Source organism: Porphyromonas gingivicanis JCM 15907 (assembly GCF_000614585.1).
Classification (GTDB): domain Bacteria; phylum Bacteroidota; class Bacteroidia; order Bacteroidales; family Porphyromonadaceae; genus Porphyromonas; species Porphyromonas gingivicanis.
Genome location: NZ_BAKX01000006.1, coordinates 57,672 through 115,342 on the forward strand (window position 1 = coordinate 57,672; position 57,671 = coordinate 115,342).

The window sequence follows — 57,671 nt, forward strand, 5'->3', positions numbered from 1 at the left end:
TCTGGAACCCCAAAAAAACTCCAGATTGGTGGGGGCATAGAGAGCAACATGAGTCAAATATATTTCCCTATTGGCTCTTTTTTCAATACCACCTCTATACCATCTTCTACAAATAGGGGTGTAGGTTTTTCTGTTTGCGCCATAGCCATAAAGGAAGTAGTTAGCCCTATGATTATAAGAGCCCATATTATTGTTTTACTCTTCATACATATATATAAGTGTTCTCTCATTCATCTTGGCAATGCGTTGTATAGCGATAAGAGATTGACAAAAGAGGGGGTCGCTTTCGCTTTACACTGTGCTTTTCCTTTGAAGTTCTTTTAGCATTTGACAACTAGCTCACGAAATATCAAGAGTGTAGCCCCGACGAAATTAGCTTTTTATCGGGGCTTTTGCAACGGACACTCTTCTATTATTTTATTATTGGTCAGGGGGCAACTGACAACCACAACTTAGAAACTATACTTGGCTTTCATCCACACTCCCGTATTCCCTTTGTATTGACTGAACAAACCCTCCTTGCCGCCCAACCAATCAAATCCCATAGAGAGTCGTATCTGGTCATTAAGAGCATAATCAGCCGTAAAGCGACTGAACCATCCCTTATAATGGAAGTCATAGTAGGTAAAGTTGGAGAGCTGTAAACTCTGCTCAAAAAGTTTCTTAGAGATGTAGAGTGTGGCAAGAGCTGTATGTCGGGGTTGAGCTATTTGAGGCTGATAATTAAAAATAGTCTCGCTGGAAAACTGTGCCATCACGAGCCAATCTTTCGGAGCATACCAATCTACTCCCAACAACCAATTTATCGTATTAAATCCTCTCTGCTCAAGAAGATAGTGCTCAGGGGCATAGCTAAAATACTTATCCAGATTAAGAGCTACCTCCCCCCTCAGTACGAAAGCGCCAATGGGTTTAGAAACATCGCCCCCGACAAAACCCATACGATAGTAGTGCGGGGTTATTACCAACCCTTTGGGCGAGGGGATATAGTGTAGTGTGGGCATCTTATTCCAAGTATATAGCCTGATAGGGAAAAATCGACCCCCGGTAATGTAAAGCTAAGTCGCCCGCCATACTCCATGTTCTTCAGTTGAAATTTGGGCATACTTCGGCTATCGCTCCAAATAAGAGAGTACTTAGACTCCTTGGGCAAGATAGACCACGGATTATTGGCATCGGTAGGCAATACATACCCTTGGAACGTGGGGACGAGGAGCAACTCAAGTTTCATCTTATCGTTGAAAGCAAAAAAGCGAAGAGCATCGACCGACATACGGATATCATCGTAATCTTGTGCCAAAAACTCGGTCATATCCATCGGAGAAACTAAATCCGTGATGCGCAACCCATCTGCCATACCCCAAATAACCAGTTGTCGCCCTAAACGAAAGCCCCAATGGTCTGCCCTGTGGTCTAAGTAAGCTTCGCGCAATTCAACCCCCGAACGCTCTTTTAAGAGGGCATTGTGAGTAGCATTAAAAGAGGCGAAAAGGGTCGAAGCGCCAAACATTTTCTCCACCTCTGCCCGTACTCGTGTGCGAGAAGTGAGCAACTGATGAGGGCTTTGCACCTGCACCGCATGATAGGTATCTACAAAGCCTTTTACCTGCCAAGAGGAGTTCACCTCCTCTTGACTGTAAAGGTTTTGCGTCCATACGGCAAGGAAAAGCAAAAAGCCCCCTCTACCTATTAAGCTGAATATCCTTTTCATCAAAGCCGTCCCTTCTCTAATGTAGTTACATTAAACTTAGACTCTTCCAGCGGAAGGTTGTACTTCGGATTCTTTATCTCCAAAATAGTCTGATGCCCCGACTGTACATTCTTCATGTGTAGCTTCTGCGCCACCCAGTAACCCTCTACGTTGGAGATGAGAGAGAGTTCAAGCAAGCGATGTAGCTTACCCATCTTATCGTAATATTCGACCTTTACGGGTATCAAACAGTCTTTGCGTATCCAAGCTATTTTCTTTGAGTAAATCGACCGTTTATCCACTGGTATCGACTCCAGTTTCCAGCATCTATGCCCTTGATACTCTTCCTCTCCTAAGAGGGTATGCACATCTTCATCCACATTACGCTGCCCCATATCGTCGTACGTAAAGTCGCTCCCCATGAAATACTCCGTTTTGGCAGAGCTTCCACTAATACGCCTTGTCTTCTTCATAGCGGGGAGATAGAGCCATTTATCATCATCCTTCTTCGGGTCTTCATAGTCCCAAGTGAGAAAACCTGTACCCTTTACGTCGCTGGGGAATTGGAAAAACATGATGCTCTTTCGATCCTTTTTATCCTTTCCCGTGTCGATGGAGTACGAAGTGAGTTTGCGCTCTCGCACGCTACCACGCTTGTTGATAAGTTGCATAACCAACTCCGACTGTCGGGTATCTCCGTCGGGACGATCTTTTACCTTCTGGGCTATCTCTCTACCTGTCTGTGCCCAACCCGTTATAGCAACGAGCGATGCTATCAAAATGATTTCAACTATCTTTTTCATTGTATAATCTCCTTTCCTATTTATTGTACTTGACTCTCTATCATTTTCACATAAGTGGGCGATTGCTGCATTAGCTCCTCATCGGTGCCCATTGCTTTTATTTTACCTTCTTCTAAGAGTACTATTTGGTCGGCACTTCTAATGGTTCTCATTCTATGGGCTATTACAATGACCGTTTTCTCTTTGAGAAGTTCCGAAAGAGCATCCTGTATGAGGCTCTCATTCTCTACATCGAGAGAGGCAGTAGCTTCATCTAACAAGATGATAGGAGCATCTTTAAGAATGGCTCTTGCTATCGAAAGTCGCTGACGCTCGCCTCCAGAGAGTCGCTCTCCATTCTCTCCAATCATAGTTTCTATACCCTCTGGCATCCTATCAATAAACTCATCACATCGAGCAATTCGAGCGGCTCGAAGTATCTCTTCATCGGTCGCCCCCTTTTTCCCTATGCGTATATTATCCTTGATACTTGCGTTAAAGAGTACTACATCTTGAAAAACTATCGAATAGTATTGCAGAAGCGCTTCGGGATCTACTTGGGCAATATCTTGCCCTCCCAATAGAATTTGACCCATTTGAATATCCCAAAAACGGGCAGCAAGTTTGGCAAGCGTCGTTTTTCCACTACCCGAAGGGCCGATAAGAGCTGTTACAGCACCCTGACGAGCCGTGAAACTAACTCCTTTGATTACCGAATACTCTTCGTAGCCAAACTCTACGTCCTTGAACTCTATGTTATAATTATCAACCCGCATTTCCTTTTTACCCGTTTGAATGGGCATCGTCTTTATCTCCTTAATGCGAGCCACAACTCCATCGAGCATCACAATCATCGTCATAAAAGAGATAAGTCCCTCAATAGGAAGATAGATACTCATCGTAAGCATTAAGTAAGCTATATAAACCAAAACATCTATCTCACCCGCCATAAGCATATAAGCCCCCAAAATAGCAACGGTAACGATGCCCAACTTCATCAGTATAGCCGAAAAAGAAAGAGTAACGCTCGAAACAAACTCAGCTTTTACCTTGACACGAGTGCAAGCGTCCAGCTTCTCGTAAAAACCGTCCAATGCTTTTTCTTCTAAGTTGTAGGATTTTATCTCTTGTATTTGATCTATTTTCTCCTGTAAATCTTTGACAACCTCTCGGTTGCTTTGCACCCAATGATTAACCTCTTTGCGCTCTCTCTTCTTGGCAAGGAAAGCTATGAGTAAAGCTATGGGGATTACCCATAGAGCTGCAAGCCCCAGTTTCCAGTTATAAGAGAGTATCATCACGGAGATAAGCGTAGTAGATATAATAGTAGCGTAGAGATGAGGTACAGCATGTGAGAATATCTGCTCATATAGAGAGAGGTCTCCCATCATAGTAGTGGCGAGGTCTGCTATATCTCTTTTTCCAAAGTAAGAGAGAGGGAGGCTCTTTAAGCGATTGGCTATATCTATTCTGAGATTGGCACTTTCGTTGTACACATTGTCGTAAAGGCGGATATAATCCCATCTTGCCACTATAAACATTACAAGAAACATGACCAGAATAACAACTATATAGTCCACAAGGCTAAGGTGTGCCAAGCGACTCTCCTCTCCAAATCCTCCCAGATATTGGAAGAGAAAGGTAAAACCAATAATCGGAGGGAACAATTTGGTCAAGTTGACAACCGTATGTGAGAGAATAGACTTTTGTAAATTTCTGACCCCTCTTTCCGACATAGCGTACTTCTTTTTCAAATACTTATTCATGTTTATCTCCTCCTATCTTCCAATTAGCAGCTCTTTGATATTCATCCCACAGTTTTTTATAAAGCCCATTCTGAGCTAAGAGTTCTTGGTGTGTGCCACTTTCGGCTATCTGTCCTCTTTCGACAACAATTATCTTGTCGGCATTCACCACAGTAGAAAGCCTATGAGCAATCATTAAAGTGGTTTTATTCTTAGCAAGTTCCTTAAAAGAGGCTTGGATAATATGTTCGTTTTCTGGATCAGCAAAGGCGGTAGCTTCATCGAGTATAACCAGCTCTGCATCTTTAAGCAAGGCTCTCGCAATGGAAAATCTCTGCGCTTCCCCTCCTGAAAAATAAGTGCCTTTACTGCCATAAAATGTGTCAAGCCCCTGTTCAAGATTGTCCACAATTTCTTTTGCCCCAGACTGCACCAATACTCTCTGAATATCCTCATCGGAAGCATCTGGTTTTCCCAACAGTAGGTTGTCGCGCAGAGTCATATTAAAAAGTTTCGAGTTTTGGAATACAAAGGCTACTTTCCTCATTAGGGCATCTTTCTCATACGCCTTAATATTAACCCCTCCTACGAGTACCTCACCTTCATCGGCATCGTAAAAACGGGAAGCAAGACGGGCAATAGTTGTCTTTCCCCCTCCAGAGGAACCAACTAATGCTACTGTTTCTCCCCTATTTATGGTAAAAGAAACATTGTCTACTACACGCTCCTCTGCATAGGAAAAAGAGACATTGCGAAACTCCAATCCTCCTTTGACTGTTGTTTTCACCCCGTATGATAGTTCTTCTCCCCGAAGAGCATCCTCTATTTTATTCAAAGCCAACTCTGCGAAATAAGTAAAATTTTGAAGGGCGGCACTACGCATCACAAAGACTCCAAACAAAGGTCCTATCAAAAGATAGATAACACTATTGCCTATAACTTCTCGCACATCTCCCCCTTTCATTATAAGGAGAATACCAAGGGGTACTAAGAAAAAAGCCGTAGAGCTTACCACAGCTTCGTAGAGCGACATTTTGTTCCTAAAACTCATACTCCACTTCACGACCAAATTCTTCATGTCAATAATGAGGGCGTATAGGTGTTCAAAACTTTCAACACTTTGAGCAAAAGTTTTAACTACGGGTATTCCTCTCACATATTCTACTGTTTGGGCAGATAGATGAGCCAAGCCTTCGTAGTATTCGTCACGTACTTTCTTGTTTTGTTTCGTAGTCATAAATCCCATAAGTACCATGCCAATGAAAAAAGGGATTATACTTATTAAACCGAGTTTCCAATCAAAAAGAAAGAGAAAAGAGAGCAATACGAACGGAGTAATTATAGTCATCGCCAAGTCAGGCAGTTGATGTGCCAACATAGTATGTGTTTCGGCAGCCCCATCTATAATCGTTTTCCGAAGATATCCACTATCACGATTAAGGAAAAAGCCCAGAGGCTTTCGCATCATCTCTTTGACGCTTATTTTGACAATGTTTTGCTCTACCTCGAAAGCAAAAATATGGGATACGATAAGAGCTAAGAAGTATAGTAACAGACCTGCTACAGCAAAAAGAACAGCAGCAATAACATTCTGACGGATATGATCTACACCCCAGCTACCAATCAGGATAATCGGGCTTATAATCTTATGAATATAAACCATAGGCATAAGGAGCATAATACCCGATGATGCAGAAAAGAGCATCGCTAAATACAGCAAATAGCTCTTCTTTCCTGCATAAGGAAGTAGGCGTCTTAGAACAGATTTTTTCTTTTCTGACATACGATTTTCTCAATTATGAAATAGATACTATAAAGTTGATCAAGCTATGTACATATAGATAGCATCAAACGAAGTTATTCCTTACGAAGTTCTTCTTTTCCAAAGATTTGAAACTTTCGGAAGAGAAGTGGTGTAATGGTCAAGTCTGCCAACAGTGCAGATAACATAGCTGCTACGGACAAAATCCCCATATGAATGAAAGAGACCGAGGCTGATATCGTGTAAGCAGCAAAATTGGAAGAGATGATAATACTTGTAAGTACAATAGGAGTACCTACAATACGGAAAGTACGCAAGATAGCCCCCTTATAGTTACGCTGTCTATCAAACTCTAAATGCCCATGGTTGATAAAGTGTATCGTATCGTCTACAGCCAATCCCAGTGCCATGGGCATAATAGTTGCCGTCATCATATCCAGCGGATAATTCATCCACCCCATAAGCCCACCCACTACAATGGCAGGCATAATATTGGGAATAAGCCCTACAAGCCCAATCTTTACACTTCCAAAAACAAGCATCATAAGTATCCCTATCACAAATAGAGCTATAAAGAATGAAGCTATCTGACCTCTAACTAAATATTGCATCATCGTTGTAAACTGGGGCAAAGATCCTACAGGAGAGATTTTTGCCTTGGGAAATAGTTGATGTGCCAGTGTACTGACGTCTTGCATTTCCTTTTCCGCTTCGCCCGAGTTATAGCCACTTAAATCGACTTTCAATCGTAGGCGACGGTAATCATAATCTATCCAATACTCAGATTCGCTACCTCCAGCTCCCTCATAGAGTAGCATCTGTTGTGCCACTTCTTCGGCACTCTCAGGGACTTTGTAATATGCCTCATCGTCCGAATGCAGGGTGCGATTTAAATCTTTAAGCGTATTCAATATGCTCGTAGTACGCTTGGTTAGTGGGTAAGCCTCTACTGCTCGAGTCAATGAGTCGAGTGCCCTCAAGTTGTGGGGATACTTGGCAGCCCCTTCTTCCTGCAAATCTATCAAGACATCGTACGAATACATAGACCCCAATTCACTCTCTGCGACCTTGAGAATGTCATCTACATACGGTACTGCCCGTCCCATAGTACGCTCCACATCGAAGGCCGTTTCAATCTTTGTAAACTGAAAAAGAAGAAAGGCAGTTATAGTCAAAAAAACTATCCATACAATCCGCCTCCATTTAAGGACCGATGTACCCCAGCGTTCCAACACACGATCCATCCAAAGACCTTCTTTAGCTTTGCTCTCGGGGTGAGGCTCTTTGTCTTTACCGAAGCTCAACATAATAGGCATCACTGTGATGGCAATTAAGAATGTAAGCATCACACTCGTCGAAGTGGTTACCCCTACGAAATGCATCGGTACCATAGGTATGGCTAAAAAGGAAAGCAATGCGGCAAAAGTGGTCAAAGCACTAAAAAGGACTGGCCAACCCATCTCTCCAATAGCCTCTATTGCAGCCTGCTTTCGATTACCATGGATGAGCATCTGCCGTTTGAAATAAGAGTGTATATGTATATTGTAAGCCACCGCTATGGCAAAGGCGAGCAACATAGGAATAAGCATCATAGCACTGTCAATAGTCATACCTAAGTAGCCTACACAGCCGTAAGCCATGACAATAGAACTTGCCGCAGTAATCAAAGGCACAATGACTCCTCGGAAAGTCTGCGTAGCAAAGGCCAGCACTAATATTGCCAGCAGCATAGCAATACCCATCACGCGAGGCATTTCTTTGTTTACAAACTCCATTTTTCGGTCTGTAAGATAAGGCATACCCGAACCCTTAGGATGAAGAGTAGCGTACTCTGGTTTGGTAATGATACGTTCTAACTCTGCTCCTGTACTCATAGCAGGCGAAATGCTTCCCTGAGCTTTCCAAATAGAATCTTCGGGAAAGGGTCTAAGTTTCAATAAGATCCATGTTTGTCTACTATCTTTTGAGACCAAACGATTGGCTATGTAGGGCTTCGTGAAAGCCTTCCGCTTAATCTCCTCTAAAGCCTCTCTTTCATCGGGTATATCTTCAGGTACAATTTGCTCTATAACAATGCCCTCTTCATTACCAACCATAAACTCAATATCGGTAAGCGATGTGATTTTTTCTGCATACGCCATGCTGTCAAGCATTTCATTAGAGAGCCTACGAAGTAGTTCCAAATTGGGCTGAGTAAATATGTTATCGCAAGTTGTGAGCACTGCAGCATAGTTATCATTCCCAAAAATCTCTTTGAACTGTTCTGTCTGCAACAACATGGGGTCATCCTCAAGGAAGTAATCATTCCATGAAGTACTGATGTTCATGCGCTTGAGTCCAGCCAAACCTACGGCTAAAACAAGTATAAAGGCAAGCAAAACCCACCATCGGTGGCGAATAATAGAGGTTCCACAACGGAGGAACCATTGGTTAATTCGTTCTATTTTCATCTTATATTTACACTTAAGTTTTTATTCTAATCTATACACCGCGATAAGAGCTTCGAGGCAAAAGAGAACAAAATGCAGTTTTGTTCTTAAAAAGAAGCGAGCCACCCTATTCGGATGGCCCGCTCTGTCTACTAACTGTACTGGCTTACGAAGCTATATCTTGTACTAAACCTCATTTTATCAATCTCTTTTCAAAAGAAGCGTTTTTGAGAAAGGGGTCGAAACTTTATCTCGTCGCATCAATTTCTCCCATCCTCCTGTACTAAAACGTATATACTCGCCTACAAAACACTCCATCTCTTGCATCGAAAGCTCCTCATATTGTATGATTTCCTTTACCATATTGACCCAAATAGACGAAGCAAAATGGATAAAGAAAGGGGAGATATTAATGTTAAGTTCAGGATAATGCTCCTTCATCTGCTTCATATACTCTATGCCTGTAGCTGTGCCTTTGTCGATCCATTCATCCATAAATCCCGAAAATTTAGGACTTTGCGAGGCAGATAGTAGTAGCTTTAGTTCCTGCCGGTAAAAAGCAACAATCTCTAAACTATCTTTCAACCATTTCCCATAAATCTCCTCCGAGGTAAAAACATCCATCGTTAGGTACTCAGAGTCAATATGTCTGTACAGCATTCTATCCATTGCCTCAAGAAGGGGAGAAAGCACCTCTGCGAGTAAGCTATCTTTATTGTCGTAATAGTTATATATATTACTCAATCCGACACCCGATATTTGGGAGATTTCACGCATAGAAACAGCCTTATAACCTTTTTTGAAAAAGGCTCCACGAGCGGTTTCTAACAATAGCTGACGTGTATAATCCTTTACTGCCTGCATTAGATTGGGAAAAGGTTACTTCCTTTGGGATGCAAAGTTCGTTACATTCACAAATTGAAACAATACCTTAAAATAGTGATTTTTCAATAACACTTATCAGAAGCTATCTCACGAGAAAGAAAAAGTTCTCTGTGATAAACATCTTGCAAGACTTTATAGAAAACTAAAAATGTAAGATGCTAATAATAAAGGAGAAGAGTATACTCTCATATATGTAACAGAGTCTGAACATCGACAATAATAGGATGAATACGGTAGTGAACAAGGGTCTCCAATCAGATACCTGTAACACTACCCTAATAGTGTTATTACAGTGGAACTTGAAAAGGGTTAAAGGTTTCTCTCAAAAGGTTCGTAGGTTTCGGCAGTTTACACAGATACTTTTCTGTGTAACCATTATCCCTTTCAATCATACACATAGTAGTAACCTAAAGAGAGTGTGAAAAGCTTCTCTTGCCAACGCCTCTATCGCCCGCAATATCCTTTATGTATATTAACCTATTCTCATTATCTTTGTCGTGGAGTGCAGTGTACTTTTATGATAAAGCTACAAGGATGTACTTGCACGGCCTCATGGGTCTCGGCTTTTTTACAATGCACTCCCAAACTAAAAGTCTTCTAAATAAAGATGAGAAATTTAGTATCCATCAGTCAGTGTACTCCTGAGGATATACTCCGTATCCTTGACAGAGCCACTTTTTTCGAACGCAATCCCAACCGAAATTTCTTAGAAAAAAATGTAATTGCAACGCTCTTTTTTGAGCCTTCGACCCGTACTCGCCTCAGCTTTGAGACTGCTGTATGTCGTCTTGGGGGCAAGGTTATCGGTTTTTCCGATGCTGCCACTTCCAGCTCCACTAAAGGAGAGACGCTCAAAGATACCATACGCATCGTATCGAACTATGCAGATGCTATCGTGATGCGCCATTTCTTGGAAGGAGCAGCCCAATATGCTACCGAAGTTACCGACAAGCCTATTATCAATGCAGGCGATGGCTCCAATCAGCACCCTACACAAACCCTTTTAGACCTCTACTCTATACGACAAACGCAAGGCAGTCTTGAGAAAAAGACCATCGTAATGGTAGGCGACCTAAAGTATGGGCGCACCATTCACTCTCTTATAGAGGGCATGAGTCCCTTCTCGCCCCATTTCATTTTTGTTGCCCCTCCCGAACTCGCCTTACCCGAAGAGTATCGTTCCTACTGCACACACCACAACATACCTTTCGAAGAGGTTACAGAGTTTACTCCCGAAGTAGTTGCCCAAGCAGACATACTCTATATGACACGAGTACAGAGGGAGCGTTTCTCCGACATCGAAGAGTACGAAAGAGTAAAAAATATCTATATACTTGACAATCCGATGCTTCGCAAGGCTAAAGATAACCTGCGCATACTACACCCACTACCTCGAGTGCACGAAATAGCCCAAGAGGTAGACCATCACCCCTCAGCTTACTACTTCCAGCAGGCATTAAATGGGCTCTTCGTGCGCCAATCTATCTTGTGCGAGGTATTAAACATAGATGTAACAGCCTAAAACGCTTACCCCTATGAAAGAAAACCCTACAAAGCAAAACTTCGAACTATGCCCGTGGCAACGATATGCAACGGCACTGTTATCGACCATATCCCCTCGTCCAAGCTATTCAAAGTAGCCTCTCTTCTGCACTTAGAAGAGGCTTCTCAACCCATTACAATTGGGAACAACTTTCATAGCAAATTGCTCGGGCGCAAAGGGATTATCAAAATTTCAGACCAGTTTGTTTCTGATGACATCCTCAACCGAATAGCTTTGGTAGCCCCCAATGTACACCTTAATATTATACGCAACTACAAAGTAGTAGAAAAGAGGTGTGTGCAGCTACCAGAAGAAATTGTGGGGATAGTGCGCTGCACCAACCCCAAGTGTATTACTAACCATGAGCCTATGGCGACAAGGTTTAGGAGCTCAAGTCATAACGAGGAGAGTACCATAGTATGCTCCTACTGTGGGCGAAAGATTAAAAGCGAACAGATAGAATTACTATGAAACAGCACTGGAAACCAGGTACTATGATTAGCCCGCTACCTGCACTTATCGTAACTTGTGCAGATGGCAAGGGGCATAGCAATCTCTTCACCGCATCATGGACAGGCATCGTATGTAGTGAACCTGCTATGTGTTACGTAAGCATTCGCCCAGAGCGACACTCGCATGGTATCATAAAAGAGAGTATGGAGTTTGCTCTTAACTTAACCACCATAGATATGGCCAAAGCAACAGATTGGGTGGGAGTGGTAAGTGGTAAGAGAGAGGATAAGTGGAAAGGGTCTGGACTAACCCCTATACCAGCCAAAATAATTCAAGCTCCTCTCATAGCAGAGAGCCCCATCAGTTTAGAGTGCCGAGTACGCTCTATACAATCTTTGGGAAGTCATGATATGTTTTTGGCAGAGATTGTCAATGTAGTGGTCGAAGATAGTTACCTCAATCCCGAAACGGGGAAGCTCGATTTGTCCCGTGCTGGTCTACTCTCCTACGCCCATGGGGAGTACTTTGGTTTAGGAGAGTTTATAGGATATTTCGGCTGGTCTGTGAAAAAGGGAGACAAACCCATCCAACAACGTAAATAAAGGTTACTGAAGAGAGATGAAAAAGAAACGTAGCAACTACTACACACCTCAGTGGAACTTCTCGAACAAGAAGAGAAAAAAGAAGAAGCAAAAAGGCTCTTTGAAAAGATTCTTGCTACTCTTGTTACTTTTACTACTATGTGGTGCAGGCAGTGCCCTTTACCTGTTGCTCCGTCCTGCAGGAATTGCCTCAAAAGATGCCTATATCTACATTACAGATACGACCTCTTTAGAACGTATTTTTGAGCAGGTAGAAAAGGGGGTAGTCATTAGAAATCCTCGCATATTTAGACACGTTGCTCGACTTTCTCACATAGAAGAGGGTATCAGACCTGGGAAGTATAAGCTCTCTCCATCACAGAATATGCTCCAAATCATCAGTGAGATAAAGTATGGAGAGCAAACACCTGTGCGTGTACAACTCAAGAATGCTCGCACACAACAAGAACTTATCTTAGCTCTCACCGAAAACCTTCAGATAACCCCCACCGAACTTTCCGAACGACTCGAGGATCCTACTTTCTGTGCCACTATGGGGTTTGACACAATAACTATACGTGCGATCTTCACTCCCAGTATCTCCTCCTCTACAATAGATAAAGAGAGGGCTCTCTACTGGAATACCTCTGCCGACTCTCTTATTGCCTATTTCAAGAAAAGATACGATGCTTTTTGGACACCCGAACGTAAGAAGAAAGCCCAACAAGAGGGATTCACTCCTGTTGAAATTATTACCATAGCCTCTATTGTACAAGAAGAGTCGAACAAAGAAGAGGAGCACCCCATCATTGCAGGACTTTATATTAACCGTTTGCGCAAGGGCATAAAGTTACAAGCTGACCCTACAGCACGTTATGCCGTGGGAAACTTCACTGTAAAACGTATTGGAAAAACGCACATCCGCTTCGATTCTCCCTACAATACATACAGAGTAGAGGGACTTCCTCCCGGCCCCATCTGTTATCCACGTGAGAGTACCATAGAGAGTGTACTCAACTATACCAAGCATAACTATATATTTATGTGTGCTAAGGCTGATTTCTCAGGATTTCATGCCTTTGCCTCTACCTTCGAAGAGCACTTAAAGAATGCTCGCCTCTACCAAAAAGAACTTGATAGAAAGAATATCCGATGACCTCAAAAGTCCCTACTCCCTCCTATCCTTTCGAGGAGATGCAGAGCCGTACACGTCTACTGGTAGGCGATAGGGGTATAGAGCATTTCCAACAGGCACACATACTTTTAGTGGGTGCAGGCGGAGTAGGAGGAGCCGTAGCACATATGTTAGTGCGAGCAGGTATCGGAGCGCTGACCATAGTAGACGGAGACAAAGTTGCTACAAGTAATCTGAACCGGCAGATGGTCTCCTATCAGGACACTGTGGGGATGTACAAGACTGAGGCCTTAGGACAAGAACTTCTCCGAATCAATCCCGAACTCAACTTGACGCTACGCACTACCTATTTAGAGGTGCAAGATATTGCTCCACTCTTTAGCACAACAACTTATTCTTTCGTGGCAGACGCTATTGACACCTTAGCACCCAAGACGGAGCTAATAGCCTACTGCTATGAACATGGTATCCCTCTGATTTCGTCCATGGGAGCAGGGGCAAAAATAGACCCAACAGCCCTACGAATTGCCGATATCGGTCAGACGCATACTTGCTCTTTAGCCAAGGCTGTACGCAAAAATCTCCGTGCAAGAGGTATTAGGAAAGGTATTCCCGTAGTCTTTTCGTCCGAGATTGCTTTAGAAGAGGCTATAATAGGCTCTTCGACAGACAAAGGGAAACGCTCCACCGTAGGCACGATTTCCTATCTCCCCAATCTATTTGGAGGTTTTATGGCAGGCTATATACTCAGAAGTTTATCGGGTTTATAAAGATGATGACAGTAAACACCCCCTCGATTGCTTCCACGGAAGCCTTTATCCTAATAAAAGAACTTCATAAAAGGTTCGACACTTTAGAAGTACTCAAAGGTATCAATCTCTCTATTCGTAAGGGGGAGATTGTTTCCATCGTGGGACCCAGTGGAGCGGGAAAAACAACCCTCTTACAGATAGTAGGTACACTTGACACTCCTACCTCTGGCGAGGTTTGGATAAATGGTATCAATCCGCATACTTTGTCCGAGAAGAAACAGGCTCTTTTCCGTAATCAAAAGATTGGTTTCGTCTTTCAGTTTCACGAACTCCTCCCAGAGTTTTCCGCACAAGAAAATATCGCCATTCCCGCGATGATGGCAGGAGTGAGACAGAAAGAGGCTATGAAACAAGCAGAAGAGATGCTGGTACGATTAGGTTTAAAAGAACGACTAAAGCACAAACCACGAGAGCTATCGGGCGGAGAGAAGCAACGTGTAGCCGTGGCCCGTTCACTCATCAATCGCCCTGATGTACTCCTTGCCGATGAACCTTCGGGGAGTTTGGATAGTAACAATAAAGAGGAGTTGCACCAACTCTTCTTCGAACTGCGCGAAGAGTTCCAGCAGACTATTATCATCGTTACCCACGATGAGCATCTCTCTCACTTGACAGATAGACGGATAGAATTAGTAGACGGAACTATTGTCTCGATAACTTCGCCTCGACATGAATAATCAGTTTTTTCACTTCAATAGAGGAGATCGGATGGTACTTTTGCTACTCCTTTTACTTTTGACCAGTGGAATTTTCCTTTTTCTTTTCTCTCCACAGAGCAAAGCGGATAGACTTCCCTCCTCTCTCGCCTTGGCAAAGGGAGATACACTAACTATACAAAAAGACCTACCCAGCACAGAAAGAGAGCAGCCCAAGACACAAAATAGAGATACACTCGAAACAAATGACCACTATGTGGGTCCCCCTCAAACTCTTTCCTACACTCCGAAGAAACGTATCCCCAAAGGAATCGTACTCGACTTGAATAGAGTGGACTCGGCAACCCTTACGCAAGTTCCCAGCATAGGACCTACCTTTGCTCGTCGTATAATCAACTATCGCCAGCGTTTGGGAGGCTACTATACAGTGCTACAGCTACAAGAAGTATATGGTATGACTCAAGAGAGATATGAAGAGATAAAGCCCTATTTCTCCATAGCATCGTTACCGAAACCCATACTATGGGACACTGTATCGTACAATGCTATACCTCGTCATCCATACCTCAACTATCTGCAACGCTCTGCCTTGGAACGTATCCTTTATAGGGAGGGGCGCATCGAAAGTTGGCAACAGCTTCGAAACCTATCGGAGTTTACCTTAGAAGACAGTATCCGACTTAGTCATTATTTCTCTTTCTAACCCCTTTTACCCAGAAGCTATGCTCACAAAAATTTATACTGACAATCCGAACTGGAATACAATCGACCAAGTCGTAGCCCAACTATTAGAGGGGCATATCATTATATATCCTACGGGCTTGGGTTATGCCTATGGATGCTCCGCTCTCAAACAGAGGGCTATCGAAAAAGTATGCACTCTAAAAGGGGTGGACTGGCGTAAGCACCGCTTAGCTGTAATGTGTCCTTCAATAAACTCTATATCGGAGTATGCCAAAGTGGACAATCATTCTTTCCAATACATCAAAGCTAACGAGAAAGAACCTATAACCTACATCCTGCCAGCCAAAACGGAACTTCCTAAAATGCTACAAAACAATCACGAAATAGGGATACGCCTCTCGCTACATCCTATAACTACGTTGCTTTTGGAGACCTTAGGTTCTCCTCTTTTGACAGCATCGTTACCGATACGTCACGAAGAGCCAGAATACCTTACCGACCCTGAGTTAATTGATGAATGCTATGGTAAAGAGGTCTACACTATTATAGATGGAGGCGTTACATCAGGAGGTTATACCTCTATTATACGCCTCTCCCATGGAGAGGAAGAGGTGGTTCGAGAAGGTCAAAAAGGGTTTTCAATTCTTTTATAACAATCAAACAAACGGATGAAACAAACCTCCACCTACATTGCCTATCTACTTCTCTCCGCATTGCTCATAGGAGTTATTGTCGGATGTGCTAAGCAAGCTCTCCCGAGGGGGGACCTTACGACATGATTCCTCCGAAACTTATCCGAAGTATTCCCTCCAATGAGGCTATTAACATAGTCTCCAAAAAGATAAAACTACGCTTCAATGAGAATGTCAAAGTAGAGAAACAAAACGAAAAGGTCTTCTTCTCTCCTCCACAACAGACTCCTCCGCGCATTTTACATGGTACGGGCAAAACAATAACTATAATCTACGAAGATGATCTCAAACCCAATACGACCTATACCATCAACTTTACAGACGCTATTGTAGACCTCAACGAAGGCAACCCTTTAGAGGGTTTCGTCTTTGCCTTCTCTACGGGTTCTTCTATAGATACTTTACAGATACGAGGGAAAGTAATTGATGCCCAAAGTTTGGCACCTGTACCCGACATTTTGGTAGGAGTACATCATGATGGAAGCGATACTCTTTTCCAGAAACGTCCGCTACTTCGTGTAGCTCAGACCGACAACGAAGGCTCTTTTGTCATAAGCCATCTCGCCCCCGGAGCGTACCGACTTTTTGCACTAAACGACTTAGACCACTCCTTTAGTTACAGTCAACGAAGTGAAGGATTTGCTATCTCCGAGCAACTGGTTACAGCCGCACCTCCTCTGCACAAGCCCGAAGCTCCGCAAGAGTTGGACAAAGAGATAGAAAAAGTATCTACAGATACTCTTTCCCAGCAAGGAGTAGATACACTGACTGCAGGAGTACCCGCCATTAGTTCCATTGATTCGACAAAAATAGAGGGAGATTCTGTTTCCGTAGAGTTCCAAGATAGAGAATCTAACCTACTACTTTATTCGGTAGACCTCCCCAAGAAACAATTCTTGCAAAAGAGCAGTCGCCCCGATTCTCTGCGCCTTGTTTTCACATTCAATACACCCATAGAGGAATTACCTCAAGTCTCTTTACTCCACCCCGATATTGAACAAAAGCAATTATCACTACTACAACTCAATACCGAGCGAAAGGAAATAACCTATTGGTTAGGCGACCCCTCTGTCTACCAGCGAGACACATTAGAAGTACAAATAAACTATGCAGCCACCGATTCCTTGGAACAAGTTTATACGCAAATAGATACTCTCTCGCTCGCACATCGCAAAAAAGAGAGGCGCAGTAGACCATCGCTAAAAAAGTCTAAAGCCTCCGCCTCAACTCCTACCGGGGATTCCATACGCCTTGACAGTACGAAAACATCACTACGGTTAGTGAGTGTGGAGCAGAAGAAGTTGGAACGCTGGTATAAGGGTTCGACACAAGATACTGTACAAATCTTCATCACCGAGCCCATAGCCCAAGTAGATAGCACTAAAGTACATCTATATTCGGTAAAAGATAGTATAGAAACGCCCGAACCCTTTACCTTGGGAAGCGTTCCCTACGATCCTTGTGCTTTGCACCTACTTACCAATTATCAATATGGGACGAATTATAAATTGGTAGTAGACTCTACAGCTATTCAAAGCATATATGGTGCTATGAGTCGCAAGGGAGAAATTCTTTTCTCAGTGGAGAGTGAAGAGAAGTTCGGAGCTTTGCAATTCACTTTCCCCGAATTACCTCAGGGCGGAGATCTCTACATTGATTTACTGAACGAAAAGAACGAAATACTAATTACCTTTCCTCTCAAAGATAGTACTCTATATATCAACAATCTACCCCCTGCGAACTATTTCGCACGTATGTGGGTAGACCTGAACAACAATGCCCTTTGGGATCCTGCCTCCTATCCGAGCCGAAAAGCAGAACCTGTCTATTTCTATCCCCAAGCGCTATCTGTACAGGCTAAGTTTACCTCTGAGGAGACTTGGCTATTCAACAAACTCCCACTTCAAAAGCAACGCCCATCGGGCTTGCAAAGCCCCTTCAAAGAGAGTAAGAGTAGCCAACAAGGAGGGAGTAAAAAGAATCTGAACGAAGAATACATTCAACGCATGCGAGAGCGATATGGAGATAAATGGAATCCCTCCAATAGAGATCGCAAGATATTAGGTCTACCCTCCGAGCCGAGGAAAAAGCACAACGAGAGGCAGAGAAGAAAGAGCACAAGAAAGGAGAACCATCTAAAGAGGAGAAACCGACAGAATCCAAGAAATAGTCATTAGAGCTATTAGTCTCTACACATAGGTATCTTTCTCTACAAAATTCTCTACAACAAACGCATAATGTGATAATGAACGACAAGCTCTATTCAGAAAGCTTCGCCGACCGCTAAACATTCTGTTGGCTTTAGTCGCCCTTATTGTAGCCACGGTGCCGATATTACTCTCCCAAAAGCTACATAAAAGGCTGGTTGCTGAAGAGCGTGCCAAGATGGAGCTCTGGGCTTCCTCGACAGAGGCCTTAGCAAGCAATGAAGCCGACGCTTCGCTCAATGTATTACTCTCTATTATCCGTTCCAACAAAACGATACCCGTTATCCTCTGTAACAAGGCGGATTCTATCATTTCTTACAACAACATAGAACTTAAACAGGGAGTAGATACTCTCCAAAAGCTGTCGCACACACTAACGAACTTCAAGAAACGTTACCCTCCTATCGTTATCGACTTGGGCGAACAAGGGCGACAATACCTCTACTACTCCGATAGCTCTACGCTCCAAGAGCTCTTTATCTTCCCTTCCATTCAGATATTCATTTTCATCTTCTTTGTACTCATCCTCATTATTGCTTGGTATCTGGCACAAAAAAATGCTCAAAATAAACTTTGGATAGGTCTATCGAAAGAGACGGCACACCAATTGGGTACCCCCATCTCCTCACTAATGGCATGGACAGAATTGCTCCAAGGAGAACTCCAAGATGTAACTCCCATAGATGAGATGAACAAAGATATAGAGCGACTGCAAACCATAGCACATCGCTTCCAAAAGATTGGTTCTGCCCCACAATACGAAGAGCGTAATATAACCCACGATATAACCCAAATAGTCCAATATATGGAACAACGCATCAGCAAGGGGGTAACTATCTTTTTAGATGTACCGAAGAAAGATGTTATTCGCATCAAGCTAATCCCTTCTTTGTGGAGCTGGGTTATCGAAAATCTCATCAAAAATGCAGTCGATGCTATGAAGGGAAAGGGCGAGATAACTATTACTTTAGAGCAAAAGGGCAAGTATGCCCTAATAGATATAACAGATACAGGAAAAGGAATCCCTCCCAGAGATCGGCGCAAAGTATTTCACCCCGGATTTACTACTAAGAAGCATGGTTGGGGATTGGGGCTGTCGCTGGCTCGCCGTATCGTAGAGGTTTACCACCATGGTAGGATAACTATACTCCGAAGCGAAGTGGGTATTGGTACTACTTTCCGTATAAAACTTCCCTTAGATGGAGAAAAAAGTGTCTCTCTCTGGCATTACAAGCGCAATTAACTCTCTACTCTTTCCTAAGGGAGACCCTATTTCCCTCTTTCATACTCCCTCTCTATACTTTTCCGTACCCCTATTCTGAAAACCATTCTGAAAAGCACTATCATCGCTATTCAAAAGATACTTACAGACCTTCCAGTGTATTGACTAAAAAATTGGAGAGGTCTTAAAAAAGAATTCCTTCTGCTCCATTTCGGAAACAGAAGGAAACTCTTCCACTTTATCAGTAAATAGTATGAAAATGATGCTTATTCATCAAGCCCCATAAGGACTTCTACAATTTAGGCTTCAGAGGGTTGAAAGAGTGCATCAAACTCGTCCATAGAAACCTCTTTTTCTTCGAGTGTAACCTTATCAAATAAATTGTCTGCCAATAGACGGATAAGAGCATTCAATTCAATTTCAGCACGCACATTACCCTCTTCTAACTGGCGTTTAGCAATATCGTCAATAAGATTCTCGGGAAGACCTCCGTAACCAAAGCTCGCCATACGGGCTGCTACAGTACGACGCATCTCTGCAAGTACATCTTCTTCTGTAAGCTGTACCCCTTCTTGCTCTGCCAAAGAACGGATACCTGTAGTAAGTACTACATAGTCTACAATAGCCTTGTAGCTCTCTTCGGTAACCTCTTCTTCTTTATTGTTTTTCTGTACCTCTGCAACGAAAGGACGGAAGGTTTCATCATCAATAATGGGTTGTCCCATCTTCTCCTTGATAAACTCTACAAGAGCATTGACAAAGAGGTTACGAGAGGCTTTATCCAACTCTTCTGCACGCATCTTAGCCAGCTCTTCACGATACGCTTTTTCGTCCTTAACGTTGGTATCTTCTCCAAAAACCTTCTTATAAAGCTCTTCGCCTAATTCAGCAGGTACAAAGTGATTGATAGTAGTAACCTCGAAATTAAAATCTCCCTTATGTGCCTCAGCCTCTTCTTTAGAAAGTTTCAACATACTAGCAAGGAGAGCAATCTCTTCACCATCGGCCTTGAAAGGATTGAAGCGAATTACTTGATTGATATTCGCATCGGCAAACTTAGCCTTCTCTTCTTCTGAAGCAAAAGTAGAGGGGAGCAACAAAACTTCCTCTACACGAAGCCCACCCTCAAGAGGAGTACCATCTTCGGCAAGCTCTACGAGCAAACCACGCATAGAGTCCTCGGCAGTAGCCTTCTCAGTTTGCTCCATTTTTCCATAGCGACGACGCATTTCTTCGTCTACCTTATCAAGCAGGGCATCGTCCATTTTCACTCTATGGAAGGGAAGTTTTACCGATTTATCAATGGTTATATTTACGTCGGGAGCCAATGCTACGCGGAAAGTGTACGAGAAGTTGTCGTTCTTCTCCACATCCTGATCATGGGGCATCATTACAGGGTTACCAATGTAAGAGACCTTATTCTCCTGAAGTGTTTTGATGAGCGAGTCGCCAACAAGTTTGTTAAGCTCCTCTGCCTTCACAGAAGCACCATATTTCTGTGCAATGAGTGCCGCAGGTACCATACCTTTACGGAAACCAGGCATATTGATTTCTTTGCGCAGTTTACGCAAGCTCTTCTCTACCGAAGCAGCATAATCTTCCTTTTCAAGAGAAATCGTAATAACTCCTCTGCGGGGTTCTTCTGTTACAAACGTACTATTCATCTTTTATCTCTATTGTAAAATCTTTTTATCCTATGTAATTCACAAATGTACAAGGCACAAAGGTAGCACAAATCCGCTTGGTGTACAAATCGAATATCCAAAGGTTAGAAGCATATATATTCCTAACGCAGAGAGATAAGTAAGAGAGAGTGAGAGTAGAAGTTAAGACAGAAAGTAGAGGAACTCTGCACCTCGCTTTTTGGGAAGGCTTCTCTCGACCCAAATGGTCTCTTAAAAGTATTCTATAATTGCTTACAAACATCCATCTCTTTAGGGTTAATCCTAATGCCACAAACCTTCTGTGCAAACTGCCGTAACTATAACCCTTTTAGCTCAAAGGATTATAGGTTACAAAGCTATCGTTATCTAAGGAGCATATATGCCCTTTGTGTAGGAAAATAAGAAGTAGTAAGAAGCAATCTTATCAAAGGAGAAGGGAGAAAAAATAAAGTAGAGTATTCCTAAGGAAAAGTCTTTTTCTTCCTTCTTGGCGAAACAAATAGTTGTTACAATATGAAATAGAAGAAGAAAGACCTTCCGAGGAGGGTTCTTAACGTTTGCACGGGAAGAGAGTAGGTAAGGGGATAGAAAAAGCGTATCTTTGCCTTGTAGATAAATCAATAAATGAATAAGCTATGAAACGTTTAGTATTGTTACGCCACGGAGAAAGTGTGTGGAATAAAGAGAATAGGTTTACCGGATGGACCGATGTAGATCTTTCAGAAAAGGGAGTAGAAGAGGCACATAAAGCTGGCAAGTTGCTCCGCTCTGAAGGATTTCGTTTTGCTAAGGCTTATACTTCCTACCTCAAAAGAGCCGTAAAAACGCTCAATGTGGTACTTGACGAAATGGATTTAGACTGGATACCCGTAGAGAAATCGTGGAAACTTAACGAAAAACACTACGGAGAGCTTCAAGGGTTAAATAAATCAGAAATGGCGGAAAAATATGGAGACGAGCAGGTACATATCTGGCGTCGTAGCTATGATGTACCCCCTCATGCAATGGAAAAGGAAGATGCCCGCTCTCCTTTCTCAGATCCCCGATATGCAGGTGTACCAGCAGAGTGTTTGCCCCTTACAGAAGCCCTTAAAGACACCGTTGAGCGTATCCGCCCCTACTGGGAAGAAGTAATCCGCCCCGATGTGCAAAAACAGGGAGAAATCATCATCGCAGCCCATGGCAATAGTTTACGTGGCATTATCAAAATCCTAAAAAACATCTCGGACGAAGACATTCCAGCTCTAAACCTTCCAACAGCTGTACCCTATCTTTTTGAATTTGATGACAATATGAATTTGGTAGCAGACCGCTTCCTCGGAGACCCCGATGAGATACGTGCGTTGCAAGAGGCTGTAGCTAACCAAGGCAAAAAGAAATAAAATCAACAGAAAATGCTATACGATGTAATTATTGTAGGCGGTGGTCCTGGAGGGTACACCGCTGCTGAGCGTGCCGCTCGTCATGGTCTTACAACTCTTTTGGTAGAGAAGAGAGCCTTAGGAGGAGTATGCCTCAATGAGGGGTGTATCCCGACAAAAACCTTGCTTTACTCTTCTAAAACGTGGAGCAGTGTGCAGACAGCTGGTAAATATGGTATCGAAGCCGAGGCTAAGCAGTTCTTAATGGACAAAGTAAGCGCGCGTAAAGGCAAAGTTGTACGCAAGTTAGTGGCTGGAATTAAGGCTAAGATGACCGCAGCAGGAGTAACTGTTGTAACAGAAGAAGCTGTGGTACAACCCAAATCGGCAGAAGGGTATCCCGTCCAAGTAGGCGAAGAAACCTACATAGCAAAGAACCTTATTCTTGCTACTGGTAGCGAAACTGCCATTCCTCCCATTCCCGGTTTGGACTCTATCGAGTACTGGACAAGCCGAGAGGCGTTGGAAAGCAAAGAGCTACCCCAATCTATCGCCATCATTGGTGGTGGAGTAATCGGTATGGAGTTTGCCGCTTTCTTTGCCAAAGTAGGCGTAGAAGTACACGTTATCGAGATGCTTCCCGAGATTTTGGGTGGTATGGATAGCGAGATGGGGGCTTTACTTCGTGATGAGTACTCCAAATTGGGCGTTAAATTCTACTTGGAACACAAAGTAACAGCTATATCTCCCGAGGGCATTACCGTAGAGTTCGAGGGCAATAGTAGTTGCATTGCCACCGAAAAAGTGCTTTTAAGCGTAGGTAGGCGTCCCGTAATAACAGGCACAGAGGCTTTGGGTCTCGAAATGGCAGGCAGAGGCATCAAAGTAGATGCACAGATGCGTACCTCACAGCCCAACGTATATGCTATCGGCGACATTACAGGCTTCTCCCTGTTGGCACATACCGCTGTTCGAGAAGGAGAGGTAGCCGTAGATACCATTTTGGGCAAGCAAGTGGCAATGAGCTACAAAGCTATCCCGGGCATCATCTATACCCACCCCGAAGTGGCTGGAGTAGGGAAAACCGAAGATCAACTACGCAACGAAGGTATCTCTTACCATAAGCATCAATTACCTATGGCTTTTGCAGGTAGATTTGTGGCAGAAAATGAGATGGCAAATGGACTTTGCAAGATATTGCTCGATGACAATGGGTATATTTTGGGAGCTCACATCATCGGAAACCCTGCCAGCGAATTGATTGTTACCGTTGCCGTAGCTATAGAACATGGTATCAAGGCGCACGATTTAGCAGCTGTGGTATTCCCTCACCCCACCGTAGGGGAAATCATCAAAGAGGTTATCGAATCACCAGAAGTAAAATAAGTCCGAACCATTGGTCGTGAGCTTTCAAAAAGAGGGCTGTGGCAAAACTAAATTTGCCGCAGCCCTCTCTTTTCTCTTTAGGATTTTACTTACTTCTTAAACACTTTCACGCCATCTACGATGTAGACTCCAGAAGGCAGTTGCTCAAACGGGATATTGAGTTTAATCCCAAGTAGGTTGTATATGCCACGATAAGCAGGCTCTTCCAGGCTAATGCGTTCAATAGCGTCTGGTTTGCTGGGCTTTATGACAATCTTATTGGTAATGATATTGCCAGATGCATCACATACGGCATACTTACTTTCGTTAAATACCGCCCCTGCTGGTTCGGTGATTTCACAGCCCTCGAGCGTGAGTGATACCAAATCACAGATGGAACCCTTCGTACCTTCTGCGGTTACAGTTGCATTTTTGATGGTAAGATGCTCCTCGCTATCTCCTGCTATACCATATGCACCTTGGGCTTCTACACGACAGCCATCAATAGTAAGAGGAGCTTTAAGCAGGTAAATTGCACAAGACTTGACTGATGCCACGGAAAGCGTTCCTCCGCCTGTAATAGTTGTATTTTCATGAGTGAGAATAGAAGCAGAAGGGGACGAGAGACTGCATGTTCCTTTGACTACAATGGTAAGATTTTCTACTCTTGATTCGATGCATGTTCTTTCTATCTCAATCGTTGCATCTTCCAAGGTGAGGGTGTTACTACTCGGGTCGTACTTGACCGTTCCGCTAACGCCATCAATAACGGAGAGGTCGTCGCAATTGTCCGACGTTACTCCAACCCCTGCTATCTCGAGATTGTATTTAACTGTGGGCTTTATGACAATCTTATTGGTAATGATATTGCCAGATGCATCACATACGGCATGCTTACTTTCGTTAAATACCGCCCCTGCTGGTTCGGTGATTTCACAGCCCACGAGTGTAAGAGATGCCAAGTTGATGATTGAACCCTCCGTACCTTCTGCGGTTACAGTTGCATTTTTAATAACGAGTTTAGCGTTGCTCGACTCATTGAATCCCGAGATGCCACTCTCACCTTTAGCATCTACACGGCAACGATCAATGATAAGAGTGGCACCTTGATCCAAGTTAATACGGCCCTCTTTCGATTCAAGATAAAGCTCTCCATCTCCCGAAATAGTTGTATTCACCCAAATATTAAGCGGAGACCAAGTGGTGGACGATAGTTTACATGTTCCTTTGACTACAATTGTAAGAGCTACAACTCCCTTTCTTGCGAAAATGCAGTTTTTATCATCTCCTACATCAATTGTTGCATTATCAAGGGTGAGAATCTTACTACTGGGGTCATACTTTACTGTTCCACTAACACCCTCAATGACGGAAAGGTCGTTGCAATTGTTCGACGTTACTCCAACCCCTGCTATATCGAGGTCGTATTTAACTGTGGGCTTTATGACAATCTTATTGGTAATATTGCCAGATGCATCACATACGGCATGCTTACTTTCGTTAAATGTCGCCCCTGCTGGTTCGGTGATTCCACAGCCCTCGAGCCTGAGTGATACCAAATAACAGATGGCACCCACCGTACCTTCTGCAGTTACGAATGCGTTTTTAATAACGAGTTTAGCATCGCTCGACTGATAGAATCCCGAGATGCCAATCGCACCTTTAGCATATATACTGCACCCATCAATGGTAAGAGTGGCACCTTGATCCAAGTTAATCGAACAGCTCTCGTTCGATTCAAGATAAAGCTCTCCATCTCCCGAAATAGTTGTATTCCCCCAAATATTAAGCGAAGACCAAGTGGTGGAAGCGAGTCTACATGTTCCTTTGACTACAATTGTAAGAGCTATAGCTCCCTTTCCTGCGAAAATGCAGTTTTTATCATCTCCTACATCAATTGTTGCATTATCAAGGGTAAGCGTATTACTACTCGGGTCGTACTTAACTGTTCCACTAACACCCTCAATGACGGAAAGGTCGTTGCAATTGTTCGACGTTACTCTAACCCCTGCTATCTCGAGGTCGTATTTAACTGTGGGCTTTATGACAATCTTATTGGTAATATTGCCAGATGCATCACATACGGCATGCTTACTTTTGTTAAATGTCGCCCCTGCTGGTTCGGTGATTCCACAGCCCTCGAGCCTGAGTGATACCAAATAACAGATGGCACCCACCGTACCTTCTGCGGTTACAGTTGCATTTTTAATAACGAGTTTAGCATCGCTCGACTGATAGAATCCCGAGATGCCACTCGCACCTTTAGCATATATACTGCACCCATCAATGGTAAGAGTGGCACCTTTATCCAAGTTAATCGAACGGCTCTGATTCGATTTAAGATAAAGCTCTCCATCTCCCGAAATAGTTGTATTCCCCCAAATATTAAGCGAAGACCAAGTGGTGGAAGCGAGTCTACATGTTCCTTTGACTACAATTGTAAGAGGTGCACTTTCCTTTTCTGCGAAAATGCAGTTTTTATCATCTCCTACATCAATTGTTGCATTATCAAGGGTAAGCGTATTACTGCTGGGGTCGTACTTAACTGTTCCACTGACACCATCTATCGCAGAGAGGTCGTTGCAATTGTTCGACGTTACTTTAACCCCTGCTATCTCGAGGTCGTATTTGGTCTGCGCTTTTGCCATGAAAGGCATTGCAAACATTACAATGAACAGCGTAGCTATCGCCACGGACATGTTCCTTAGTGAAAGATTTTTCATTTTATTGATTTGTTTCATTATTGTTTGTTATTAAAACCAGATTACCAGAAAATAAAGAACACAAGAGAGACTTTCTTTTGCAAATTTACATAGCTTTCAGTTAAATAGCAAAGTTTTGCTTTTTTAGAGTAGGTATTTTCTCGTAATAAGAGCAACGCCCATCAAGAAAAGTGTTACCTTCGCGGACAAGAAGAAAAAATAGCATTAAAATATCATCGATATGGTAGCCGTATTATTTCCTTTTGTATTAGTAATGTTTGCAGTATTTACTCGGAACAATGCTCTATCGATGCTCTATTTTTGTCCTAACAAGAAGAGGATATCTCAGAGAATACTCTATTATCTTCTAAGCTGAGAGGCTTTTCGAGCGTAGCTCTCTCGTAAACCGTAGAAACCTCACTGTATGATAGGAAACAGTGAGGTTTTTATGTATGTAAAAGTTGATTTTTAGGAGGGTTTAGTCATAATTCCGTATATACAGAAATATTTTTGCGTATATACGGATATTTTATTGCGTATATACGGATATTTTATTGCGTATATACGGAGTTATTTCTACGTATATACAAAGATTTTTCTACGTATATAAAATCATTTCTTTGCCTATATAGAAAAATTTCATGCTGTATATAGAAAAAAATCTGCGCTGTATATAGAGCAATCTCTATACTTATGTGCAGAAAAATCGTCCAATTTATAGAACAATTTGATAAAAGATTGTTACTTTCAAATGCTGTTATCTGGAAATTGATAAATAAATCCGTAAGCGCTATCGCATAGGGTAGCAAGGTTCAGGAGAAATAAAAAATACTGCGGCAAAATTCGATTTTGCCACAGCATCCTTTCCTATGTATTTCTAAACTATGTTTCTTAGAGTCCTCCTACTCAGTTCGGCAATAGAGATTTTCAAACCCGATTTTGAGGCGTAGGAGGTGTTATCTCCCCTCTTAACGCCAAGAGCTACTATGCATCACGAGCAGAGGCGTGCCAGCATGGAAGAGCATACGACGTGCCATACCGGGGTTAAAGAAGCGAGCAAAAAGGTTACGACGATAAGTGTTCACCACCACCAAACCAATCTTCTTTTCAGTAATAAAGGTGTTTAGAGCTTCAGAGAAATCTCCTTCATCGAGTTTAGAGAACTCAATCTTACTATTAGGATAGTGTACCCTATGATACTCGGTCATAGCTCTAAGCTCCAAGTCGCTCCACTCTTTGGCAGAACGAGAGATGTTGAAAAGGCGGTAGTTCGGAGTATTAGGCTCCATCAAATGCATCATACGATCGAACAAAACGAAATCTCGTTGATCAAAACTGGTAGCAACACCTACATTTTCAATCTTAGCGAGATCGGTAACTTGTGTCTCTTCTGGTACAATGAAAACAGGCACCTTAGCTCTATCAATAACTTCTGCAGCAACAGAACCTATCAAATCATCGTTGCGACGAGACTTCCCTCTCGTACCCATAACGATAGCCATTGGAGGAGCCTGACGAGCAATGGCAAGGATAATATCTTCTGCCACACCACCACGCACCATAGATTGGAAAGTAACTTTGGGTAACTCCCCTTTTTCGATATGTTCTTGAATCTCTTTTTCCAACTGTTCCATCTTTTTAATAGCATGTTCCAGTTCTCTATGCGTATTGAGCTCGGCTTTAGAAGGCACAGCTTGCACTTCTCCAAAAAACATAAGCGGAGAGGTAACTATCTGATTATAGCAGGCATGTAGCAAGATTACTTCCAAATTGCGACGAGCAGCAAAATGAAAAGCAACAGCTACTACGTTGGGGGTAAAATCACTAAAATCTACGGGGACCAACACATAAGGCACAGCACCAAGAGGCTTACCCTCTACATAGTTGTCCAATGTATTGAGTTCTTCCTTCACTTCGTGCGATGCCAATTACTATCTTCTATCAGCCCGAGTGCTTTAGGTAAATCGCTCTCTTTGATACGCACACGCACCCCTGCCGAAACAACGGGTAAAAGCTGGTTCACATTCTGAAGAAAAACCTCGATACCCTCAGTTTCAAGCATTGTTTTCAGTATCTGGCTTTCTCAAAAGTATGAATAGCCAACGTTACTAATTTCTCTTCTTGGTTAGGTGAGGAGTTATTGAATCCCTCTTGTGAATCTTTTTTCATAGCTAACGTCTCCTTTAGATTTTGTTGTTTATATTCAAATCCTTTCGCTTGAGGAAAGGGAAAGAGGTAGCGAATGAACTCCTTGGAGTAAACTCCTTCAATCAAATGGAGTATCGTTCGGAAGAGAAGCATCTCATACTTTTTAGTACAAGAGATTATTTGTAAAAAAGAGTTTCACAAACCCTCTATTAATTTTAGGGAGCGGTGAAACTCTTTTATTTATTTGCCTTGGAGCAAAAAAGAAGAAGTCTGTTTACTCGTTTTCTTGCTTCTTTTCACAGCCTTCTATCTCCGCAATGATTTCCAACGCTCTATCCAATATAGTTGTATCATCAATTTCTACGATGCCCCCGTCTGGACCAGGCTCTATATGGATACCAGCACTACGACCATCTTCGTAGTTGTCTCCACCGAAATAGTTCCGTACGGTTTCTACTCTGAGCCCCAATTCTTCTGCGATACGCTGTGTAGCTCCATCGGGAAGCCTATCCTTAATGCTTCTAAGTTCGTTAAATGTGATTGTCTTAGCCATATTCCAATCTTTGTTGTTTATAGGGTTTGTAATTATAGATTTCTTGTTCGTGCCTCTAAATTAGTCCAAATATCTGTATTTTCCAAACAATCAGACTTAAAAAAAATATTCTTTCAACACTGTTTTTCAACGTACATTAACAAGGAAGAAATATCTCCCCAACAATCACTTCCATTTAATATAAGCAACTAATTTCTGTGAGAAGAGCAGCGCCTCTTTCCTTATTCTACCTAATAGACACTGCTCTTTTGCAGACTTTCTACATGCTTTTTCGAAACGACCCGACAATAGCAATGCCTAAAAGCGACTTCCTACCAGTAACTTTCTATCCTCCAAGAAACAAGTTTTGAGCTTAAGAGGGGAAATAATTACCTTTGTTTCATATACAAAAGGACTAATGTTAAAACTATTTCGTCTATGAATATTATTTACTCGTTACGTTCACAAATTCGCATCACGCTACTAATCTTTCTTTTAGTTCTAACACCCCTTACAGCATCGGCACAGTATGAGGGGGGGATAGAGGTAGAGGGTATTCCTCTACAAGGAGAGGAAATGGAGCTCTATACCTCTGATTATACAATGCCGATCACTACCGACACAGATAGTATACGCCATAACCAGCCAACAGAGATAGAAGAGGGAGTAGATGTCATATTGGAACGTTTGCGCAATAGAAATCAACCACTATCCCATACCACAGCCTATACATCATGGCTTCCCGTTTGGCTTACTATGCCTCTCTCTACCTACATGGCAGATATTACTCACATAGAAAAGCCTCTTTTTTCTGTTCCTAACATTACTCTTCAAAGCAACCCTTCAAAACAGCAAAAAATCCTTTTTGAAGAAATTATTGAGGGCAACAAGATGGAGTTACAGGCACTTCGATGGCTACAAAACCAAAGACCAGAGTTAATTCAAGAAACAGAGAGCGACCTTTTGGCTCATAAGATAGAACACGTTGTGATAGCTCCCAGCGAAGCACAAATCACTCTGTCCGAACCTCCAAAGCCTACTGTACAAGACCCTCTTAGAGGTATCAAAAAAATCTTATTGCCTCGCCAATACTGGTCTTTCGGATGGAACAGTGTACTACAATTCTCTCAAGCCTATATATCGCCCAACTGGCACAAAGGTGGGAATAGCAACTTTAACCTATACAATCGTCAGCTATTCAAAGCAGATTACAAAAAAGAACAACTCTCTTGGAACAATGAACTTGAGTGGCGATTGAGCGTTTTTACAAGCCCTGCCGATACAGTTTCTCGCTATCGTGTAGCCGATGATCTTCTCCGTCTACGCTCCAATATAGGATGGGAGTCTCCTCTTAAAAACTTCTTCTACACACTTGATGCGGAGGTACGTACCAATTTTTCAAAATGAGAGAAGAAAATAAAACCAAGATTCTGTCTGACCTTTTTTCTCCCGTAATTACCACAGTGGGAGGGGGGATAAAGTATGTATACGAACACAAATCGTCCACCTACTATGGTCGCAAAGTGCGCTTAGAAGTAAACTTCGCCCCAATAGCCTACGACTTGCGATGGACATTAAATGGAAATATGGATTTGACTCGTCATGGATTTAAGAAAGGCGAACGTATCTATAGTGCCGTAGGATCTATGTTCCGCGCCAATTTGGACTTCGATATAACTCAGTCTTTTGCATGGCGTTCGCGTCTGTACTACAATACGAGCTACAAGCGCATCGAAACAGAATGGGAAAATACTTTCATATTTGCACTTTCGAAGTATTTCTCTACACGTCTCAACGTACACCTTCGCTTCGACGATGCTGTACCCAAAACACTTGAAAATCCCTACCGAATACAGATCAATCAACTATTCAGTTTCGGTATAGAAATGAATATTTAGACCTTTTGTAACACGAGGTTTCTTGCTGTGTACGAACAGTAAAAAGCCCCTCTCCTTACGAAAGTGGCTATACACACAGTGAGGTCTCACAAAAAGGCTTTTTGTTGCCTTTTTGTGAGACCTCATAACAAAATTTTAATGAGTAGGGATAAACACCTTAACAGGCTTTGCTCCTGTAACAACTACAAATAACAATCCCGAAGGTAGGTTGGGAAGTTCGCACTTGCCATTCACCAGTTGTCTCTCAACAACACGCTCTCCAAAAGAGTTAAATACTAAAACCTCTCCTTTCTCTCTCTGAGGGTGAACTATTGTTACATCATGTCCTTTTTGAGAAAGTTCCAACTCTATATTTTGATGGGTTCCTATTGTTTCAACTGCATTTATCTCTTTATTGTCGTACAAAAAGTCTACATACATATACAGCGTAGATTGAAAAGCCAAATAACCTACCGTGGCAAGAGTTTGAGTAGGAGTATGGTACATCTCCCACATATTACTCCCTACATTAATGCCTCTATCCTCGAAGCCCTGCTCTTTAAGCCACTTCCAGACAGCACTGACTTTTGGTACTTTTAGGCGTTCCCAAGAAGAGGCAATAAGTGTTTTGCGATAAAGTTGGTTTCTGGAGTTGAAGGTTAGAAGAGTCACGGGAAAATCCATATTCTGATTGAGAAAAGCCTCTATCCCGACACGATACTCTTCAGAAACATTGGGGTGCATATCCCAATAAGTTGAGGTAAATAGTTTTGAGCCTTTTTCTGTGAGAAGCGGAGTAATCAATTCACGAGAACTTCCCCAAGGCAAATCTATTGGGGGCATCACGAGAGGTACCTCCTGCTTCACTTCAACGGTAAAGGTAGCTTTCCCAATCGGAGCAGTCAAATCCGCCTGATCATTAGTGCCTGGCACTGCCTTATACGCGGTCATTGTCAACTGAGCTGTTCCAACAGATTTAGCAACAAAAGTATTTCCATTGGCTTTTACTATACTCGCATTATCGCTCTCGTAACGAATTACGTAACGCTTCTTTCCTGACACGTGATCCACCATTTTGCTACTGTACTCCTTAATAGGCATACGGTATAGAGAGCCTACAGGAATCACACAATGCTCCACCAAGGGAATAATGCGCTCTGTATTTTGCTCTTGAGCCATGGCAATACAAGAGAGATAAGAGACGAACAATGCCATCATCAAAGTTTTAAGAACATGTTTTTTCATAGTTTTCGAGATATTATAATTGGGGAACTATTATCTTTTGTGCAATACACTCTCCTCTACTACTAATAGCTCTCACCACATAGCAAGCTCCTTCTGTGAGAGTATCTGGATTGCAGACAGAACCATCCAAAGCATATACAGCAACGATACGAACTCCATCGGGAGATATCAGTTTACCTTTCTCTACCGTAAAGAAAGTATCTGTAACTTCAACCGAACCAATAGAAGAAGGTTTCCAAGAACCATCTCCAAAAGGCAAAGGAAAACCATCGTTCTTACCTTCAAAAATTTGCCATGGATAGAAGTCTCTTCCTAAATTAAGCCCCTTCAAAAGAGGCTCACCTTTCATCTCTTCCGTAGTCAAAGGCTCGCCAAGTGGATTTTCAGAAGGAGAATAGAGATCACTACTATAATAGCAATGCTCCAACTTGAAAACTTGCGAAGCTTCCACAGCTCCTATAGTAATGGGATAAACCTTTTCTGCTCCCTCTACAATACCTGCATTGTAACAATAGGTTACTGTAACTGCCGAGCGAATGCCAGGATATAATAGCCCAACTATCCCACATACGACAGCCTCATCACTTGATATTTTTCCTGTATTAGCACAGTCCTGAATAGTTAATGGGGCATCTTCTACATATCCAACAATACCAGAAACTTGCCCTCTTTTTGCATAAACAGACCCCATATTAACGCACTTAGAAATAGTTGTTCCTTGTGCTGCATTTACGGCAAGTATCCCTCCTGCTCCTATTGAGGCGACAACATCAATTGAGGCAGAAGTTGTACAATTCTCTATTGTAGAGGGAGCCTCAAAAGCACCACAAGCAATTCCTCCAGCATAGGGTTGCTTAGTAGCAGTTACGACAACACTTTTCTCCACATGACAATCCGAAATATGTGAACCCATAATAGCCGCAGCGATACCAGCTACAACAGCATCGGCTTGGATATTACTATCCGACAAAGTAAGATGTTCAATGCGTGCCTCTTTTAATATTCCAAACAAAGCAACCCCTATGTAGTTCTTTCCGCTAAAGTTAAGGGTCAACTTACTAATCTTATGCCCTCCACCATCATAATAACCACTAAAAACACGTTGGTCTGTTCCTTGAATTCCAAAGTTCGTTCCGATAGGTACAAGATTTTTGTAATCCGACATATCAATATCGGCTGTTTGTTTGAAATACTTTCCAGCAAAACTATTCCTATCTTGATCTACTGCAGTAGACAACTCCCAGAGATGTTCAGGAAGACTCATTAAGTAAGGAGACTCTTTACTACCATCTCCTCCGCCAAAAACATAAACTCCTTGTTGGCGTATAGCTGTAACACTAAGCAATAATTCAGCAGAAAGTTGACCAGAGACAACTAACAAAGAGGATTGGAGTCTACCCAAGGAAGAGGGAGTACAAGTTATTTCCAACTCTAAAGTTCCAGAAGCCTCTTGAGGAGTAAAAGTGTTTGGCATTACAGAAAAAGTCTCTTTTCCAGCTTCCGCAATGCTAATGGTAATAGGTTGATTCAAAAGATTCTTGTAGGCAAGCTCAACTTTCATTGTTTTACTTGCTCCCTTGTAAATTTCTCCAAAGGGTAGTTCCGAGTCACTGAAACTCAACATCGGCTGTTCAGGTTCTTCTGCTTCACAATCCGTAATAACGAGATTATCTATATTGAATGCCGAAGAAAAACTTTTTCCTGTCTTTAAGTCAAAAGAAGAATAGTCTGCACGAATAATCCGTATAAGCCCCTCTTCGACATTAACACGTCTGGACAATTTAGCAACCTCCATTGTTGGAGTAAAAGAGTTTCCTACAGGACTCCAGGTAGCACCCCCATCTTTCGACACTTCCAAGACCCAAGCAATCTGAGATTTCTCATGAGCTTTATAAGCACGATAATCAAAAGATACAGTACCAATCCCTCCTGGTTTATTCTCTTTCAATTGTAAATAGGGGTACTCTTTCATAGAAGCCTTCTCCCCATAGATACGTGCCGAGCCTTTACCATCTACATAATCATTAGCATCTCCATTGCATCGTAGCGAATAGCTCACCCATTTTAAGTTGTTGAGAGTCAGCTCCAACCTCTTATGTCGGTCGCCGATAGCCTTCTTAGCATCCTCAAAATCATAGCTCCAATTCTGGTTCTCCTGAGCACACAATTGCAACGAACAGAAAAGAAGCAAGCACACAAATAAAAATAAACTAGTAACTTTTTTCATTTCCATTGAAAATCTTTTAAGAGATAGTAATAAGAGGTTCTATAAATCACTTTATACCATACTTCGCTTTCAGAACCTCGTTAGACCAGCGTTAGTACAGCTCTACAAAGGCTCAAAATTAAAACAACTTCTCGAATTATAAAAGTATTTTACACACAATACGACAAAATAAATAAAAAACCATGCACAACAAGGCAACAACTCTCTTTATATTTTTATATATCACAGTATGACAATACTCTTCCACTACGGAGTTTTATTTATTTTCCTTTTACGCTTGTCTATTTGTGGTTTTATAACTAAATTGCGCATCGTTTTGAGAGAACAAGGAATAATATTACGCCTCGCTATCAAAGCAATATGTTAAACACTTAATAAATCCTTTCGTTATGAGACAATACAAAACAGAGGAGATCAGGAATATCTCGTTACTGGGAAGTTCTGGAGCTGGGAAAACCACTCTCGCCGAGTCTATGCTTTTCGAGAGTGGGCTTATAAAACGACGCGGAGATATTGCTTCCGCCAACACCGTGTGTGATTATTTTCCGGTAGAGAAAGAGTATGGATATACTGTGTTTTCTACCGTTTTTAGTGTAGAGTGGGCAGATCGCAAATTAAACTTCATAGATTGCCCTGGAAGTGATGACTTTACAGGTGCTGCCGTAGCAGCTCTACACGTTACCGACTGCTGTCTTATGGTAGTAAATGCTCAATATGGCGTAGAGGTAGGGCTTATCAATCAGTTCAGACATATTGAACGCATGAAGAAGCCTGCCCTCTTCATCATCAATCAATTGGATCATGAAAAAGCGGACTTCCATGCCTCCATAGCACAACTTAAAGAGCGATATGGTAGCAAGGTGGTCGTAACACAATATCCCGTAGCTTGCGGAGCGGGCTTTAACCAAGTGGTAGATTTACTTCGCATGAAAATGTACGAGTGGGGACCCGAGGGAGGGAAACCTCAAGTACTGGAAATACCAGCCTCTGAAACAGCTACAGCCGAAGAAATGCGCCAACAACTCATCGAATCTGCTGCTGAGCATGAGGAAACATTGATGGACCGCTTCTTCGAAAAAGGATCTCTATCTGAAGAGGAAATCATCGAAGGAATGCGCAAGGGCATTGTCCTAGGCGATATGTATCCCGTATTTTGTGTATCTGCCGCCAAAGATATGTGCGTACGTCGTACCATGGAATTCTTAGGAGATGTGGCTCCGCGAGTAAGTGAAGTGCCCTACCCTATTACAGACAATGCTGAAGAAGTTACTCCAGAAGCTAAAGGACCATTAAGTTTACACTTCTTCAAAACAACCATAGAACCCCATATTGGAGAAGTTTCCTACTTCAAAGTAATGTCGGGTACAGCACGTGAGGGGATGGACGTTGTCAATGCTAACCGTGGCTCTAAAGAGCGTTTAGGTCAGTTATTTATGGTAGCTGGTCAAACCCGTACCAAAGTAGATGCTTTAGAAGCAGGAGACATTGGAGCAACCGTAAAATTAAAAGATGTACGTAGAGGCAATGCTCTCAATGAGAAGGATTGCACTTGGACCTATCCAGAGATTGATTTCCCCGAACCCAAATATATAAGAGCCATTAAGCCAGCAAACACTGCCGATGCTGAAAAGATGGTCGAAGCACTCCATCGCATGAGCGAAGAAGACCCTACTTGGGTAGTAGAGCAAAGCAAGGAGCTACGACAAACATTAGTCAAGGGACAAGGAGAGTTCCACCTACGCACTCTCAAATGGCGTTTGGAACACAATGACAAAATCAATATCGAATTTACAGAGCCTCGTATCCCTTATAGAGAAACTATCACCAAAGCTGCAAGAGCCGATTATCGTCACAAAAAGCAATCGGGTGGTGCTGGACAGTTTGGAGAGGTACACCTCATCATCCAACCCTACGTAGAAGGAGAACCCATACCAGAATCCTACAAATTTGGAGGACAAGAGTTCAAAATTACGGTTCGAGACAAGCAGGAAATCCCTCTCGAATGGGGCGGCAAATTACTCTACATCAACAGCATTGTAGGGGGTGCTATTGATGCTCGCTTTATGCCTGCTATTTTGAAAGGAATTATGGCACGTATGGAGCAAGGACCTCTAACGGGTTCTTACGCTCGAGACGTCTGCGTTATTGTCTACGATGGCAAGATGCACCCTGTAGACAGTAATGAAATATCTTTCATGCTGGCTGGGCGTAATGCTTTCAGCACTGCCTTCAAAGAAGCCGCTCCGAAGATTTTAGAGCCAGTGTACGATGTAGAAGTAGCTGTTCCTGCGGATTATATCGGCGATGTTATGAGCGATTTGCAAGGTAGAAGAGGGGTTATCATGGGGATGAATAGCAAGAAAGGATACGAGCAACTTCTTGCCAAAGTACCATTGAAAGAGCTGATGAGCTACTCTACGGTACTAAGTTCTATTACTGGAGGTAGAGCCTCTTTCTCTATGCGTTTCTCCTCATACGAATTAGTTCCTATGGAAGTACAAGAAAAGCTTCTTAAAGCCTACTCTGAGCAAGAAGAAGCTGATGAATAACTCTCTTTGAATTGACTTTGACCCTATTAATAAGGAAGCACCCTCTTCGACTATTCGAGGAGGGTGTTTTTCGCAAATAGCTATAACGTTCATCTCCTCCATCCAAACACTCCGGGCATTTTTAATTCACCCTTTGGAAAGTATGTACAAAAAAAAGTACATCTCTCAAATCTTTCATTTAGCAACAAGCTCGAAGAGATTATACTCTACCTTTCAACCCTTTATACCTTTTCAAAGAAAGGTATAAGGGTTAGGAGCATTTACAAAGACCCTTTCTTTTGTTTACACAGAGGGTTAAGCAAAGACAGCCTCCTCTTTTCAAAGACTATTAAATACTATCCAGAATACCATAATTGTAATAACTGGAGATCAGTTTGCTTCATACACAGGAAGAATAGCCCTATTAGAAAGATTTGAGTTTGGAGAAGGAAGGAGAAAAGCTACACAACATAAATTAAACCTCAACAATAGTATAGTGAACACGGTAATATGAAACAGTTTTGTTAATCTCTCCTCAAAAATCAGATTTATATTAAACATTCTTGTCTTCTTTAGTTCATCTCTCTGTTGCATAGGGCTATTCCAGTTAGAACTAATTATTGTCAGTAAAAGATGTTATTAGCATTCGATAAACTACAACAGGATAAGAAATAAACAGAAGCGACAGATAGAAGGAAAGCGTGTTTCCATGTAATAATTGTAAAAAAGGTCTTTTTTCCCCGTTCTCATACATCTATAATAGTAGAAATAGCTTATCTTCGTGAACTGTATCCCTCTCTATGTCCTATTAAATCAAAAAGAGGTCACAAAAAAACAAACGAAACGACTTAAACATTTAGACTTGCATGAAAGAAAAGAACCCAACGCCCACGACAGTACATTTGGACGTAGAGGAAGATTTGCTCTTCGCAGATCATCCTATGGCTCATACCGATCATATAATGCGAGCCATCCAAGGCAAGCCCGTCTTGATACACTTATCCAAGGGACAAGAGCGAAAGATTGCTACAGAAGATTGCTATGCATTTCTTATACCGATTGAGGGAGAAATACTTTTAGAAGAACCTCCTTATGAAGAGCATGCTCCCTCTAAGCAAGAGATTTTTCTTCTGAATTATTACACAGAAATGACTGTAAAACCCGTGGATGAAGAAGTTCGCTTTCTTCTTATCACATTCCACCCCAGCATCCAACTGTGTGTAGGCATCTGTCCGAAAATTAAAGGCAGTTGCTCCTCAGGGAAAAAAGAAGATAATGAGAGCGCTCTACCGATGCGTTCAGAGATAAAACGTCTATCCATCAAACCAGCTGTACGTAGTTGGACGGAGTTAGTAGCCTACTACTTAATAGAAGGGCACTCCGGTCTACCCATATATGAATACAAACTCCGAGAATTATTTCACATCTTCCGTCGCTTCTACAACAATGAAGATTTGAGTGCATTCCTCGCTTCATTTCACTGCAAGCATCATGGTTTCAGAGCTTTTGTATATAATCACCATTTAGAATGTAGAAATGTAGAAGAATTGGCGGCCCTTTTAGAGATGTCTCTCTCTTCTTTCAAACGCGCTTTTAAGGCAGAATTCAACTGTGCTCCTCTTCAATGGATGCACAAACAAAAAGCTGCCTACATTTATCGAGATCTCCGAGAGCAACGCCATTCATTGAGCGAACTAGCAATAAAATACCATTTTTCATCGGTAAGCTATCTATGCGCCTTCTGCAAAAAAATGCTTAACGCAACCCCTATGCAAATTAGCCACCAAACAGAAAAAGAAACGGAGGAATAAAAAAAACAAAGAATACTTGCCAACTTTTTCACGAAGATTATTAACTATCTATCAAACAGTTAAATGAAGGAGTCTACTTTTCGAAGCAACATTTTATCGGAGAAGACTTGCAGGTTTCAAAAAAAGTAGTACCTTTGCATCGCTTTCGAAAAGAAAGTGCTTCTTCAAACAAACCCCTTAGAGGAGGGATTTGGGAGTGCTTCAAGAGAGCTTATATTGGTGCGGTAGTTCAGTTGGTTAGAATACCTGCCTGTCACGCAGGGGGTCGCGGGTTCGAGTCCCGTCCGCACCGCTCTTCTAAAATTAAATTGAGAGAGCATATAACAGGACAAAGCAGAGGCTCTGTCCTTTCTTATATCATAGAGAAAGAAGGAAATCGACAGTAGTCATTCTCTATAAAGAAAATGACACAAAAGCCCAAGTGGCGGAATTGGTAGACGCGCTCGTTTCAGGTGCGAGTGTTTAACAACGTGCAGGTTCGATTCCTGTCTTGGGTACTTTAGATAAACTTAGTACTAAGTGATATACACACAGATATTATTTGCGCGAGTGGTGGAATTGGTAGACACGCTACTTTGAGGGGGTAGTGCCGGTATAGGTGTATGAGTTCAAATCTCATCTCGCGTACATACATAACTTCGTTTTGTTCTACTCAGTCTATTGCAGGGCTGAGTTTTTTATTTTAGTGGATAGACCTCTTTTTTTTAACACAATCCTCATACTTCCAACAAGACTTCGCAAAAGGGCTAACTCGCCTTTTTCCGATACCCTATTATAGTTAGAGAGAGCTTTTCTATTGGAGCATAGCAGTTTTTTATTATCTTAGTGGTCAGTTTAGGAAAGCTTTAGCTTTAATCATAAAATTCCTATACATATACAGAACATTAAGACCAAGCGAAACAAAACGCAGAAACTATAATTATGAACCCAATAAATGCAACAATAACCGCTGTAGGAGCTTATTTGCCTGAAGACAAGCTAACCAACTCAGATTTAGAAAAGATTGTAGAGACCTCCGACGAGTGGATTATGACTCGTGTTGGTATCAAAGAGCGTCGCATCCTCAAAGATCATAGCTTAGGGGCATCCTATTTAGCTATACAAGCGGTAAAAGGTATGTTTGAGCGGTATAACATAGACCCCCTAACTGTAGAAGCTGTTATACTTGCCACTAATACGGCAGACTATCACTTCCCCTCTACTTCCTCTATCGTTGCATTTGAAACGGGTTGTAGCAACGCTTTTACGTTCGACATAAATTCTGCTTGTCCCAGTTGGCTCTACGCCTTAGAAACTGCTTCTAACTACATTCGCTCTGGTCGTTACAAGAAAATTGTAGTGGTAGCCACGGAAAAGATGTCTGCTGCGATTGACTATACAGACCGACAGACTTGTGTACTCTTCGGGGACGGTTCTGGTTGTGCTTTGGTCGAAGCCACAGAAGAACCTTATGGAGTTATGGATGCCCTCTTCCGCACAGATGGAGTGGGTAGAGAGCACCTCATTATGAAGTCTGGAGGTTCCGCAAGCCCAGCATCACAAGAGACAGTTGAACGTAGGGAACACTTTGTTTATCAAGAGGGAACTCACGTTTTCAAATACGCCGTAACAGGCATGGCAGAAGCTTGTCGTACAGTAATGAAGCGCAATAACTTGGCACAAGAAGACATTACATGGGTAGTACCCCATCAAGCTAATTTACGCATTATTGATATGGTAGGCCGTACTCTAAAAGTGCCTCAAGAAAAGGTAATGATAAACATAGAGAAGTATGGGAATACAAGTTCTGCCACTATCCCCATTTGCCTGTGGGAGTGGGAGAAAAAGCTCCGAAAAGGAGACAACTTAATCCTTACCTCTTTTGGAGCTGGATATACGTGGGGAGCCGTATACCTAAAATGGGGCTATGATCCAAAATAAGATGTAGACGGACAACGAATGATCGAAGAAAAAGATACTGAACAACAAACCGACCGTCCTTATCGCTCTGGTTTTGTAAATATTGTAGGAAATCCCAACGTGGGTAAGTCAACACTCCTCAACTACTTAGTTGGGGAGCGACTTTCTATTATAACCTCTAAGGCACAAACAACACGCCACCGTATCTTGGGCATCGTTAACACTCCCGACTTACAAATTGTCTACTCAGACACCCCTGGAGTACTAAAACCTGGATATAAGCTACAAGAACGGATGCGAGCTTTCTCGGAGCAAGCCCTCACAGATGCAGATATTCTTATCTATGTTACAGATACTGTGGAACAGGCAACCAAAAACAGCGACTTTCTCTCCGCAGTAGCACAAATGGAGTGCCCCGTTTTGGTAGTTATCAACAAAATAGACTTAACCGACCAGAAGCGTTTAGAAGAATTGGTGGCAACTTGGCACGAACTTCTTCCCAAGGCAGAAATAATCCCCATATCAGCGACCAATCGTTTCAACTTAGCCCCTCTCAAACGTCGTATAGAGGAGTTACTACCCGTCTCTCCTCCCTATTTTGAAAAAGATGCCTTAACAGACAGACCTGCTCGTTTTTTTGTCTCGGAAATTATCCGTGAAAAAATTTTGCTCTACTACACCAAAGAGGTGCCCTATGCCGTAGAAGTAGTGGTAGAGGAATTTCGCGAAGAGCGCAACAAAATAGATATTCGGGCCATCATTTTAGTAGAGCGTGAAAGTCAAAAAGGTATCATCATCGGACACAAGGGTATTGCCATCAAGAATTTAGGTATAGCTGCTCGACGTCCGCTAGAACAATTTTTCCGCAAACATATACGATTAGACCTAATCGTTCGTGTAGAAAAAGATTGGCGACACAATGAAAAAGATTTATCCAACTTTGGATATTCTTTGGACTAATACCTATACTCACTGAATAACAACCTACCCTCCATTGAGGGGTAAATATCTTTTTGGATATTGGATATATAAAAAGAGTGGAGCATTCCCTCTCTAAGAACAAATTGGATTAGAGACTAAAAACATATATGAGCAGTTTAGTAGCCATAGTGGGGCGTCCTAATGTAGGAAAGAGCACTCTATTTAATCGTCTTATTGGTAGCAGACAAGCCATCGTTACGGAAATAGCTGGCACAACGCGAGACCGTCAGTACGGCCATACAAGTTGGACTGGAAGAGACTTTTCTATTGTAGATACAGGCGGATGGGTCTCTGGCAGTGACGACATTTTCGAAGCCGAAATAAACAAACAAGTAGAGATAGCTATTGAAGAGGCGAATGTAATCCTCTTCGTGGTCGATGTTATGAATGGCATGGTGGATCTGGATAGAGAAGTAGCCGACCTACTTCGACGCTCCAAGAAGCCCATCTTACTTGTAGCCAACAAGGCCGATACTTTTGAAATCGGCTATCAGGCAGCCGAATTTTACGCCCTCGGATTGGGCGACCCTTACAGCATATCGGCAATAAACGGCTCTGGAACGGGCGATTTATTAGATGCTATTGTCAACGCTCTCCCTCCAGAAAGCTCTGCAATCGAGTTGAAAGAACTCCCACGACTTGCCATCATTGGCCGACCTAATGCAGGAAAATCATCACTCATCAATGCTTTCATTGGAGAAGAGCGTAACATTGTTACCAACCAAGCGGGTACAACACGTGACTCCATATACACAGAGTATAACAAATTCGGACTTAACTTTTACCTTGTGGACACAGCTGGTATTCGCAAAAAAGGCAAAGTACAAGAAGATTTGGAGTACTATTCGGTAATTCGTTCCATTCGGGCTATCGAAAATAGTGATGTTTGTATTGCGCTCATCGATGCTACTCGAGGCATTGAGAGTCAAGATGTGAACATCCTTTCTCTGGTGATGCGCAACAGCAAAGGACTCGTTGTATGTGTCAATAAATGGGACCTCGTTGAAGAGAAAAGCAATCAAGCTATACGTGTTTTTGAAGAGGCTATTCGTGCTCGCTTGGCACCCTTTTCGGACTTTCCCATCCTTTTCATCAGTGCTCTCACCAAGCAACGTATTTTCAAAGTATTAGAGACTGCCAATGCTGTCTATGAGCGTCGCTCTAAAAGAATTCCCACCCATCAACTCAACGAGGTACTTCTTCCTATCATCGAGCTACTCCTCCTCCCTCTTGGAAAGGGAAATACATCAAGATTAAATATGTAGCCCAGTTGCCTACGGCGGTACCTTCGTTTGCTTTTTATGCCAATCTGCCTCAATGGGTCAAGGAACCTTATAAACGCTTCTTAGAGAATAAAATTCGGGAAAACTGGGACTTCTCGGGCATTCCTATCAATATCTTTATCCGAGAAAAATAATATTTGTAATGAACGCTTTACGGGGCGTTCATTCTCTTTTGTATCGCATTACAATGTCTACACCTTGTTGCTTTATAATCTGCAGGGGGTAGGGGGCTTCGCTTCGGTAGAGAACTACCCAAACAGTTCTCTCTTATTTTGGGCAAACCTCTTATTATGTATACTTTAGAGCGCATTGCCCCTTTCGCCTCACAGATCATTTTAGCACTCCCAAACGACTATTTCGATTACTGGAAAAAACTCTGTGAGCAATACCATTTTACGCTTCCTCACGAAGTAGTTGCTGGAGGAACTACTCGTTTCGAATCCGTGTACAATGCACTACAAAGAGTGCCTCACGAGGGACTCGTTGCCGTACACGATGCAGTGCGTCCTTTGATAGCAAAGCATACCCTTACCGCCCTTATAGAGACAGCCGAGAAAACAGGAGCGGCCTTACCCTATACTAACATGGTAGATTCGGTACGAAAACTCTACTCAAAAGGGTCTCAAGCTGTAGATCGCTCCACATTGGTACAAGTACAAACTCCTCAAATATTTCAAGCCTCCCTTCTCATTAAGGCTTACCAATCCGTTATTGGAACTAATTTTACGGACGATGCCTCTGTGTATGAAGCTCATTTCCATCATGCGCCTACTCTGGTAAAAGGCAATGTTGAGAATATCAAAATAACACGTCCATTGGATGCTTTATGGATGGAGATGCTTCTAACAAAAAGCAACTAAAGCTACTCCCTATCAATAAAGAGATGAACTATGGCTTCTGAGTATTTCGACACTCCTCTTCTCTACTTACCAGGCATTGGAGAAAAGAAGGCTCAACTCCTCTACTCAGAGCTTTCTCTGCATTCGTATGAAGATCTTCTATATTACTTTCCCTACCGATACATCGACCGTACTCGAATCTACACCATCGGAGAGTTGCGAGACGACTTGCCTGAAATACAGATTCGAGGTACACTAAAGCACTATGTACGAGAGGGAGTAGGACGCAAAGCTCGCCTAAAAGCCTATCTGACAGATGCCACAGGCACAGTCGAATTAGTTTGGTTTCGTAACACTCAATACTTTATCAATCACTATCCCGAAGAGAGAGAATACATCGTCTTTGGCAAATTCAAACGTTACGGACAGAGCTATACGGTAGCTCATCCAGAGGTTACACCCATCGAACAGGCTCACACTGTTACGGGAGGCTAATGCCCGTGTATCACACCTCTGAAAAGATGAAAAAAGCCTACCTCGACTCAGACAATATTCGCTCTGCCTTGGCACGTATTTGTAGCGTGGCACATCTCTATATAGAGGAAACACTCTTACCGCTCATTGTCAAGCATTATTCCCTTATGCCTCTACCACAAGCCTTGGTAGAAATTCATTTCCCAAAAAACACCTATTCTCTGACTAAAGCTCGAGAGCGACTCAAGTTTGACGAACTTTTCTATCTACAGCTCTCTTTACAACTCACCAAGAGCGAACGCAAAGCTCGCTTCAAGGGCTATGAATTCAGTTCGGTAGGCACCCTCTTCAAACAACTATACGATGCCTTACCTTACGAACTAACAGAAGCGCAAAAAAGAGTACTACGAGAGATTCGAAAAGATACTCGTTCGGGGTTACAAATGAGTCGATTGGTACAGGGAGACGTAGGTTGCGGAAAAACTTTAGTAGCCCTCTTTGCCATGATATTGGCAGTAGACAACGGACTACAAGCCTGTATGATGGCACCCACAGAGATATTGGCACGCCAACACTTTGAATCGCTACAAACCCTTGTAGCCCCTCTGAGAGTGTCAATAGCCGTACTAACGGGTAGCTCCACTCGTGCCGAACGACAACAAATTCTATCTGACTTAAAATCGGGAGAGCTATCACTACTCATTGGCACTCATGCACTCATCGAAGAGGGAGTGGTCTTTGCCCACTTGGGACTTGCTGTTATTGATGAACAACATCGCTTCGGAGTGATGCAACGCGCTCGGTTATGGGAGAAAAGCCCTTTGCTTCTTCCACACATTCTTATTATGAGTGCAACACCTATCCCTCGCACATTGGCAATGACTCTGTATGGTGATTTAGATGTCTCTATCATCGATGAACTTCCCCCTGGGCGTAAACCTATCAAAACTTTCCATTGCTACGATGATGAAGCTCATCGAGTACACCATTTCTTGCGAGAGCATATCCAATCGGGACAACAAGTCTATGTCGTCTATCCCATGATTGAAGGAACAGAAGAGTCGGACTACAAAAACTTAGAAACAGGTTACAACCAATTTGCCGAATTGTATGGTTACCACAATGTAACGTGGGTGCACGGTAAACTTAAACCACAAGAAAAGCAGGAGCGTATGGAGGAATTTGTCTCGGGCAGGGTGCCTATACTCCTCTCCACTACAGTGATTGAGGTGGGAGTCAATGTGCCCAATGCCACACTAATGATTATTGAAAACTCTGACCGCTTCGGTTTGGCGCAACTACACCAGCTGCGAGGGCGTGTGGGACGTGGAGGGCAACAAAGCTACTGCATTTTAATGAGCAAGAGGAAAATATCTTTCCCTGCCCAGCAGCGTATTGGCGTTATGTGTGCTACGAATGATGGATTCAAAATAGCCGAAGAAGATATGCGTCTAAGAGGAGCGGGAGACATTGAAGGTACTAGACAAAGTGGAGACTTCCCAGGGCTAAAAATAGCAGAACCCACACGCGATATAGTTTTGCTCCAAGCAGTTATCGAAACTGTTGCCAATCTTCTCAACAAAGACCCTCTTTTAGAGTTAGAAGAGCATCAACTATTCCTCCGTCAATTAGAAAAGCTCTACCCCAAAGACCAACAATGGGGGAAGATAGGCTAAGGGTATGTCCTCTATGTATAATACATTTTTCCCTCCTCTATCCTTACGTACTGCCATAATCATTACCTTTGCGGATATGAAAAGAAGCAATCTTACTGTAACCCTTTTGGTTACCTTTTTTTTATCTCTATATACAACTGCAACAGTCGTTGCACAATCTGAAAATCGTGAGCAACGTGATCGCAAAGAGTACTATGATGCCCTGCAAGTAACGGGTACTATACTCTCTGGTGTACAACGCTACTTTGTAGACACCATAGCACTCCCCAAAGTACATGCCTTAGGTATGAATGCAATGCTCCAACGCTTAGACCCTTATACCGAATATATGTCTCCCGAAGAGGCAAAAACTTTTCGAGAAGCAACCTCAGGGAGCTATGCAGGCATCGGAGCTATCATAAATCAACGTCCCGACAGTGTAGTTGTCATCAACGAACCTATGCAAGGTCAACCTGCGGATAAGGCAGGCTTAAAGACGGGAGACCGTATCTTAGAAATAGACGGAAAAGACTTTCGCAAATCAACCTCTTCCGAAGTAAGCAAGGCACTACGAGGAGAAGATGGTACCACGATAACCGTAAAAGTACTCCGCCGAGGAGAAAAAACAGCTCGCTCGTTTACTTTCGAACGCAAAAAAATATCGATGAATTCGGTTGCTTTCTCGGATTTTGTGCAAGAGGGTATGGGATATATTGCACTTTCTTCCTTCACACAAGATTCGGGAAAAGACGTTCGCGAAGCTATCGAAAAGCTAAAAAGTCAAGCTCCACTAAAGAGCTTAATTCTTGACCTACGCAGTAATGGAGGAGGAGTACTCCAGAGTGCGGTAGAGATATTGGGCTTTTTCTTACCTAAGGGTTCTAAAGTACTGGAGGTGAAAGGACGTAATGTAACAACCAACGCCTCATACGCAACAACAGAATCTCCCATCGTAGACAACATTCCTTTGGTCGTTATGATTAATGACGAATCTGCCTCGGCTTCCGAAATAGTGGCAGGAGCATTGCAAGACCATGACAAAGCAGTTATTGTGGGCGAAAAAAGCTTCGGAAAAGGGTTGGTACAATCGACTCTGGTAACCCCAGGTAATGGACTATTAAAACTCACTACAGCTCATTACTACATACCCAGTGGACGCTCTATCCAAAAGATTAACTATGATCACTTGGGAAGTACCGAACGTATCAAAACGGACTCTCTCGGAGTACCTTTCCAAACACTGGGAGGTCGTAAAGTATATGCTTCGGGAGGCATTACCCCCGATGTGGACCTCTCGGCAGATACTTTAGCGGGGGTAGTTACTTTCTTTGCCATAGATACTCTTGTAGCAGATTATGTTACCGACTACGTACGTACCCACCCTCAAATAGCCCCTGCCGAGCAATTCCGCCTCTCTGATACCGAGTATGAAGATTTTATCCGCCATTTGGAGCAGAACAAATTCTCTTACAAAACGGGAAGCACCTTTTATTTGGATAAGATGGAAGACCTTATGCGCCGTGAGCAACTCTACTCTGTAGCAGAGCAAGAGCTTCAAGCCCTTCGCAAAAAACTCGCTTCGGATGTACGCCGTGATGCCACGCTCTTTAAGGAAGACATCAAACAGTATATCGAAGGGCAAATAGTACGTATCGCCTACTATCGAAAGGGGTACTACCGCTATATATTGCCACAAGACAAACAGTTAAAAGCGGTACGCGAATTGCTCTCTACCCCCCAACGTTATGAGCAAATCTTGCATCCTCCTCTTACTCGTAAATAAAAACATTGCATAAAGTCTCTTATATTAGAAAGAGAGTTGAAACGCCACTGCACCCTCCCATCCAGTGCGAAGCATAGCCCCTTTCTCCTTGGAGGGTTGGAGTGATGTGTAAGAGAGTTTACCCTCGACAGCAGTCATTTTTCCAAAAGCTAAACGAAGATATCCATCTGCATAAATTCCCTTACCCCAAAACATAGCGGGCCGATGTTCCCAAGACAATTGATGGATGGGGAGCCATAAACGTGCCTCATGGTTGGCTGTCTGAAACCAAGCCAAGAGAAAACCATAGCGCCCTCGATGGTGCACCTTTTGATCTGCTTTTATCCCTACACTCCACCCCTTACTCCTCTCCATAGCAAAGGGAGCTTGTCCGTTGCGATAACGTACAAAAAGTATATATCTATCCTCTTTTGAAGGCGACCAAATCAACCCGCCTCTTCCATAAAAATCCCCCCTCTCTGTTGCTCCTTCTGATAACGTACAAGGACTTGCCAACTCCAAAAGGTACTGGAAGCGTAGGCCGTACTCCATTCCAGACGAATCCCTTTCGTTAAATTCTCTTGACGAAAACGTGGCTCTATGGATCCGTAATAATCAACTAAGAAACGCGAAGTCCAGTTCCTCCACCGAGGAAGTTCTCCCTCCACCATTACGCCCCATTCGTTGCCCGGAGCAGCAAAGTGGGTAAAACTCCTGCCATATAGAGTAGCGTAATGAGGGGTAAGGTAGCGAGCCACTAAAGCATAACGTCCTCCTTCAAAAGATTTCATTTGCCAGCGTCCCACAGCTGCCCAAGAACGATTAGCACTCCAAGCCACCTCTCCCATAGAAGCAATACGTCCCGAAAGTGTCTGATAGTGGAAGTCGAAAGAAAAGTTACTCCAATGCCCCAAAGGCTCTCCTGCTGTAGTTGAAGTATAGCGAGGCAAAGCACGAAGCAAATTATCACCCCAAGAGTGGGTAACAGCATTGAAACCTATACGCCAACCACTCTCACGGTAGCTCAAACGGCCTCCGAACGAAGACTCCCTTAGCCTTGCCCTACCTGTTTGTTCCTTATCGGTTCTATGCCGACCGCCCAATATGATGCCATAATACCCCTCGTCGTCATAATTAGCATCACGCATCTTGGAAGAGAAGAAGAGTAGAGAACGTAACCTATCGCCTCCAAACTCCACTGCTACTCCTCGCATCGAAGAGGCTTCATCATTGGTCAAAGCCTCTTTGAGAGGCTTTGATATGCCCGAAGAGAAATAATGCGTATAGAGACTACTCATAAACTGCTGGCGTAATACAAGCCCCTCCCCCAAGGAAAGGCGATAGTCTCCCACCACCAATCGCTGTACATAGCGTTGCGGTAAGGCAAAGGAAGCATAAAAGCTGTAACGATCAAAAAAGGGATACCCCTTTTGTAACAGAGGTTCAAAGAGCCCACTCGTAGCCATCACCCCCAAAGAATAAAGATTCTTCTGACCATAGTGCAACTTTCCCCGAAAAGTTCGTGGCTCTCCCAAAGGAACTTCGCCTGCCACCTCCTCCCGTGGGGCAACACCACTCCAAGCCATAAGTAAACGCCCTGCTCCTTTTTGTCTATACCATTGCTCTCGAAAAGAAGACTCAATAGGTACGATAGTTAGATAGGGAAGTAGTCGTTCAATAGAGGCTCTGTCCCATCCATTGATAAGTTTAAGATCTGATAGCGAATGAAAGGCTCCTCCTCGTCGATGCCGCTCTAAGAAAAAGTTCCTAATGGCAAGGGGCGATAGTATCTCAAAAGACTCTAAATCCTCTTGAGTAAGGGTGTTGATATTGAGAGGATTTTCTCTTAACAAGGTCCTTTCTGCCCTCCACTCTTGAGCAAGTTCTTCGAGAGTAGCATCGTCCTCAATGGAAGTTTCCAGCAAACTCTCTTCTATTTCCTCGACAAGCAGAGTATCAAACCCGATACTCACTCCCTTAGGCATAGACAATGTATCTCTCGACACAAAATACGAAAGTTGCCCTTTAGACGGCCAACTCACACTACACAATATGACAAACATCAAAAACGTAGCGAGAGGAAACCACCCAAAAGGGCAACCCCACAAACAAATAAAACGCATCTTCTCTGTCATAAAGCTCTCTCCGTTAGAGAGTACAAAGCTACAAAGAGCTCCGCAATGCTTATGACCTTTTCCTCAATCTTTCCCGTTAGAACACTCTTTATTTACAGTAAAGATTTATAGTAAGTTCGTCCAAAGACGATGCACTTTAATAGTTTTGCTTCATCGGCTCAAAGAAAGCCTGTGGATGTACACAAGCAGGACATTTAGCAGGAGCTTTCTTAGAGTTTACTACATAACCACAATTACGACACTGCCAGAGGATGGCCTCTTCGCGCTCAAAAACGGTATTGGTCTTTACTCTTTCCAAAAGAGTGCGATAGCGTTGCTCATGCTCAGCCTCTACTTTAGCAATCTGACGGAAAGCCATAGCAATTTCGGGAAAACCTTCCTCCTCTGCCACCTTGGCTGCCTCAGGATAGAGTACAGTGTGTTCCTCGTTTTCTCCCTCTGCAGCTGCTAAAAGATTTTCTGCCGTAGTGCCAATAATACCTGCGGGATAGGTTGCAGTAATTTCTACCATTCCTCCTTCGAGAAACTTAAAGAAACGTTTAGCGTGCTCCTTTTCCTGCTCAGCAGTTTCCATAAAAACAGCTGCTATATGTTCAAATCCCTCTTTCTTAGCCACACTCGCAAAGAATGTATAGCGAGAACGAGCTTGAGATTCGCCTGCAAATGAGGCAAGTAGGTGTTTTTCTGTTTTTGTTCCTTTGATTGATCCAGCCATACTATTATACCTATTTGTTATTATACATACACAAAAGTAGGTATATCTACAGACATACACAACATATTATACCAAAACATAGGTAACAAAGGAGTCGAAACAAAATAAAATTGTACAAATCTCAGCAAAAGAATCAACGAAACAGTTCTTTCGAGGGTTTACACAATAGTTTTAAGTGGTAAACAATAGATTTATAAAACCATTATTACAAACTCCTACAACCATCAGTGCAAACCCATGAAACCCTCTGTGCAAACTCACAAAACCATTATACCCTTGGAAGAGAGAGTACGGATAGCCCTTTCGCCCCCCTCTACAATAAAATAAAAAGCCTTTCGAGAAAGCTATTAGAAAATACAATGCTATTTTCTCTGTACCTTTGTTGTATCATAGCAAGAGACTTTTCCCTCACAGCAGGTTAAACGATATGAAGCAGAGTACCACTAACCCCCAATCGCCCAAGATTTTACTCATCTACACGGGCGGAACTATCGGTATGATCGAAGACCCTCTAACGGGAGCTCTACGAGCCTTCGACTTTACCTACCTTTTGGAACAAATACCCGAGTTACAGCGCTTTGGGTTCGAAATATCTTCCATACAATTCGACCCTCCTATCGACTCCTCTGCCATCACTCTGGATATATGGTTAAAACTTGCTTCAACTATTGAAAAGCACTACGACACCTACGATGGCTTTGTAGTACTTCATGGTACTGACACCATGGCATACACAGCCTCTGCCCTCAGCTTCCTACTTGAGGGTCTGGGCAAACCTGTCATCTTTACGGGAAGTCAGTTGCCCATTGGACGCCTGCGCACCGATGGAAAAGAAAATCTCATCACAGCCGTACAGATTGCCGCCGAACGCAATGCTGAAGGATTACCCATGGTGCCCGAAGTTTGCATCTACTTCGACACTCGTTTAATGCGTGCCAATAGAACCATTAAGTGTAGTGCTGAACAATTTGAGGCATTTGCCTCTTATAACTATCCTGCTCTTGCCAATGCGGGGATACATATCAATTACCAAAATATGTACATACACCGAGTAGGACAAGATGGACTTCACTCCCTAAAAGTGGGCAAAACAATGAATCCCAATGTGGTGGTGTTACGCCTTTTCCCAGGACTACCTCAAGAGATTGTACGCACCATTCTCTCTATCCCTTCGCTGCGTGGGGTTATTTTGGAGACATACGGAAGTGGCAATGCTACTACCGAATCATGGTTTTTAGATCTTTTAGCCGAAGCTGTTCAAAAGGGGATTATCATCGTCAATGTAACCCAATGTCTCTCTGGAATGGTAGATATGTCTCGCTACGATACGGGTATCCGCTTAGGACAAATAGGTGTTGTTTCTGGCTTCGACATGACCACCGAATGTGCCCTAACCAAGCTAATGTTCCTTTTAGGCAAAGGACTATCCCGAGAGCAAGTGGCAGCACTAATGCAACAACCTCTCTGCGGAGAGCTCACCCCTAATCTCAATACAACGCACAAGTGATTCGCTTTATCTGTATGGCAAGTGGTAGCAGTGGCAATTGTTACTACTTGGGGAGTGATGAGGGGGGGCTACTCATTGATGCTGGCATCGGACTACGTACCATAACCAAAACTTTGTCGGCAGAAGGCATTACCCTTACAGGACACATCAAAGGGGTATTGGTTACTCATGAGCATGCCGACCATATCAAAGGACTGGGAAAATTGGTCAAAGCCCATCACCTCTCCGTTTGGGGATCTGCCCCCACATTAGAAGCCATTAAACACTCTCGCACCTACGGTTACACCTTAGAGGGTACCAAACACATTGCGTTAGAACAGTTTGTTCCTTTTACTTTGGCAGGTTTTACCATAGAAGCTTTCTGTATACCACATGATAGTGCTTGCAATATGGGCTACCATATCTGTAGAGGAGACTTCAGCTTTACGCTCATTACTGATGCTGGACATATTACCGATGCTATGTACCACTATGCACACAAAGCTAAGTATCTCGTTTTAGAAGCCAACTATGACCCCACCATGCTACGTTTAGGCCCCTACTCGCCCATGCTCAAAGACCGTGTAGCAGGTCCTCGGGGGCACCTTAGCAATATAGAATCGGCACAGATGCTACAAGCGGTCTATCATGCCGATATGCAACACGTATGGCTTTGTCATCTGAGTCACGAAAACAATCATCCCGAACTTTGCTACAAAACCTTTGAACAAGAACTACTTGCCCATGGTATCTCTTTGGAGCAAGACCTTAACTTGGAAACTCTTCGACGCACCACCCCAAGCCGACTCTATCTATTACCCGAATAGTTTTCGCAAGAGCTAACTATCCACTTTATAGACACTTGGCAAACAATAGGTGAGCAAAAAAGCGTACCTTTGCTATGTGAAAACGACCAATTGGAATAGGGAGCAACCTTGCTATGTAATGGAAGAGGATTTGCTCCGTCGCAATCTTGCACTTATCCGATCCGTAGCTGATGCTACAGGAGTGGAGATAATTGTAGCTTTTAAGGCTTTTGCTCTGTGGAAAACTTTCCCCATATTTCGAGAGTACAACTTTGCCAGTACTGCGAGTTCTCTGTGGGAGGCACAACTCGGATTTGAGGAATTGGGGCAGAGAGCGCATGCCTTTTCGCCCGCCTATCAAAACAGAGAGTTCGCTCAGTGGGAGAAGTATTGTAGTCACATTACCTACAATTCACTCTCCCAATATAGTAGCCTTGGCACCCCCTCTCAAAATAATATTTCGTACGGACTACGTATCAATCCTAAATACTCGCCTGTAGAAACAGACCTATATAACCCTGCGATGCCAGGATCTCGCTTTGGTATCTCCGCACAAGAGTTAGGATTACATCTTCCCAAAGGAATAGAGGGGTTACACTGCCATGTACTCTGTGAGGGGAATAGCTTCCAATTAGAAAAACTTCTCTCCATAATAGAGCGAGACTTTGCCTCTCCCCTACGAGAAGCCAAGTGGTTAAATCTCGGCGGAGGACATCTGATGACTCACAAGGAGTACAATGTAGATCATCTCATAGCAGTACTCAAAGCTTTTCGTCAGCGTTACCCTCACCTAAAAGTAATACTGGAACCCGGTAGTGCCTTTGCATGGCAAACAGGCTTCCTACGTAGCCACGTGGTAGATATAGTAGAACACGATGGTATAAAAACGGCTATTTTGGATGTCTCCTTTACCTGTCATATGCCCGATTGTTTAGAGATGCCCTACCAACACTGTACGAGGGGCAAATAGTACTCCCGTAGCAGGACAACCCACCTATCGTTTAGGAGGAAATAGCTGCCTTAGTGGCGACTATATGGGAGACTGGAGCTTTGAACAACCGTTGAAAGTAGGCGACGAAATCATATTTGAAGATATGATTCACTACACTACGGTAAAGACTAATATGTTCAACGGCATAGCACACCCCGCCTTAGTACTACTCCGCTCTAATGGAGAGGAAGAGTTACTTCGCGCCTTCGATTACGAAGACTACAAACAAAGAATGGATTAATCGCCACACACAGTAACAAATCAATCAAGCAGTAGCGTTATGGGACTATTCGGACTGTTCTCAAAAAAGAAAAAAGAGACCTTAGATACAGGTCTTGCGAAAACTAAAGAATCTGTACTGTCGAAAATCTCTCGTGCCGTGGTCGGTAAGAGCAAAGTAGACGACGAAGTTTTGGACAACTTGGAGGAGATACTCATCTCCAGCGATGTAGGAGTAGACACAACACTCAAAATTATACAACGCATCGAGGCTCGTGTGGCAAGAGACAAATACGTCTCTACAAGCGAACTCAACGGTATCCTCCGTGAAGAAATCGAAGCTCTCCTTTCCGAAAGTGGAACTATTGATGGCGATAGCTTCGAGATACCCGAAAGCGAAACTCCCTACGTAATTATGGTAGTAGGGGTCAATGGCGTAGGCAAAACGACGACCATTGGAAAACTTGCCTATCAATTCAAACAAGCGGGCAAGTCTGTAATGATTGGAGCGGCAGATACCTTTAGAGCTGCTGCCATAGACCAACTCAGCGTATGGGCAGAGCGTGTGGGCGTACCTATGGTCAAACAGAAGATGGGTGCCGACCCCGCTTCGGTAGCCTACGATACTGTTGCTTCGGCAGTGGCACACAAAGCCGACGTCGTATTGATAGATACAGCAGGTCGTCTACACAATAAGGTCGGTTTAATGAATGAACTTAGCAAGATAAAACGTGTGATGCAGAAAGTAGTCCCCAATGCTCCTCAAGAAATCTTGCTTGTTTTGGACGGCTCTACGGGGCAAAACGCCTTCGAGCAAGCCAAGCAGTTTACAGCTGCCACAGAAGTAAACGCTCTTGCTGTTACCAAATTAGACGGCACGGCAAAAGGCGGAGTCGTGGTAGGTATATCTGATCAATTCAACATCCCTGTAAAATATATCGGCTTAGGAGAGAAGATAGAAGACCTGCAAGTATTCCGCAAGCAGGAATTCGTAGCATCACTTTTTGGCGAATGAGGAAGAACGAAGTCAATGTGATTACGTTAGGATGCTCTAAAAACCTTGTCGACTCGGAGCGTCTGATGCGCCTTTTTTCTGCCGCTGGCTACACCGTGCGCCACGACCCTAAGAGGATTACAGGAGAAATTGTAGTCATCAATACCTGTGGCTTCATCGGGGCAGCACAAGAAGAATCCATCAATACTATACTTAGTTTTATACGAGCCAAAGAAGAGGGACGCATCGGCAAACTCTTTGTTATGGGCTGTTTGAGTGAACGATTTCGTGGCGATTTGATGGAAGAGTTGCCCGAAGTAGATGGCATCTATGGCAAGTTTGACTGGAAGCAGTTAGTACAAGATTTAGGTCGCTCATTTACTCCCATTACCGAAGAGAGTCGCATTATCACTACTCCCAGACATTACGCCTACTTAAAAATATCTGAGGGGTGTGATCGTACCTGCTCCTACTGTGCTATCCCTCTCATCACAGGCAAACATAAATCGCGCTCTATTTCCTCCTTGGAAGAAGAGGTAATGCAACTTGTATCTGACGGGTGTAGCGAGTTTCAGCTCATCGCACAAGACCTTACGTATTATGGGCGAGACTTCGATGGTAAGGGACACCTTGCTGAACTATTGGATAGGCTCTCCAGCATCGAAGGGGTGCATCGTTTGCGCCTGCACTATGCCTATCCCGCTCACTTCCCCTACGAGATACTTCCGCTCATAAGAGAGCGAGACAATATATGTAACTACCTCGACATCGCGCTACAGCATGGCACCGACCATATGCTCCGTATGATGCGAAGAGGTATTACCCAACAAGAGACCGAAGCGCTTTTAGAGCGCATCCGCACCGAAGTGCCAGGCATTGTACTACGTACCACGCTTATGGTAGGGCACCCCGGGGAGACCGAAGAGGACTTTAAGGCACTTATCAACTTTGTTGAGCGAATGAAATTCGAACGTATGGGTGCTTTTGCCTACTCTCACGAAAAAGATACCTATGCCGAACGACACTATCAGGATGAAATAGCCGAGGAGACCAAACTGAGTCGCTTGGAGCAACTTATGGCGGTGCAGGAGTCTATTGCCGACCAATTCAGCCAATCGCTCGTAGGTAGTGTGCAGGAAGTAGTTATTGACCGTCGAGAGGAGGAGTATCTCATCGGTCGTACTCAATACGACTCACCCGAGGTAGACCCCGAGGTATTAATTCCTCTTTCAGAAGCTCATAGAGGATTACATGTGGGGGGGTACTACTCTATGAAGATAGTTGGCACCGAGGGCTTTGACCTTATTGCTCATCCTACAAAAAAGGGACGCAAAAATGATTGAGACAACACAATGGTTGGCGCAGATAACTCTCAAAAGCAATGTAAGTGAGAGTACCTGCAAACAACTTTGGAAACTGCTACTCGAACTGCTGGGCAATCGCCTCGCTTTAGGACTTTCCACTACTGTGGAAGGACTCCTCACGCTCTCTACTCAAAAGGAGTTAGAATACATCGCCCTACTTCCCAGTGGAGAGCGTTTGCTCGTACCTCCTCGTATCAAGCTCGTTGCCACGTCTCCCTCCCGTAGTCAGGCTACTGGTTCTATAACCAAATTACTCACAGAGAGTACCGAGGCGACCTCCGAGGCGGTAACCTCTTTTATGCAAACCATAGCAACGCTCTTCCAAGAGCACATGCTCAAAGGGCACGAACTCCATTTAGAACTATTGGGTGACTTTACTCCCTACGATGGAGACAAAGGGTTCATATTCAAACCCGCTCAGGAACTCATCAACAAAGTAAATAAGCCGTTCAAGTCATTTTCCATCACTCCACTACCCGAGGGTAAGGTGTGGAATGATTTGGAAGAGAGTGTCATTGCTGATGAAGAGCTGTTAGAGACCTCTCTTGCTCTAACCGTTTTATGGCAAGAAGATCCTACCACTTCCTCCGAGGAAGTAGCGAAAGAAAAAGAAGCGACGAAGACCATTATCTCCCTTTCTGTGCCTAAAGAGGAAGCAACAACCTCGAAAGAAGGAATACACTCTACCCCAGAGAATAGGGAGAACGCTACAACTCCTCCTCCCCTTCCCGTCCCCCCTCCTCTTCCTATCATTTTGGAAGGAGGAAAAGTAGGGAACTTATCAGAGGGGTCAGTAACACCAACGAACAGCACCATTCCCCATTCTCAAGTAGATCAATCAATCAAGAATGACAAAGAAGAGACGTCCTCCTCATCAAAGAAGTATCGCAAATGGGTGTACCTCCTATTTGCAATTGTTGTTATTGTCTCTGCAGGCGTAGGGCTATCCAAGTGGAGGCAAAGCAGTCAATCCACTCCATCGACAACTCCTCTTCCTCGAAAAAAAGAAATTCCTTCTACTCCCATGGACAGTATACAGGAAGCAAGCAATGTTGTCGATACAACCACGCTCCCTGTATCAGCACCTCTCCTCGAACCTATCGAAGAGCAATACATCGAAATTGAAAAAGGCAAAAGATTGGTAGATTATGCTCGCAAAACGTATGGCAACAAACGTTTTTGGATTTACATCTATATGGAAAATCGAACTATTATCAAAAATCCCGACAATATCCCAATAGGTACGAAACTGCGACTTCCACCAGCGCAGGAGTATGGTATCAATGCCACAGATACACTCTCTCTGCAACGTGCCGACAGCCTCATAAGA

General features: G+C 43.2%; 40 protein-coding genes, 3 tRNA genes and 5 pseudogenes (2 of these 48 cut by a window edge). 31 read left to right on the top strand and 17 right to left on the bottom strand.

Annotated features, from left to right (window positions below; translation table 11 throughout):
* The 7 genes and pseudogenes from JCM15907_RS07085 to JCM15907_RS07120 form a co-directional block, all read right to left on the bottom strand.
* Positions 1-186, bottom strand: the start of a protein-coding gene (locus JCM15907_RS07085; RefSeq protein WP_148297484.1) for a hypothetical protein. It extends 288 nt beyond the left edge of the window; 186 of the gene's 474 nt are visible here — the first part of the coding sequence; it begins with the start codon at positions 184-186; its stop codon lies beyond the left edge, outside the window.
* A 266-nt stretch (positions 187-452) separates the two neighbouring features.
* Positions 453-1,711: pseudogene (locus JCM15907_RS13860) on the bottom strand (DUF1302 family protein).
* A complete protein-coding gene (locus JCM15907_RS07100) occupies positions 1,711-2,493 on the bottom strand; it encodes an outer membrane lipoprotein-sorting protein (protein WP_025843272.1) in 783 nt (260 codons plus the stop codon). The pseudogene JCM15907_RS13860 and the gene JCM15907_RS07100 overlap by 1 nt, the downstream one beginning before the upstream one ends.
* A 20-nt stretch (positions 2,494-2,513) precedes the next feature.
* The gene (locus JCM15907_RS07105; RefSeq protein WP_242396856.1) at positions 2,514-4,226 is read right to left on the bottom strand and encodes an ABC transporter ATP-binding protein; all 1,713 of its coding nucleotides are present in this window, start codon (positions 4,224-4,226) and stop codon (positions 2,514-2,516) included.
* A gap of 4 nt (positions 4,227-4,230) precedes the next feature.
* Positions 4,231-6,000 (bottom strand): ABC transporter ATP-binding protein, encoded by a 1,770-nt coding sequence (locus JCM15907_RS07110; RefSeq protein WP_025843274.1) that lies wholly within the window; start codon positions 5,998-6,000, stop codon positions 4,231-4,233.
* Positions 6,001-6,074: 74 nt separating this feature from the next.
* A complete protein-coding gene (locus JCM15907_RS07115) occupies positions 6,075-8,429 on the bottom strand; it encodes an efflux RND transporter permease subunit (protein WP_025843275.1) in 2,355 nt (784 codons plus the stop codon).
* A 180-nt stretch (positions 8,430-8,609) separates the two neighbouring features.
* Positions 8,610-9,272 carry a TetR/AcrR family transcriptional regulator gene (locus tag JCM15907_RS07120; protein WP_025843276.1) on the bottom strand — a complete coding sequence of 221 codons (663 nt, stop codon included), beginning with the start codon at positions 9,270-9,272 and terminating at the stop codon, positions 8,610-8,612.
* Between the two features lie 622 nt (positions 9,273-9,894).
* On the opposite strand from JCM15907_RS07120, the gene pyrB reads away from it, so the two are divergent.
* The 10 genes from pyrB to JCM15907_RS07175 all read left to right on the top strand — a co-directional run bounded on the left by pyrB (position 9,895) and on the right by JCM15907_RS07175 (position 19,299).
* Positions 9,895-10,815 carry an aspartate carbamoyltransferase gene (gene pyrB / locus JCM15907_RS07125; protein ID WP_025843277.1) on the top strand — a complete coding sequence of 307 codons (921 nt, stop codon included), beginning with the start codon at positions 9,895-9,897 and terminating at the stop codon, positions 10,813-10,815.
* 48 nt (positions 10,816-10,863) lie between these two features.
* Positions 10,864-11,307, top strand: coding sequence for an aspartate carbamoyltransferase regulatory subunit (gene pyrI / locus JCM15907_RS07130; RefSeq protein WP_025843278.1), 444 nt, complete (start codon positions 10,864-10,866; stop codon positions 11,305-11,307).
* Positions 11,304-11,891, top strand: a complete 588-nt coding sequence (locus tag JCM15907_RS07135; RefSeq protein ID WP_025843279.1) for a flavin reductase family protein — start codon at positions 11,304-11,306, stop codon at positions 11,889-11,891. The genes pyrI and JCM15907_RS07135 overlap by 4 nt, the downstream gene beginning before the upstream one ends.
* A 16-nt stretch (positions 11,892-11,907) precedes the next feature.
* Entirely contained in the window at positions 11,908-13,026 is a 1,119-nt protein-coding gene (gene mltG / locus JCM15907_RS07140) for an endolytic transglycosylase MltG (RefSeq protein ID WP_025843280.1), read from the top strand.
* Positions 13,023-13,775 (top strand): tRNA threonylcarbamoyladenosine dehydratase, encoded by a 753-nt coding sequence (locus tag JCM15907_RS07145; RefSeq protein WP_025843281.1) that lies wholly within the window; start codon positions 13,023-13,025, stop codon positions 13,773-13,775. The genes mltG and JCM15907_RS07145 overlap by 4 nt, the downstream gene beginning before the upstream one ends.
* A 2-nt stretch (positions 13,776-13,777) precedes the next feature.
* A complete protein-coding gene (locus JCM15907_RS07150; protein WP_235266359.1) occupies positions 13,778-14,494 on the top strand; it encodes an ABC transporter ATP-binding protein in 717 nt (238 codons plus the stop codon).
* Positions 14,487-15,176: a ComEA family DNA-binding protein gene (locus JCM15907_RS07155; protein WP_025843283.1), complete on the top strand. Its 690-nt coding sequence runs from the start codon at positions 14,487-14,489 to the stop codon at positions 15,174-15,176. The genes JCM15907_RS07150 and JCM15907_RS07155 overlap by 8 nt, the downstream gene beginning before the upstream one ends.
* Positions 15,177-15,195: 19 nt before the next feature.
* Positions 15,196-15,810, top strand: coding sequence for an L-threonylcarbamoyladenylate synthase (locus tag JCM15907_RS07160; protein WP_025843284.1), 615 nt, complete (start codon positions 15,196-15,198; stop codon positions 15,808-15,810).
* A gap of 122 nt (positions 15,811-15,932) precedes the next feature.
* The gene (locus tag JCM15907_RS07170; protein WP_025843285.1) at positions 15,933-18,026 is read left to right on the top strand and encodes an Ig-like domain-containing protein; all 2,094 of its coding nucleotides are present in this window, start codon (positions 15,933-15,935) and stop codon (positions 18,024-18,026) included.
* Between the two features lie 118 nt (positions 18,027-18,144).
* Positions 18,145-19,299, top strand: a complete 1,155-nt coding sequence (locus tag JCM15907_RS07175) for a sensor histidine kinase (protein WP_025843286.1) — start codon at positions 18,145-18,147, stop codon at positions 19,297-19,299.
* A gap of 278 nt (positions 19,300-19,577) precedes the next feature.
* Here the strand turns inward: JCM15907_RS07175 and JCM15907_RS07180 are convergent, their stop codons facing one another.
* Positions 19,578-20,942, bottom strand: a complete 1,365-nt coding sequence (locus tag JCM15907_RS07180; protein WP_025843287.1) for a trigger factor — start codon at positions 20,940-20,942, stop codon at positions 19,578-19,580.
* 635 nt (positions 20,943-21,577) lie between these two features.
* Between JCM15907_RS07180 and gpmA the strand changes: the two genes are divergently transcribed.
* Positions 21,578-22,324 (top strand): 2,3-diphosphoglycerate-dependent phosphoglycerate mutase, encoded by a 747-nt coding sequence (gene gpmA, locus JCM15907_RS07195; RefSeq protein ID WP_025843290.1) that lies wholly within the window; start codon positions 21,578-21,580, stop codon positions 22,322-22,324.
* A gap of 12 nt (positions 22,325-22,336) precedes the next feature.
* Positions 22,337-23,689 (top strand): dihydrolipoyl dehydrogenase, encoded by a 1,353-nt coding sequence (gene lpdA, locus JCM15907_RS07200; protein WP_025843291.1) that lies wholly within the window; start codon positions 22,337-22,339, stop codon positions 23,687-23,689.
* Between the two features lie 89 nt (positions 23,690-23,778).
* Here the strand turns inward: lpdA and JCM15907_RS12365 are convergent, their stop codons facing one another.
* The 4 genes from JCM15907_RS12365 to JCM15907_RS07220 form a co-directional block, all read right to left on the bottom strand.
* Complete coding sequence (locus JCM15907_RS12365; protein WP_148297485.1) at positions 23,779-26,409, bottom strand: hypothetical protein; 2,631 nt, start codon at positions 26,407-26,409, stop codon at positions 23,779-23,781.
* Between the two features lie 929 nt (positions 26,410-27,338).
* Complete coding sequence (locus tag JCM15907_RS11270) at positions 27,339-28,283, bottom strand: universal stress protein (protein WP_242396857.1); 945 nt, start codon at positions 28,281-28,283, stop codon at positions 27,339-27,341.
* Positions 28,280-28,432: a hypothetical protein gene (locus tag JCM15907_RS13445; protein WP_242396858.1), complete on the bottom strand. Its 153-nt coding sequence runs from the start codon at positions 28,430-28,432 to the stop codon at positions 28,280-28,282. Before JCM15907_RS13445 ends, JCM15907_RS11270 begins: the two co-directional genes overlap by 4 nt.
* Positions 28,433-28,792: 360 nt before the next feature.
* Positions 28,793-29,071 (bottom strand): DNA-binding protein, encoded by a 279-nt coding sequence (locus JCM15907_RS07220; protein ID WP_025843293.1) that lies wholly within the window; start codon positions 29,069-29,071, stop codon positions 28,793-28,795.
* A gap of 417 nt (positions 29,072-29,488) precedes the next feature.
* Between JCM15907_RS07220 and JCM15907_RS12370 the strand changes: the two genes are divergently transcribed.
* The gene (locus JCM15907_RS12370; RefSeq protein ID WP_051522430.1) at positions 29,489-30,457 is read left to right on the top strand and encodes a DUF3078 domain-containing protein; all 969 of its coding nucleotides are present in this window, start codon (positions 29,489-29,491) and stop codon (positions 30,455-30,457) included.
* Positions 30,454-30,948: a hypothetical protein gene (locus JCM15907_RS12375; protein ID WP_051522431.1), complete on the top strand. Its 495-nt coding sequence runs from the start codon at positions 30,454-30,456 to the stop codon at positions 30,946-30,948. The genes JCM15907_RS12370 and JCM15907_RS12375 overlap by 4 nt, the downstream gene beginning before the upstream one ends.
* A 135-nt stretch (positions 30,949-31,083) precedes the next feature.
* On the opposite strand, the gene JCM15907_RS07230 is transcribed toward JCM15907_RS12375, so the two are convergent.
* Together JCM15907_RS07230 and JCM15907_RS07235 are read right to left on the bottom strand one after the other, a co-directional pair.
* Positions 31,084-32,172, bottom strand: coding sequence for a hypothetical protein (locus JCM15907_RS07230; RefSeq protein WP_025843294.1), 1,089 nt, complete (start codon positions 32,170-32,172; stop codon positions 31,084-31,086).
* Positions 32,173-32,185: 13 nt separating this feature from the next.
* Positions 32,186-34,399 carry a hypothetical protein gene (locus JCM15907_RS07235; RefSeq protein WP_148297486.1) on the bottom strand — a complete coding sequence of 738 codons (2,214 nt, stop codon included), beginning with the start codon at positions 34,397-34,399 and terminating at the stop codon, positions 32,186-32,188.
* 389 nt (positions 34,400-34,788) lie between these two features.
* Here JCM15907_RS07235 and fusA2 point away from each other — a divergent pair, with 389 nt between their 5' ends.
* From fusA2 to JCM15907_RS07290, 11 genes and pseudogenes are all read left to right on the top strand, one after another.
* A complete protein-coding gene (fusA2, locus tag JCM15907_RS07240) occupies positions 34,789-36,948 on the top strand; it encodes an elongation factor G2 (RefSeq protein WP_025843296.1) in 2,160 nt (719 codons plus the stop codon).
* Between the two features lie 845 nt (positions 36,949-37,793).
* The gene (locus JCM15907_RS07245) at positions 37,794-38,738 is read left to right on the top strand and encodes a helix-turn-helix transcriptional regulator (RefSeq protein WP_025843297.1); all 945 of its coding nucleotides are present in this window, start codon (positions 37,794-37,796) and stop codon (positions 38,736-38,738) included.
* 218 nt (positions 38,739-38,956) lie between these two features.
* Positions 38,957-39,030: transfer RNA gene (locus JCM15907_RS07250), tRNA-Asp, on the top strand.
* A 123-nt stretch (positions 39,031-39,153) separates the two neighbouring features.
* A tRNA-Leu gene (locus JCM15907_RS07255) sits at positions 39,154-39,235 on the top strand.
* 46 nt (positions 39,236-39,281) lie between these two features.
* Positions 39,282-39,365: transfer RNA gene (locus JCM15907_RS07260), tRNA-Leu, on the top strand.
* A 294-nt stretch (positions 39,366-39,659) separates the two neighbouring features.
* Positions 39,660-40,658, top strand: a complete 999-nt coding sequence (locus JCM15907_RS07265) for a beta-ketoacyl-ACP synthase III (protein ID WP_025843298.1) — start codon at positions 39,660-39,662, stop codon at positions 40,656-40,658.
* Between the two features lie 18 nt (positions 40,659-40,676).
* A complete protein-coding gene (era, locus tag JCM15907_RS07270) occupies positions 40,677-41,597 on the top strand; it encodes a GTPase Era (RefSeq protein WP_025843299.1) in 921 nt (306 codons plus the stop codon).
* Between the two features lie 128 nt (positions 41,598-41,725).
* A pseudogene (der, locus tag JCM15907_RS11280) lies at positions 41,726-43,035 on the top strand (ribosome biogenesis GTPase Der).
* Between the two features lie 93 nt (positions 43,036-43,128).
* Positions 43,129-43,761, top strand: a pseudogene (locus JCM15907_RS07280) (IspD/TarI family cytidylyltransferase); the annotation flags it as partial.
* Between the two features lie 30 nt (positions 43,762-43,791).
* Positions 43,792-45,890: pseudogene (recG, locus tag JCM15907_RS11285) on the top strand (ATP-dependent DNA helicase RecG).
* A gap of 76 nt (positions 45,891-45,966) precedes the next feature.
* Positions 45,967-47,652 (top strand): S41 family peptidase, encoded by a 1,686-nt coding sequence (locus tag JCM15907_RS07290; protein WP_025843301.1) that lies wholly within the window; start codon positions 45,967-45,969, stop codon positions 47,650-47,652.
* 24 nt (positions 47,653-47,676) lie between these two features.
* Here JCM15907_RS07290 and JCM15907_RS07295 read toward each other — a convergent pair whose 3' ends face one another.
* The 3 genes from JCM15907_RS07295 to rbr form a co-directional block, all read right to left on the bottom strand.
* Positions 47,677-48,081: a hypothetical protein gene (locus JCM15907_RS07295; RefSeq protein WP_025843302.1), complete on the bottom strand. Its 405-nt coding sequence runs from the start codon at positions 48,079-48,081 to the stop codon at positions 47,677-47,679.
* Positions 48,078-49,616, bottom strand: a complete 1,539-nt coding sequence (locus JCM15907_RS07300) for a ComEA family DNA-binding protein (protein WP_159099925.1) — start codon at positions 49,614-49,616, stop codon at positions 48,078-48,080. The genes JCM15907_RS07295 and JCM15907_RS07300 overlap by 4 nt, the downstream gene beginning before the upstream one ends.
* A 286-nt stretch (positions 49,617-49,902) precedes the next feature.
* Positions 49,903-50,481 (bottom strand): rubrerythrin, encoded by a 579-nt coding sequence (gene rbr, locus JCM15907_RS07305; RefSeq protein WP_025843304.1) that lies wholly within the window; start codon positions 50,479-50,481, stop codon positions 49,903-49,905.
* Positions 50,482-50,908: 427 nt separating this feature from the next.
* On the opposite strand from rbr, the gene JCM15907_RS07310 reads away from it, so the two are divergent.
* From JCM15907_RS07310 to JCM15907_RS07335, 6 genes and pseudogenes are all read left to right on the top strand, one after another.
* On the top strand, positions 50,909-51,988 hold the full coding sequence (locus tag JCM15907_RS07310) for an asparaginase (RefSeq protein ID WP_025843305.1): 1,080 nt from the start codon (positions 50,909-50,911) through the stop codon (positions 51,986-51,988).
* Positions 51,985-52,794: an MBL fold metallo-hydrolase gene (locus JCM15907_RS07315; protein WP_025843306.1), complete on the top strand. Its 810-nt coding sequence runs from the start codon at positions 51,985-51,987 to the stop codon at positions 52,792-52,794. Before JCM15907_RS07310 ends, JCM15907_RS07315 begins: the two co-directional genes overlap by 4 nt.
* A gap of 118 nt (positions 52,795-52,912) precedes the next feature.
* Positions 52,913-54,005 (top strand): annotated as a pseudogene (gene nspC / locus JCM15907_RS11290) (carboxynorspermidine decarboxylase).
* A gap of 39 nt (positions 54,006-54,044) precedes the next feature.
* Entirely contained in the window at positions 54,045-54,998 is a 954-nt protein-coding gene (gene ftsY, locus JCM15907_RS07325; protein ID WP_025843307.1) for a signal recognition particle-docking protein FtsY, read from the top strand.
* Complete coding sequence (gene rimO, locus JCM15907_RS07330) at positions 54,995-56,320, top strand: 30S ribosomal protein S12 methylthiotransferase RimO (protein ID WP_025843308.1); 1,326 nt, start codon at positions 54,995-54,997, stop codon at positions 56,318-56,320. Before ftsY ends, rimO begins: the two co-directional genes overlap by 4 nt.
* On the top strand, positions 56,313-57,671 hold the 5' portion of the coding sequence (locus JCM15907_RS07335; RefSeq protein WP_025843309.1) for a LysM peptidoglycan-binding domain-containing protein. It continues 24 nt past the right edge of the window; only the first 1,359 of its 1,383 coding nucleotides appear in the window; its start codon is at positions 56,313-56,315; its stop codon lies beyond the right edge, outside the window. The genes rimO and JCM15907_RS07335 overlap by 8 nt, the downstream gene beginning before the upstream one ends.

What these genes read in the sequence shown, in the direction of transcription:
- JCM15907_RS07100 (WP_025843272.1), bottom strand. Translation starts at nt 2,493, where the DNA reads ATGAAAAAGATAGTTGAAATCATTTTGATAGCATCGCTCGTTGCTATA.
- JCM15907_RS07110 (WP_025843274.1), bottom strand. Translation starts at nt 6,000, where the DNA reads ATGTCAGAAAAGAAAAAATCTGTTCTAAGACGCCTACTTCCTTATGCA.
- JCM15907_RS07115 (WP_025843275.1), bottom strand. Translation starts at nt 8,429, where the DNA reads ATGAAAATAGAACGAATTAACCAATGGTTCCTCCGTTGTGGAACCTCT.
- JCM15907_RS07120 (WP_025843276.1), bottom strand. Translation starts at nt 9,272, where the DNA reads ATGCAGGCAGTAAAGGATTATACACGTCAGCTATTGTTAGAAACCGCT.
- pyrI (WP_025843278.1), top strand. Translation starts at nt 10,864, where the DNA reads ATGCCCGTGGCAACGATATGCAACGGCACTGTTATCGACCATATCCCC.
- JCM15907_RS07135 (WP_025843279.1), top strand. Translation starts at nt 11,304, where the DNA reads ATGAAACAGCACTGGAAACCAGGTACTATGATTAGCCCGCTACCTGCA.
- mltG (WP_025843280.1), top strand. Translation starts at nt 11,908, where the DNA reads ATGAAAAAGAAACGTAGCAACTACTACACACCTCAGTGGAACTTCTCG.
- JCM15907_RS07145 (WP_025843281.1), top strand. Translation starts at nt 13,023, where the DNA reads ATGACCTCAAAAGTCCCTACTCCCTCCTATCCTTTCGAGGAGATGCAG.
- JCM15907_RS07150 (WP_235266359.1), top strand. Translation starts at nt 13,778, where the DNA reads ATGATGACAGTAAACACCCCCTCGATTGCTTCCACGGAAGCCTTTATC.
- JCM15907_RS07155 (WP_025843283.1), top strand. Translation starts at nt 14,487, where the DNA reads ATGAATAATCAGTTTTTTCACTTCAATAGAGGAGATCGGATGGTACTT.
- JCM15907_RS07160 (WP_025843284.1), top strand. Translation starts at nt 15,196, where the DNA reads ATGCTCACAAAAATTTATACTGACAATCCGAACTGGAATACAATCGAC.
- JCM15907_RS07170 (WP_025843285.1), top strand. Translation starts at nt 15,933, where the DNA reads ATGATTCCTCCGAAACTTATCCGAAGTATTCCCTCCAATGAGGCTATT.
- JCM15907_RS07180 (WP_025843287.1), bottom strand. Translation starts at nt 20,942, where the DNA reads ATGAATAGTACGTTTGTAACAGAAGAACCCCGCAGAGGAGTTATTACG.
- gpmA (WP_025843290.1), top strand. Translation starts at nt 21,578, where the DNA reads ATGAAACGTTTAGTATTGTTACGCCACGGAGAAAGTGTGTGGAATAAA.
- lpdA (WP_025843291.1), top strand. Translation starts at nt 22,337, where the DNA reads ATGCTATACGATGTAATTATTGTAGGCGGTGGTCCTGGAGGGTACACC.
- JCM15907_RS12365 (WP_148297485.1), bottom strand. Translation starts at nt 26,409, where the DNA reads ATGAAACAAATCAATAAAATGAAAAATCTTTCACTAAGGAACATGTCC.
- JCM15907_RS13445 (WP_242396858.1), bottom strand. Translation starts at nt 28,432, where the DNA reads ATGCTTGAAACTGAGGGTATCGAGGTTTTTCTTCAGAATGTGAACCAG.
- JCM15907_RS07220 (WP_025843293.1), bottom strand. Translation starts at nt 29,071, where the DNA reads ATGGCTAAGACAATCACATTTAACGAACTTAGAAGCATTAAGGATAGG.
- JCM15907_RS12370 (WP_051522430.1), top strand. Translation starts at nt 29,489, where the DNA reads ATGAATATTATTTACTCGTTACGTTCACAAATTCGCATCACGCTACTA.
- JCM15907_RS12375 (WP_051522431.1), top strand. Translation starts at nt 30,454, where the DNA reads ATGAGAGAAGAAAATAAAACCAAGATTCTGTCTGACCTTTTTTCTCCC.
- JCM15907_RS07230 (WP_025843294.1), bottom strand. Translation starts at nt 32,172, where the DNA reads ATGAAAAAACATGTTCTTAAAACTTTGATGATGGCATTGTTCGTCTCT.
- JCM15907_RS07235 (WP_148297486.1), bottom strand. Translation starts at nt 34,399, where the DNA reads ATGAAAAAAGTTACTAGTTTATTTTTATTTGTGTGCTTGCTTCTTTTC.
- fusA2 (WP_025843296.1), top strand. Translation starts at nt 34,789, where the DNA reads ATGAGACAATACAAAACAGAGGAGATCAGGAATATCTCGTTACTGGGA.
- JCM15907_RS07245 (WP_025843297.1), top strand. Translation starts at nt 37,794, where the DNA reads ATGAAAGAAAAGAACCCAACGCCCACGACAGTACATTTGGACGTAGAG.
- JCM15907_RS07265 (WP_025843298.1), top strand. Translation starts at nt 39,660, where the DNA reads ATGAACCCAATAAATGCAACAATAACCGCTGTAGGAGCTTATTTGCCT.
- era (WP_025843299.1), top strand. Translation starts at nt 40,677, where the DNA reads ATGATCGAAGAAAAAGATACTGAACAACAAACCGACCGTCCTTATCGC.
- JCM15907_RS07290 (WP_025843301.1), top strand. Translation starts at nt 45,967, where the DNA reads ATGAAAAGAAGCAATCTTACTGTAACCCTTTTGGTTACCTTTTTTTTA.
- JCM15907_RS07300 (WP_159099925.1), bottom strand. Translation starts at nt 49,616, where the DNA reads ATGCCTAAGGGAGTGAGTATCGGGTTTGATACTCTGCTTGTCGAGGAA.
- rbr (WP_025843304.1), bottom strand. Translation starts at nt 50,481, where the DNA reads ATGGCTGGATCAATCAAAGGAACAAAAACAGAAAAACACCTACTTGCC.
- JCM15907_RS07310 (WP_025843305.1), top strand. Translation starts at nt 50,909, where the DNA reads ATGAAGCAGAGTACCACTAACCCCCAATCGCCCAAGATTTTACTCATC.
- ftsY (WP_025843307.1), top strand. Translation starts at nt 54,045, where the DNA reads ATGGGACTATTCGGACTGTTCTCAAAAAAGAAAAAAGAGACCTTAGAT.
- rimO (WP_025843308.1), top strand. Translation starts at nt 54,995, where the DNA reads ATGAGGAAGAACGAAGTCAATGTGATTACGTTAGGATGCTCTAAAAAC.